Annotated in this window: 58 protein-coding genes, 4 tRNA genes and 2 rRNA genes (2 of these 64 running past the window's edge); 20 read left to right on the top strand and 44 right to left on the bottom strand. The window is 39.4% G+C overall.

The window, feature by feature from the left end; all coding sequences use genetic code 11:
• From MWU56_RS16085 to MWU56_RS16075, 3 genes are all read right to left on the bottom strand, one after another.
• A protein-coding gene (locus tag MWU56_RS16085; protein ID WP_247046201.1) for a cyclic nucleotide-binding domain-containing protein crosses the window boundary here: on the bottom strand, positions 1–267 show its start. 2,319 nt of this gene lie to the left of the window's left edge; the window shows 267 of its 2,586 coding nt (coding positions 1–267); its start codon is at positions 265–267; its stop codon lies beyond the left edge, outside the window.
• Between the two features lie 708 nt (positions 268–975).
• Positions 976–1,233 (bottom strand): hypothetical protein, encoded by a 258-nt coding sequence (locus tag MWU56_RS16080; RefSeq protein ID WP_247046199.1) that lies wholly within the window; start codon positions 1,231–1,233, stop codon positions 976–978.
• A 4-nt stretch (positions 1,234–1,237) separates the two neighbouring features.
• The gene (locus MWU56_RS16075; protein ID WP_247046197.1) at positions 1,238–1,693 is read right to left on the bottom strand and encodes an SRPBCC family protein; all 456 of its coding nucleotides are present in this window, start codon (positions 1,691–1,693) and stop codon (positions 1,238–1,240) included.
• Between the two features lie 117 nt (positions 1,694–1,810).
• Here MWU56_RS16075 and MWU56_RS16070 point away from each other — a divergent pair, with 117 nt between their 5' ends.
• The 6 genes from MWU56_RS16070 (at position 1,811) to MWU56_RS16045 (ending at position 8,609) form a co-directional block, all read left to right on the top strand.
• Positions 1,811–2,692 (top strand): peptidyl-prolyl cis-trans isomerase, encoded by an 882-nt coding sequence (locus MWU56_RS16070; protein WP_247046195.1) that lies wholly within the window; start codon positions 1,811–1,813, stop codon positions 2,690–2,692.
• The gene (locus tag MWU56_RS16065) at positions 2,676–4,076 is read left to right on the top strand and encodes a peptidylprolyl isomerase (protein WP_410548950.1); all 1,401 of its coding nucleotides are present in this window, start codon (positions 2,676–2,678) and stop codon (positions 4,074–4,076) included. Before MWU56_RS16070 ends, MWU56_RS16065 begins: the two co-directional genes overlap by 17 nt.
• Before the next feature lie 3 nt (positions 4,077–4,079).
• Positions 4,080–5,033, top strand: a complete 954-nt coding sequence (locus MWU56_RS16060) for an AAA family ATPase (protein ID WP_247046193.1) — start codon at positions 4,080–4,082, stop codon at positions 5,031–5,033.
• A gap of 104 nt (positions 5,034–5,137) precedes the next feature.
• Positions 5,138–7,405 carry an aconitate hydratase gene (locus MWU56_RS16055; protein WP_247046191.1) on the top strand — a complete coding sequence of 756 codons (2,268 nt, stop codon included), beginning with the start codon at positions 5,138–5,140 and terminating at the stop codon, positions 7,403–7,405.
• An 80-nt stretch (positions 7,406–7,485) separates the two neighbouring features.
• Positions 7,486–8,046 (top strand): TlpA family protein disulfide reductase, encoded by a 561-nt coding sequence (locus tag MWU56_RS16050; protein WP_247046189.1) that lies wholly within the window; start codon positions 7,486–7,488, stop codon positions 8,044–8,046.
• Positions 8,043–8,609 carry a TlpA family protein disulfide reductase gene (locus MWU56_RS16045; protein WP_247046187.1) on the top strand — a complete coding sequence of 189 codons (567 nt, stop codon included), beginning with the start codon at positions 8,043–8,045 and terminating at the stop codon, positions 8,607–8,609. Before MWU56_RS16050 ends, MWU56_RS16045 begins: the two co-directional genes overlap by 4 nt.
• Here MWU56_RS16045 and MWU56_RS16040 read toward each other — a convergent pair whose 3' ends face one another.
• The 5 genes from MWU56_RS16040 to MWU56_RS16020 all read right to left on the bottom strand — a co-directional run bounded on the left by MWU56_RS16040 (position 8,610) and on the right by MWU56_RS16020 (position 12,520).
• Positions 8,610–9,062, bottom strand: a complete 453-nt coding sequence (locus tag MWU56_RS16040; protein WP_247046185.1) for a sterol desaturase family protein — start codon at positions 9,060–9,062, stop codon at positions 8,610–8,612.
• Positions 9,059–9,901 (bottom strand): phytoene/squalene synthase family protein, encoded by an 843-nt coding sequence (locus MWU56_RS16035; RefSeq protein WP_247046176.1) that lies wholly within the window; start codon positions 9,899–9,901, stop codon positions 9,059–9,061. Before MWU56_RS16035 ends, MWU56_RS16040 begins: the two co-directional genes overlap by 4 nt.
• A complete protein-coding gene (locus tag MWU56_RS16030) occupies positions 9,898–11,358 on the bottom strand; it encodes a phytoene desaturase family protein (protein WP_247046174.1) in 1,461 nt (486 codons plus the stop codon). The genes MWU56_RS16035 and MWU56_RS16030 overlap by 4 nt, the downstream gene beginning before the upstream one ends.
• 7 nt (positions 11,359–11,365) lie before the next feature.
• Positions 11,366–12,265, bottom strand: coding sequence for a MerR family transcriptional regulator (locus MWU56_RS16025; protein ID WP_247046157.1), 900 nt, complete (start codon positions 12,263–12,265; stop codon positions 11,366–11,368).
• Positions 12,266–12,436: 171 nt separating this feature from the next.
• Positions 12,437–12,520 (bottom strand) — tRNA-Leu (locus MWU56_RS16020).
• A gap of 227 nt (positions 12,521–12,747) precedes the next feature.
• On the opposite strand from MWU56_RS16020, the gene MWU56_RS16015 reads away from it, so the two are divergent.
• Entirely contained in the window at positions 12,748–14,517 is a 1,770-nt protein-coding gene (locus tag MWU56_RS16015; RefSeq protein ID WP_247046155.1) for an alkaline phosphatase, read from the top strand.
• 261 nt (positions 14,518–14,778) lie between these two features.
• Positions 14,779–16,020: a mechanosensitive ion channel family protein gene (locus MWU56_RS16010; protein ID WP_247046147.1), complete on the top strand. Its 1,242-nt coding sequence runs from the start codon at positions 14,779–14,781 to the stop codon at positions 16,018–16,020.
• Between the two features lie 142 nt (positions 16,021–16,162).
• Here MWU56_RS16010 and ftsH read toward each other — a convergent pair whose 3' ends face one another.
• The 24 genes from ftsH to MWU56_RS15890 form a co-directional block, all read right to left on the bottom strand.
• Positions 16,163–18,148 (bottom strand): ATP-dependent zinc metalloprotease FtsH, encoded by a 1,986-nt coding sequence (gene ftsH / locus MWU56_RS16005; protein WP_247046145.1) that lies wholly within the window; start codon positions 18,146–18,148, stop codon positions 16,163–16,165.
• A gap of 321 nt (positions 18,149–18,469) precedes the next feature.
• A complete protein-coding gene (gene deoC, locus MWU56_RS16000) occupies positions 18,470–19,108 on the bottom strand; it encodes a deoxyribose-phosphate aldolase (RefSeq protein WP_247046128.1) in 639 nt (212 codons plus the stop codon).
• Between the two features lies 1 nt (position 19,109).
• Positions 19,110–19,514, bottom strand: a complete 405-nt coding sequence (locus MWU56_RS15995; RefSeq protein ID WP_247046126.1) for a hypothetical protein — start codon at positions 19,512–19,514, stop codon at positions 19,110–19,112.
• A 376-nt stretch (positions 19,515–19,890) separates the two neighbouring features.
• The gene (locus MWU56_RS15990) at positions 19,891–20,568 is read right to left on the bottom strand and encodes an ABC transporter ATP-binding protein (protein WP_247046124.1); all 678 of its coding nucleotides are present in this window, start codon (positions 20,566–20,568) and stop codon (positions 19,891–19,893) included.
• A gap of 7 nt (positions 20,569–20,575) precedes the next feature.
• Positions 20,576–21,838, bottom strand: coding sequence for an ABC transporter permease (locus tag MWU56_RS15985; protein ID WP_247046122.1), 1,263 nt, complete (start codon positions 21,836–21,838; stop codon positions 20,576–20,578).
• Entirely contained in the window at positions 21,835–22,920 is a 1,086-nt protein-coding gene (locus MWU56_RS15980) for an efflux RND transporter periplasmic adaptor subunit (RefSeq protein ID WP_247046113.1), read from the bottom strand. The genes MWU56_RS15985 and MWU56_RS15980 overlap by 4 nt, the downstream gene beginning before the upstream one ends.
• 329 nt (positions 22,921–23,249) lie before the next feature.
• Positions 23,250–23,870: a WG repeat-containing protein gene (locus MWU56_RS15975; RefSeq protein WP_247046108.1), complete on the bottom strand. Its 621-nt coding sequence runs from the start codon at positions 23,868–23,870 to the stop codon at positions 23,250–23,252.
• 227 nt (positions 23,871–24,097) lie between these two features.
• Entirely contained in the window at positions 24,098–24,409 is a 312-nt protein-coding gene (locus MWU56_RS15970; protein WP_247046106.1) for a hypothetical protein, read from the bottom strand.
• Position 24,410: 1 nt separating this feature from the next.
• Positions 24,411–24,791, bottom strand: a complete 381-nt coding sequence (locus MWU56_RS15965) for a group III truncated hemoglobin (RefSeq protein ID WP_247046104.1) — start codon at positions 24,789–24,791, stop codon at positions 24,411–24,413.
• 39 nt (positions 24,792–24,830) lie between these two features.
• Positions 24,831–25,178: a hypothetical protein gene (locus MWU56_RS15960; protein ID WP_247046102.1), complete on the bottom strand. Its 348-nt coding sequence runs from the start codon at positions 25,176–25,178 to the stop codon at positions 24,831–24,833.
• Complete coding sequence (locus MWU56_RS15955; RefSeq protein ID WP_247046100.1) at positions 25,135–25,596, bottom strand: hemerythrin domain-containing protein; 462 nt, start codon at positions 25,594–25,596, stop codon at positions 25,135–25,137. The genes MWU56_RS15960 and MWU56_RS15955 overlap by 44 nt, the downstream gene beginning before the upstream one ends.
• Positions 25,597–25,601: 5 nt before the next feature.
• Positions 25,602–26,327 (bottom strand): iron-sulfur cluster repair di-iron protein, encoded by a 726-nt coding sequence (gene ric, locus MWU56_RS15950; RefSeq protein ID WP_247046098.1) that lies wholly within the window; start codon positions 26,325–26,327, stop codon positions 25,602–25,604.
• A 61-nt stretch (positions 26,328–26,388) separates the two neighbouring features.
• Complete coding sequence (locus tag MWU56_RS15945) at positions 26,389–26,823, bottom strand: RrF2 family transcriptional regulator (protein ID WP_247046469.1); 435 nt, start codon at positions 26,821–26,823, stop codon at positions 26,389–26,391.
• 147 nt (positions 26,824–26,970) lie between these two features.
• Complete coding sequence (locus MWU56_RS15940) at positions 26,971–28,170, bottom strand: hypothetical protein (RefSeq protein ID WP_247046096.1); 1,200 nt, start codon at positions 28,168–28,170, stop codon at positions 26,971–26,973.
• Positions 28,171–28,206: 36 nt separating this feature from the next.
• Positions 28,207–28,989, bottom strand: coding sequence for an ABC transporter permease (locus MWU56_RS15935; protein WP_247046094.1), 783 nt, complete (start codon positions 28,987–28,989; stop codon positions 28,207–28,209).
• Entirely contained in the window at positions 28,982–29,692 is a 711-nt protein-coding gene (locus MWU56_RS15930; RefSeq protein WP_247046467.1) for an ABC transporter ATP-binding protein, read from the bottom strand. Before MWU56_RS15930 ends, MWU56_RS15935 begins: the two co-directional genes overlap by 8 nt.
• Complete coding sequence (locus tag MWU56_RS15925; protein WP_247046459.1) at positions 29,692–30,891, bottom strand: nitrous oxide reductase family maturation protein NosD; 1,200 nt, start codon at positions 30,889–30,891, stop codon at positions 29,692–29,694. Before MWU56_RS15925 ends, MWU56_RS15930 begins: the two co-directional genes overlap by 1 nt.
• A gap of 150 nt (positions 30,892–31,041) precedes the next feature.
• A complete protein-coding gene (locus MWU56_RS15920; protein WP_247046091.1) occupies positions 31,042–31,509 on the bottom strand; it encodes a pyridoxamine 5'-phosphate oxidase family protein in 468 nt (155 codons plus the stop codon).
• Between the two features lie 2 nt (positions 31,510–31,511).
• The gene (locus MWU56_RS15915) at positions 31,512–31,946 is read right to left on the bottom strand and encodes a nitrous oxide reductase accessory protein NosL (RefSeq protein ID WP_247046089.1); all 435 of its coding nucleotides are present in this window, start codon (positions 31,944–31,946) and stop codon (positions 31,512–31,514) included.
• Positions 31,947–31,948: 2 nt separating this feature from the next.
• Positions 31,949–32,569 (bottom strand): hypothetical protein, encoded by a 621-nt coding sequence (locus tag MWU56_RS15910; protein WP_247046087.1) that lies wholly within the window; start codon positions 32,567–32,569, stop codon positions 31,949–31,951.
• A gap of 124 nt (positions 32,570–32,693) precedes the next feature.
• Positions 32,694–34,655 (bottom strand): Sec-dependent nitrous-oxide reductase, encoded by a 1,962-nt coding sequence (nosZ, locus tag MWU56_RS15905; protein ID WP_247046086.1) that lies wholly within the window; start codon positions 34,653–34,655, stop codon positions 32,694–32,696.
• Between the two features lie 39 nt (positions 34,656–34,694).
• A complete protein-coding gene (locus tag MWU56_RS15900; RefSeq protein ID WP_247046083.1) occupies positions 34,695–35,273 on the bottom strand; it encodes a fasciclin domain-containing protein in 579 nt (192 codons plus the stop codon).
• A gap of 5 nt (positions 35,274–35,278) precedes the next feature.
• Positions 35,279–35,791: a c-type cytochrome gene (locus MWU56_RS15895; protein WP_247046082.1), complete on the bottom strand. Its 513-nt coding sequence runs from the start codon at positions 35,789–35,791 to the stop codon at positions 35,279–35,281.
• An 880-nt stretch (positions 35,792–36,671) separates the two neighbouring features.
• Positions 36,672–36,744, bottom strand: a tRNA-Lys gene (locus tag MWU56_RS15890).
• Between the two features lie 118 nt (positions 36,745–36,862).
• On the opposite strand from MWU56_RS15890, the gene MWU56_RS15885 reads away from it, so the two are divergent.
• On the top strand, positions 36,863–37,375 hold the full coding sequence (locus MWU56_RS15885; RefSeq protein WP_247046080.1) for a shikimate kinase: 513 nt from the start codon (positions 36,863–36,865) through the stop codon (positions 37,373–37,375).
• On the opposite strand, the gene MWU56_RS15880 is transcribed toward MWU56_RS15885, so the two are convergent.
• Together MWU56_RS15880 and MWU56_RS15875 are read right to left on the bottom strand one after the other, a co-directional pair.
• On the bottom strand, positions 37,367–37,864 hold the full coding sequence (locus MWU56_RS15880) for a phosphoribosyltransferase family protein (protein WP_247046078.1): 498 nt from the start codon (positions 37,862–37,864) through the stop codon (positions 37,367–37,369). The two genes, MWU56_RS15885 and MWU56_RS15880, sit on opposite strands and share 9 nt — an antisense overlap.
• Before the next feature lie 36 nt (positions 37,865–37,900).
• On the bottom strand, positions 37,901–38,272 hold the full coding sequence (locus tag MWU56_RS15875; protein ID WP_247046076.1) for an RNA-binding S4 domain-containing protein: 372 nt from the start codon (positions 38,270–38,272) through the stop codon (positions 37,901–37,903).
• 78 nt (positions 38,273–38,350) lie between these two features.
• Here MWU56_RS15875 and MWU56_RS15870 point away from each other — a divergent pair, with 78 nt between their 5' ends.
• Complete coding sequence (locus MWU56_RS15870) at positions 38,351–39,298, top strand: FKBP-type peptidyl-prolyl cis-trans isomerase (protein ID WP_247046074.1); 948 nt, start codon at positions 38,351–38,353, stop codon at positions 39,296–39,298.
• A 74-nt stretch (positions 39,299–39,372) separates the two neighbouring features.
• On the opposite strand, the gene MWU56_RS15865 is transcribed toward MWU56_RS15870, so the two are convergent.
• Genes MWU56_RS15865 through MWU56_RS15855 form a run of 3 tightly spaced genes read right to left on the bottom strand, consistent with a single transcriptional unit; the run spans position 39,373 to position 41,852 of the window.
• Entirely contained in the window at positions 39,373–39,984 is a 612-nt protein-coding gene (locus MWU56_RS15865; RefSeq protein WP_247046072.1) for an outer membrane beta-barrel protein, read from the bottom strand.
• A 51-nt stretch (positions 39,985–40,035) separates the two neighbouring features.
• Entirely contained in the window at positions 40,036–40,989 is a 954-nt protein-coding gene (locus MWU56_RS15860) for a transketolase family protein (protein WP_247046070.1), read from the bottom strand.
• 17 nt (positions 40,990–41,006) lie between these two features.
• A complete protein-coding gene (locus tag MWU56_RS15855) occupies positions 41,007–41,852 on the bottom strand; it encodes a transketolase (RefSeq protein WP_247046068.1) in 846 nt (281 codons plus the stop codon).
• A 156-nt stretch (positions 41,853–42,008) separates the two neighbouring features.
• Here MWU56_RS15855 and tgt point away from each other — a divergent pair, with 156 nt between their 5' ends.
• The 5 genes from tgt to MWU56_RS15830 all read left to right on the top strand — a co-directional run bounded on the left by tgt (position 42,009) and on the right by MWU56_RS15830 (position 48,295).
• Positions 42,009–43,139 carry a tRNA guanosine(34) transglycosylase Tgt gene (tgt, locus tag MWU56_RS15850; protein WP_247046066.1) on the top strand — a complete coding sequence of 377 codons (1,131 nt, stop codon included), beginning with the start codon at positions 42,009–42,011 and terminating at the stop codon, positions 43,137–43,139.
• Positions 43,139–44,221 (top strand): LptF/LptG family permease, encoded by a 1,083-nt coding sequence (locus MWU56_RS15845; protein ID WP_247046063.1) that lies wholly within the window; start codon positions 43,139–43,141, stop codon positions 44,219–44,221. Before tgt ends, MWU56_RS15845 begins: the two co-directional genes overlap by 1 nt.
• Positions 44,222–44,335: 114 nt before the next feature.
• A complete protein-coding gene (locus MWU56_RS15840) occupies positions 44,336–45,289 on the top strand; it encodes an acetyl-CoA carboxylase carboxyltransferase subunit alpha (RefSeq protein ID WP_247046062.1) in 954 nt (317 codons plus the stop codon).
• Positions 45,290–45,456: 167 nt separating this feature from the next.
• Positions 45,457–47,004 carry a replicative DNA helicase gene (gene dnaB / locus MWU56_RS15835; protein ID WP_247046060.1) on the top strand — a complete coding sequence of 516 codons (1,548 nt, stop codon included), beginning with the start codon at positions 45,457–45,459 and terminating at the stop codon, positions 47,002–47,004.
• Complete coding sequence (locus tag MWU56_RS15830; RefSeq protein ID WP_410548949.1) at positions 46,973–48,295, top strand: asparagine synthetase B; 1,323 nt, start codon at positions 46,973–46,975, stop codon at positions 48,293–48,295. The genes dnaB and MWU56_RS15830 overlap by 32 nt, the downstream gene beginning before the upstream one ends.
• Here the strand turns inward: MWU56_RS15830 and MWU56_RS15825 are convergent.
• From MWU56_RS15825 to MWU56_RS15815, 3 genes are all read right to left on the bottom strand, one after another.
• The gene (locus MWU56_RS15825) at positions 48,292–49,179 is read right to left on the bottom strand and encodes a dienelactone hydrolase family protein (protein WP_247046058.1); all 888 of its coding nucleotides are present in this window, start codon (positions 49,177–49,179) and stop codon (positions 48,292–48,294) included. The genes MWU56_RS15830 and MWU56_RS15825 overlap by 4 nt on opposite strands.
• A 104-nt stretch (positions 49,180–49,283) precedes the next feature.
• The gene (locus MWU56_RS15820) at positions 49,284–49,529 is read right to left on the bottom strand and encodes a hypothetical protein (protein ID WP_247046056.1); all 246 of its coding nucleotides are present in this window, start codon (positions 49,527–49,529) and stop codon (positions 49,284–49,286) included.
• A 377-nt stretch (positions 49,530–49,906) separates the two neighbouring features.
• A complete protein-coding gene (locus tag MWU56_RS15815) occupies positions 49,907–50,698 on the bottom strand; it encodes an HAD family hydrolase (RefSeq protein WP_247046054.1) in 792 nt (263 codons plus the stop codon).
• A gap of 100 nt (positions 50,699–50,798) precedes the next feature.
• Between MWU56_RS15815 and MWU56_RS15810 the strand changes: the two genes are divergently transcribed.
• On the top strand, positions 50,799–51,221 hold the full coding sequence (locus MWU56_RS15810; protein ID WP_247046052.1) for a secondary thiamine-phosphate synthase enzyme YjbQ: 423 nt from the start codon (positions 50,799–50,801) through the stop codon (positions 51,219–51,221).
• A 117-nt stretch (positions 51,222–51,338) separates the two neighbouring features.
• Here the strand turns inward: MWU56_RS15810 and rplT are convergent, their stop codons facing one another.
• The 4 genes from rplT to thrS form a co-directional block, all read right to left on the bottom strand.
• The gene (gene rplT / locus MWU56_RS15805) at positions 51,339–51,683 is read right to left on the bottom strand and encodes a 50S ribosomal protein L20 (protein WP_014033571.1); all 345 of its coding nucleotides are present in this window, start codon (positions 51,681–51,683) and stop codon (positions 51,339–51,341) included.
• 93 nt (positions 51,684–51,776) lie between these two features.
• The gene (gene rpmI, locus MWU56_RS15800) at positions 51,777–51,974 is read right to left on the bottom strand and encodes a 50S ribosomal protein L35 (RefSeq protein WP_014033572.1); all 198 of its coding nucleotides are present in this window, start codon (positions 51,972–51,974) and stop codon (positions 51,777–51,779) included.
• Between the two features lie 47 nt (positions 51,975–52,021).
• Positions 52,022–52,573, bottom strand: a complete 552-nt coding sequence (infC, locus tag MWU56_RS15795; RefSeq protein ID WP_317236558.1) for a translation initiation factor IF-3 — start codon at positions 52,571–52,573, stop codon at positions 52,022–52,024.
• A 37-nt stretch (positions 52,574–52,610) separates the two neighbouring features.
• Positions 52,611–54,551, bottom strand: coding sequence for a threonine--tRNA ligase (thrS, locus tag MWU56_RS15790; RefSeq protein WP_247046050.1), 1,941 nt, complete (start codon positions 54,549–54,551; stop codon positions 52,611–52,613).
• A gap of 441 nt (positions 54,552–54,992) precedes the next feature.
• Here thrS and MWU56_RS15785 point away from each other — a divergent pair.
• From MWU56_RS15785 to MWU56_RS15770, 4 genes are all read left to right on the top strand, one after another.
• A 16S ribosomal RNA gene (locus MWU56_RS15785) occupies positions 54,993–56,518 on the top strand.
• Between the two features lie 108 nt (positions 56,519–56,626).
• Positions 56,627–56,700 (top strand) — tRNA-Ile (locus MWU56_RS15780).
• Positions 56,701–56,814: 114 nt separating this feature from the next.
• A tRNA-Ala gene (locus MWU56_RS15775) sits at positions 56,815–56,891 on the top strand.
• Between the two features lie 175 nt (positions 56,892–57,066).
• A 23S ribosomal RNA gene (locus tag MWU56_RS15770) occupies positions 57,067–57,545 on the top strand (it continues 2,349 nt past the right edge of the window).
• Together the 16S and 23S rRNA genes with 2 tRNA genes alongside form the textbook arrangement of a ribosomal RNA operon.

The following is a 57,545-nucleotide window of genomic DNA, read 5'->3' as shown; positions in this document are numbered from 1 at the left end:
AACCGTAATTTTGTAGGTATACCTTTTACGCTCGTTCAATCCATTAAGTCCCAAGGTGCTCAAGGGTTTGGAAATTTGACACACAGGCACTTCTTCGTCGGGATCTACCGAGGTGGTGTAGTAATCAAAAGAGCCTTTGAGCAACCATCTAAATGTGTTCACCTTGCTATGAATGTTGCAAATAATATGTCCCTTTTCGTATAAGGAAACCGTTCCGTTGGGGAACTGTTTTTTAAGATAATCTAAATCCTCTTCAATCTGGTTCACAAGCCTTTTTAAGTATGGTTCGGTACGGTTAACTTCACTAAAAAAAAGCAGATGACGAAAGTATTTTGAAATAAAAACCAATATGGAAAAATGACTGTACCGAGATAGTGAAATTTCTAAAATTCCGTGTTCATCTTGATTGATTCCTAATTGTCCAAAACGTAAAAAATATTTTTAAGTCGACTATCAATGTAGATTTCTTCGGATTACATAAATCTAGAATTTGATATTCATCATGGTTTATGGTGCTGGTTATAAGTACTTTTAAAGTGGTGACTAATAGTGTTGTTGTCTAAATTTTGGTTGCAAGGATGAGTATAGCTACTTTTTAAATTAACCCTAATGATAACCGATTAAAATCAAAATAAACTGAAATGCAGTGTTACCTTGATTCGTGTTTTGATTGAGTGGTGCTTTTTATTTGAAAGAGTGGAGTGAAATAAGGTTTTGATGAAGCCATACCAGCAAGCTTGTTAGGTTTGTCTTGGAAATTAGTCAGAAAAATAGAATGCCGCTAGCCAAAGCTTAAAACCCATTGAGGGTATTGATTTTGATCAAGTGCTATTGGCGAACGAAAATTTGAAGATACAATCAGAAATGGTTGGTTGAGGTTTCATGATTTTTAAGGACTCTAGTCCGGAAAATGGGGTGTTGCCCGCAGGAAATTTTTCCTAAGGCAATATCCCATTTGTATACTGAGTAGATTGTTTAAACGTCTTCGGTATAAACCTCGCCCCTGTGTGGTTTAAGAATATTTTTGACCTCTTTGAGTTCAAATTCGGCAACGACTAAAAATGCGGTGCTATGGCTAGGGCTAAAATGCTCTACCCCCGAAAGGTCGTATTTTAATTCTTCCACTTCAACAAATTCCTTAAGGTGTTTTAAGTAGTGTTCGGCAATATGTGCAGCACTTGGTCCTCTAAAGTCCCAAATAATCTTAATTTTTCTATCCAAAAGTTTTTCCATGGTTTTATGAGTCGGTTACGGATTTTCCCGTTTCGGCAAAGGTCTTAAAATCTTGCATATATTTTAATGATTGTTTTTTAAAAGCTCCGGGCATAAAAAAACCCATAAGCTTCATCCCAAATCCGGAGAATTGAAATTCTGATTCGGATACCCAACGTGTCTTGTCTCCTTCTTCTTCTTTAAAATAATTCCTTTGAATGTTGTGTACGCCTTTAGCGTCGTAGGTCATAAATAATTCATGTGGCAAATTCCTTTTCATAATAGTTTCCACCAACTTCATTTCACCTTTGCCCATTTTGTAACTAAGGCTCATCTGGGCGCCATCTTGATTTGGATTTTTGGACAGTTGTTCGTAGCCAATAAGCCCATCCTGCCAATGCTTCATGTTTTCGGGATCATCCATTATTTTGATGAATTCTTCGCGAGGAACATCCACAACTATTTCGGTAGTGTATTTCATCTCTGGTTTGGTTTTGCACTAATGTAGCAATTTATTGCCATCTGGTTCTAACGAAAAAATCTGTTAATGAAATTAGAACCTTCTTGTCGGGCATTTTGTAATTGTTATTTTTGCGTGATGCTTAAGCTCCAAAAAAATACACTTTTTCTATTTTATACATTGGCGGCCATCCTATTTTCTTCTTGTGAAGGAATGTTTGAACAGGATGAAAAAAAGGAACCACTTGCACGGGTAGGTGATACGTATTTGTATAAAGAAGATGTCGCAACCTTTATAAGGGAGGACATGACCGAGGAAGACAGTACGGTTTTTGTGACCAATTATATTAATAATTGGGCATCCAAGCAGTTGTTGTTGTCCAAATCTAAAATAAACTTGCCCGAAGAAAAGTTGGCAGAGTTTGATCGTTTGGTTTCGGATTACCGTGCAGATTTATATACCCGGGCTTACATTGAGGCATTAGTAAATCAATCCAGGGATACCTCTGTTACTAAAAATCAGCTTGAAGAATTTTACGAACGTGAAAAAGAAAATTTCAAACTGAATGAAAAATTGGTACAACTTAGGTTTGTAGGGATGTCCAATCAATTTTTGGATAGGGACGGTGTAGAGGATAGAATAAGAAATTGGGACGAATCCGATAAACAATATTTGGATTCGATAGCAGTGCAGTTCCAAAAAATACATTTTAATGACTCCATTTGGGTAAGTACGGCACGAGTTATAGAGGAAATCCCTCCGTTGACCAGAGCAAATGAAGAAACCCACTTAAAAAAATCACAATTTTTTGAGTTACAAGATTCCTTAGAAGTATATTTGGGCTTGGTGACCAATGTGCTGGAAGTCAATGAAACAGCTCCTTTTGATTATGTAGAGCCAGATATAAAGCAATTGATATTGAACAGGAGACGTTTGAATTACGTAAAGAGGCTGGAAACTGAAATTATTGATGAAGCGATTAAGAAGAATGAATTTGAGGTTTATGAAAAACAGAATTAAAGGACTTGCCATAGCATTATTTGTTATGGTAGGAATGGTTCAAGCGCAGGAAACAGATCAGGCATTGGGCGGAATAGACTCAACAAGTAATGCCAAAAGAGTGAAATTGGATGGTATTGCCGCTGTAGTTGGGGATTATGTGATCTTGGAGTCTGACATAGACAAAACCTTGATCGACCTTAAAAACCAAGGTGCATCAACAGAAGATATAACGCGTTGTAGTCTTTTGGGAAAACTTATGGAGGATAGACTATATGCACACCAAGCGGTACAGGATAGTTTATTGGTGTCCGACGATATGGTAAATGCTCAAAGCGACAGGCAAATACAACAGCTTACCCAACAAATAGGCAGTGTTGAAAAAATGTTGAGTTACTACAAAAAGGCTGATATGGAAAGCTTCCGTGAAGAACTTTTTGAAATTAACAAACTGCGCATGCTCTCTGAAAAAATGCAAAGTAAGATTGTTGAAGAAATTGAAGTGACTCCAGAAGAAGTACGACAGTTTTTTTATAAAATTCCGGAAGATGAAAGACCAGTTTTTGGTGCAGAGTTGGAAATTGCCCAGATTGCAAAACAACCTGAAGCCCCAGAAGAGGAAAAACAAAAGGTCATCAATCAACTAAAGGAAATTCGTCAGGACGTATTGGAAAACGATGCCAGCTTTAATGTAAAAGCAATATTGTATTCTCAGGATCCTGGGTCAAAATCCAAAGGAGGATTCTACAGTATGACCAAAGAGACTCCCTTTGTTAAAGAGTTCAAGGATGTGGCTTTCAGTCTGCGGGAAGGAGAAATCTCCGAACCTTTCGAAACCAGCTTCGGTTACCATATTATATATATAGAAAAAATAAGAGGTCAGGAATTGGACCTTCGACACATTCTAATGATTCCCGATATTCCTCAAAGTGCGATTGACAAAGCTGTAAAGGAGTTGGATACTATCCGCCAACAAATTATGGATGGGAAATACACCTTTGCCGACGCGGCGCTTAACTTTTCCGATGAAAAAGAAACTAAGTTTGATGGTGGATTGTTGCGTAACCCAATCAATTTCGATTCCCGTTTTGAACTTACTAAGATGGATCCAACCCTTTATAACCAAGTAAGGGATTTAAAGGATGGTGAAATTTCAAAACCTATTAGAGAAGATGATCAAAGAGGTGGGCCACCCAAATTCAAGATCATGAAGATTTCCAATCGATATGATGAACATGTGGCCGATTTTGCAAAAGATTACATGAAAATCCAAGAATTGGCATTAAGAGAAAAGCAGTTTAATGCTATAAAAGAATGGATGGATGAGCATATTGATGATGCCTATATCCATGTGGATGTTGAAAGTAGAGGTTGTGATTTTGCTAACAATTGGGTAAAGGAATAATGTATGTCGGATGTAGTTGCAGTTGAAAAACTGGTAAAAAAACACCAAGACTTAAAAAATGAAATTGCCAAGGTCATCGTAGGCCAAGAAGAGGTAATTGAACAAATACTACTATCCATATACACTGGAGGGCATTCCTTATTGATCGGTGTCCCCGGTTTAGCAAAGACGTTGATGGTAAATACCATTGCACAAACCTTGGGCTTGGATTTTAAAAGAATACAATTTACCCCGGATTTAATGCCCAGCGATATTTTGGGAAGCGAAGTGTTGGACCAAAACCGTAACTTCAAATTTATAAAGGGACCTGTTTTTGGGAACATCATCTTAGCAGATGAAATCAATAGAACACCACCCAAAACACAAGCGGCTTTGCTCGAAGCCATGCAGGAAAGAGCAGTTACCATTGCAGGGAAGCAACATCAACTAAAGCGACCATATTTTGTTTTGGCCACACAAAACCCAATAGAACAAGAAGGAACATATCCATTGCCAGAGGCACAGTTAGATCGTTTTATGTTCGCCATAGAACTTAAGTACCCTTCAATCGAAGAAGAAATTCAAGTGGTAAAATCAACCACCACAGATAATGATGTTCAGATAGATACACTTTTCAATGCAGAGGAGATAATAGAAGTACAACATTTGATCAGACGAATACCTGTGCCGGACAATGTTGTTGATTATGCCGTAAGGTTGGTCAATAAAACCCGGCCGGATCAAGAAGGTGCTTCCGACTACGTTAAAAATTATATTGATTGGGGTGCGGGTCCAAGGGCGTCCCAAAACCTTGTTTTAGCGGCTAAGGCCCATGCAGTCATTCACAAAAAATATTCTCCGGACATCGAAGATGTTAAAGCAATCGCGTTGGGAATTCTTCGTCACAGAATACTAAAAAACTACAAAGCGGAAGCTGAAGGTATCACCGAAGAAAAAATTATCACGGAATTATTATAAAAAATAAGAAAAGCAACACTTATTTAGTACGATTCTAATTCCAAAATACTTCACGATTTAGTAAATTTACCAAATTACGAAAATCTAAAAAACTCAATTGTAGAATGGCATTTGATATAGACATGATTAAAGGCGTCTACGCTTCCATGGGAGAACGTGTAGAAAAAGCTCGGAAACTAGTAGGTAAGCCTCTAACACTTTCTGAAAAGATTTTATATTCCCACCTTTGGGACGGTAGTCCGGAAACAGCCTATACTAGAGGCAAGGATTACGTTGATTTCGCTCCTGACAGAATTGCTTGTCAAGATGCAACAGCACAAATGGCTTTGCTTCAATTTATGCAAGCTGGTAAGGATAAAGTAGCGGTGCCAACCACAGTGCACTGTGATCACCTGATTCAAGCCAAAGACGGTGCCGAGGTAGATTTAAAGCATGCCAATGAAACCAGTAGTGAGGTATTTAACTTCTTGGGTTCTGTATCAAATAAATACGGAATTGGGTTTTGGAAACCAGGAGCTGGTATTATTCACCAAGTAGTATTGGAGAATTACGCATTTCCTGGTGGAATGATGATAGGAACCGATTCCCATACGGTGAATGCCGGTGGTTTGGGAATGGTAGCCATTGGAGTTGGTGGTGCAGATGCAGTGGATGTAATGGCCGGAATGGCTTGGGAGCTTAAATTCCCTAAGCTCATAGGTGTAAAATTAACGGGTACATTATCCGGTTGGACCGCACCCAAAGATGTAATTTTAAAAGTGGCCGAAATTCTTACCGTAAAAGGGGGAACAGGAGCTATTGTTGAATATTTTGGCCCAGGCGCTACTTCCATGTCCTGTACGGGTAAAGGAACCATCTGTAATATGGGAGCCGAAATTGGGGCTACCACATCAACATTTGGTTACGATGAATCCATGGAGCGTTATCTAAGGGCCACGGACAGGGAAGACGTTGCCGATGAAGCAAATAAAGTAAAACAACACTTAACTGCAGACCCAGAGGTCTATGCCAGCCCAGAACAATATTTTGATCAGGTAATCGAAATTAATTTATCTGAATTGAAACCTCTTCTGAACGGTCCTTTCACGCCTGATTTGGCGACGGAAGTAGGGACAATGAAGGATAAAGCGGAGAAAAATGGATGGCCATTGGCTGTGGAATGGGGATTGATAGGATCTTGTACCAACTCTTCTTATGAAGACTTATCACGAGCCTCTTCGATAGCCCAACAAGCTTTGGATAAAAAGCTAAAAACAAAAGCAGAATTTGGTATCAATCCAGGTTCGGAGCAAGTTAGGTATACGACGGAACGAGACGGTATTCTGGAAATTTTTGAAAAATTGGATGCCAAGATATTTACCAACGCATGCGGGCCATGTATTGGTCAATGGGCACGTTACAAAGACCCAAAGAATGCTCCGAAAAACAGTATTGTACATTCCTTCAACCGTAACTTTGCAAAACGTGCAGATGGTAATCCAAACACGCACGCATTTGTTGCTTCACCAGAAATGACTGCTGCAATAGCAATTGCTGGTCGTTTGGATTTTAACCCACTTACCGATAAACTTATAAATGAAGATGGAGAGGAAGTAATGTTGGATGAGCCAACAGGATGGGAATTGCCTCCAAAAGGATTTGAAGTTAAAGATAATGGCTACGAAGACCCACTTGAAGATGGAAGTGGAGTAGAGGTTAAAGTTTCTCCAGAATCTGAGCGTTTGCAATTGTTAGAGCCGTTTGTGCCCATTACAGCAGAAGACCTGCAAGGGATGAAACTTTTGATCAAGGCATTTGGGAAATGTACTACGGATCATATTTCCATGGCAGGACCATGGTTACGATTTAGAGGGCATTTGGACAATATTGCCAATAACACATTGATTGGTGCGGTAAATGCATACAATCAAAAGACAAACTTTGTTAAAAACCAGTTGACAGGTGAGTATGGCGGAGTTCCGGATACACAACGTGAATACAAGAAAAATGGTATTATGACGGTTGTTGTGGGAGATCACAATTACGGAGAGGGGTCATCAAGAGAACATGCCGCAATGCAACCAAGGCACCTTGGTGTTGCAGCTGTTCTTGTAAAATCCTTTGCTAGGATTCACGAAACAAACCTGAAAAAGCAAGGAATGTTGGCGTTAACCTTTGCCAATGAGAATGATTACGACCTAATTCAAGAGGATGACACGTTCAACATCGTGGATGCCTCCGAGTTTGCACCGGATAAACCTTTGACAATCGAAGTGGTACATGCCGATGGTAACAAGGATACCATCATTGCAAACCACTCATACAACGATGCGCAAATCAAATGGTTTAATGAGGGTTCTGCCCTGAACTTGATCAAAAAGCAGAATGCTTAATCGTATCTAACTATAAAATGTAAAAACTCCTGACGTTGTAAAAGATATCAGGAGTTTTTTTTTCTGATAAATAAAGTTCAATGAAGATTAATAAAAAGACCATTCTCAATGTAGTATTGATTCTTTTTGTCATTTCATTTTTTGTTACTCCTATAGGTCAATATGGAAAAATATGGTTGAATCGGATTATTGCAGTTTCCCCAGATGTGATAAAAACATCGGAACAAGAAAAGATTACCGATTACGATTGGAAATTAAAGGATGAACAATGGGATTTTTTCAATTTTAAAAAATCTAAGGGAAACATAATCTTTATCAATCTATGGGCTTCGTGGCGATTGCCATCAGAAGCGGAGCTTGCAAGTATTCAGGAATTATACGACAAATACAAAGGTGAAGTGGATTTTTATATCATTACAAATGAAGAACGTGAACCTGTTGAGGTGTTTATGGAAGAACATGAATTTACATTTCCTATAACGTATTTGATTATAGGTGAAAAAATGCCCATTGACACCAGTAAAGTACCCGCCTCCTACTTGATTGATAGGTCGGGGAATATTGTGATATATGAAGAAGGAATATCCGATTGGAGTACAAGAAATGTATATGAACTAATGGATCAATTGATTGCGGAATGAGAATTACCAAGGAACAAATCAGCAATGGAATATGGATTTTGGCCATATTGATTATTCTATTCACCCCAGTAGGTTTCCATGTTCGTGTTTGGGTGAATAAAGTGGTGGCAACTGTTATAAGTCCGGGAACTGTGGACGAGGACGACCGAGCCAATTTAAAGAACTATGATTGGAGCCTTGTTGGGTTGAACGGTGAACGGACCAATCTAGAATCCAACAAAGGAGAGGTAATACTGATTAATGTTTGGGCAACTTGGTGCCCACCGTGCGTTGCGGAATTACCGGGCTTTGTGGAACTGTACGATGATTATAAGGATAAGGTTACATTTGCCTTCGTTGCTAATGATGAAAGACAAAAAGTTGAGGCGTTCCTAACTAAAAAAGGATATACACTGCCCGTCTATTTTCAGGTCTCTAATGCACCACCGGAATTGGACAGCAATAGCATTCCTGTTACATATATACTGGACAAGCAAGGTAACATTGTAGTGGACAAGACAGGGGCGGCCAACTGGAATTCAGATAACACAAGGGCCTTGTTGGACGATCTTATTTCTGAATAATTATTTTTTCTTAAAATACTTAAAGGGTACAACCAGCATTCCGAAACATTCCCCTTCTTCTTTACCTAAATGTTTATGATGTATTTTATGGGCACGGCGTACGCCACGTGCATACCAATTGTTGGCATTTCTAAATATTTTGAAACGTTGGTGGATAAATATATCATGGACCATAAAGTAGGCAATTCCGTAGGCGAGTATGCCAAAACCCAACGGCCATCCGTACCAAAATGAGGTGTAACTGCCTAGATAAAAAAGGGTCATGCTGATTACAGCGTAGAAAATAAAAAAGGCATCGTTCCGCTCGAACCAAGAGTTGTGGTCCTTTTTGTGGTGATCTTTATGGAGGCTCCAAAGGAAACCGTGCATCACATATTTATGGGTAAACCACGCCATAAATTCCATAAAACAAAAAGTGGCCAAAAATATGAATATCCAAAGCACTACCTTCATTGTACAAGTTGTAATTTATAATTAACGTATGATTGTGCCAGAAGCCCTAATTTTTGATAGTTGGGTACACGAATCCGTGTATTTTTAATTTCCAAAGGGGGCGTACTCTGTAATTTTTGAAGCAATTTTTTATAATATCGGTAAGCTGTGTAAACACCGAACTTTGCCTGTTCAGGTAATTGGATTATGCCGGAATATCCTAGTGCAAAATCTGCTTTTATTTCATCAACGATACATTTTTTGGATACTTCATCGAGCTGCATCAAATCTGTGTTTGGAAAATATGACCGGTTCAGACCTTCATAATCAGCTTTCAAATCTCGTAGAAAATTTACTTTCTGAAAAGCGGAACCCAAGGCCATGGCCGACTCTTTCAATGCATCATATTTCTCCTTGTCTCCTTTTACAAAAACACACAGACACATCAAACCAACAACATCTGCCGAACCATAAATGTACTCACGATACTCCTCAAAGGTCTCGTAACTTTTTTTGGTTAGGTCCATTCGCATACTCTTCATAAAGGACTCCACCAAATGATGAGGGATTTCATATTTGTGATAGGTGTATTGAAAAGCATTTAAAATAGGATTGAGACTAATTTTATCGGCTAGAGCCTGTTCCATATCCTTTTCAAAGGCATCGAACAGTTTTCTTTTGTCGTAATCGTGAAAGCTGTCCACGATTTCATCGGCAAAACGCACAAAACCATAGATGTTGTAAATATCTGGACGGATTGAAGGAGCCAACATTTTGGTTGCCAATGAAAATGATGTGCTGTAGGACTGGGTTACAATCTTACTGCAATCATAAGAAACCTCGTCAAAAATAGTTTTCATCTTTTTACTTCTTTAATGATTAAATCCGCCACCAGTTTGCCTGAGATCAAGGATGGTGGCACCCCTGGTCCGGGAACGGTCAACTGACCGGTAAAGAATAAGTTTTTTACCTTGCTACTTTTGAGGTTGGGTCTTAAAAAAGCAGTTTGACGCAAGGTGTTTGCCAAACCATAAGCATTGCCTTTATAGGAATTGTACTGGTCAACAAAGTCGTTTACACAGAAACTTTCCCTAAAAAGTACATATTTTTTTACAGATTGATGGGTTAAATGCTCAAATCTATCCATCACAATATCAAAATATTGGTCCCGGAGTTGGGGTGTATCTTCCAACCCAGGGGCGATGGGCACCAGGAAAAATCCTGTTTCTTTTCCGCTTGGTGCCATTGAAGCATCTGTTACAGATGGAAAATTGGCATAGAACAATGGGTTACTGGGCCATTGTGGATTATCATAAATTTCTTCCGCATGCTTTTCAAAATCCGTGTCAAAGAATAAATTATGATGTTCTACACATTGTAACTTTTTATCAAAACCAATATAAAAAAGCAGGGAAGAAGGAGCATAGGTTTTATTTTCCCAATACGATTCCGAATATTGCCTGTACTTTTTATCCAAAAGGGTTTCGGAATGATGGTAATCCGCGCCACTTACCACATAGTCGGCAATGTGGTTTTTATCCATGCTGCGTATACCCAAAATGTTCCCATCAGAGACTAAAATGTGGCTTGCGGGACTATTGGTATGAATGATTACACCCAATTCTTCGGCCAAGCTCTTCATCGCCTTGATTATTTCGTACATGCCACCCTTAGGGTGCCATGTGCCCAAACCAAAATCTGCAAAATTCATAAAATTGTAAAAGGATGGGGTCTTGCTTGGCTTGGCTCCCAAGAAAAGTACGGGAAACTCCAAAGTGGACACCAATTTTTGGTTTTTGAACCGTTTACGCACTTGTTGGCTTATGGTCTTGAAAAATTGGTCAACCTTTAAAACGGTTTCCTTAGTAACCAATTCCAATGGGGACAAGCCTGGACGAAGGACCACTTTATTAATGGCGATATCATAGTTTTCTTGCGCCTGGCCTATAAACTCCTTTAAATGTTTGCTGCTCCCGGCCTCAATACGTTCAAACTCTGCACAAATATTTTCCATACAATCCCCAATGGTGATAACATCGTCTTCGAAGAAAATTTTATATGCAGGGTTTAATTTGTCCAACTGGTAATAATCGGAAACCTGTTTATTAAAGTCCCTAAAAAACTTTTCAAATATATCCGGCATCCAATACCAGCTTGGACCTATGTCAAATGTAAAACCATCCTTTAAAAATTGCCTTGCCCTACCACCGACAGTGTCATTTTTTTCGAATATTTCCACCTCATATCCCGCTTTTGCCAAATAGCAAGAGGCGGAGAGGGAGGAGAAACCGGAACCAATGACAATTACTTTTTTCATGTTAACATTAAAGTGTTTCTATCAGTTGATCAATGGTCTTAAATATTTTAATCGGGCCACCGGGTTTATCTTCCGATATTTCTTGAATCTGATGTCCAAGAACCCAAAGTTTACAACTTGTGGACCTTTTTAATAAAACTTCGAATTTTTCAAAATAATCATCTAAATCAGCTTTGGTGGGCGAAACGGTAAAGTAGGAAACAAACCTAATATTACTGTAATATTTGAGCAGGTCCCCTAGACTTTCAATAGGCATGGTCTGACCTAAATAAATAGTTTTGTGTCCATGCAGCGCCAATTGATAGTTGATGTACAACAGTCCCAACTCGTGAATCTCGTTCTCAGGTAAAAAGAGCACGTAAATTTCATCTTTTTTAGTGGGAGCATTAAATTGAATTTGCTCCGTATGGATATATATTTTTTGCTTGATTAAATTAGATATAAAATGTTCGTGCGCAGGACTAATAGTATTAGTTTGCCATAACATTCCAAGTTCGTTCAGCAACGGGATGAAAATGTCGTTAAAAATTTGGGTGAACGACTTTTCAACCATCAATTCATTATAGGTATTTAGAAACAAGGATTGGTCAAAATTGAGCATTGCCAATTTAAATGAATTGATAGCACCGCTTTTTTCACTTTTTGATGTAACAATTTCGTTTACCAATGATGGTATTTTCTCATCTCCCAGCTTGGCAATTTTGGAAATTTTATATCCGTTTTTATACAGTAGGGTAACGTTCAATAGTTTTTGAAGGCTTTCGAGATTGTACGTGCGGATGTTGGTATCTGTTCTTTCTGGACTGAACAAATTGTATCTTTTTTCCCAAATTCGAATGGTATGGGCCTTAATTCCAGACAGATTTTCCATATCCCGAATACTGAAGGAAGTTTTTACATTGTTCATCTTTTTAATTTAAACGTTAAACAAATTTACAATTAAAAAGATGCTATCCTAGTTTTTTATCATAAATTTTAGAACGTTGTTCAAGGGTTTCAGTCCTTTAAGAAAGGTATTGAGTATTTTGTGGATAGCGTTTATAAACAAAAAAACCGCAATAATTGCGGTTTTTTTCTGTGCCCACGACTGGAGTCGAACCAGCACGTCCTTTCGAACACTACCCCCTCAAGGTAGCGTGTCTACCAATTCCACCACGTGGGCCTTTGGAATTTTAAGTGTGCAAATATAATTTTTTTGACCAAAATGAAAGGACTTTAATGGCTTTTTATCATTGTTGTTTCTACAGGGCTTCACGGAAAAGACTTTGCTCAAAATTTACATAAACATAATAGCTCTTCATTGGTGTGTTGAGAATTTTTGTTGCTATTTGCAATGTATCTGATTATCGGAAGTTCATAACACTATTTTAAATAGCTATCCAACAAACAATGAGAGTGGTTCTTAAATTTTTTATAGGGTTGTGTATGGGGTCAAGTACGTTCCTTTATTGTCAGAAAAGTTATGACGTCCATTCCCACAACGATTATGCACAAGAACTACCCTTTTGGTTTGCATACAGTAACGGGGCCTCATCCATAGAAGCGGATGTGTTCTTAAAAAATGATTCCTTGTACGTTACCCATGCAGAAGAGGAAATCGTTGAGGGGCACACCTTGAGCAAATTATACTTGGACAAGCTTAAAGGTCTAGAGATGTCAGGCAAACTAAAGGAACTTCAATTGCTTATAGACCTTAAGTCCGAAGCTTATGCCACATTGGAAAAACTGGAAGAAGAATTAAAAGAATATCCAAGCCTCATCAATGGAGGGAAAGTCAAATTTGTGGTTTCGGGCAATCGACCAAAACCTGATGAGTATAAAAACTATCCTGAATTCATTTGGTTCGACCATCAAAATTTAGAGGAATTGGAGCATATCAATTTGGAAAAGGTTGCTTTGGTGAGTGTGAGTTATAAAAATTTCTCGAAGTGGAATGGTTACGGAAGAATGATCGCTCCTGATCTTGAAAAAGTAAAATATGCGATAGAAAAGGCAAGATCAGTACATAAACCTTTTAGGTTCTGGGCCACTCCTGATACTAAAACTGCCTGGTCCCGTTTGGCCAAATTAGGTGTAGATTACATTAACACCGATAAGCCAGTGGAGGCAAAAATATATTTGTATGATTTGAAGAAGAACACATTTGTTCTAGATACACCTGTTGAAGTGTACCACCCAAAATACGACTATGATGAAAGCGCCAAACCGAAGAACATTGTTTTAATGATTGGTGACGGCAATGGGTTGGCACAAATTACTTCGGCCATGATTGCCAATAGGGGTAAGCTTACCGTAACCGGATTAAAAAATATCGGATTGGTAAAAACAGCCTCTTATGATGATTTGATCACAGATTCAGCAGCTGGGGCAACAGCAATGGCCACAGGGCATAAGGCAGATAACAGAGCCATAGGTGTAGGGCCAGATGGAAAACCTTTGAAGAATTTAATCGAAGTGGTTAGTGAAAAAGGATTTAATACGGCCATTGTTTCTACAGATGCAATTTATGGTGCCACTCCATCTTCGTTTTATGCCCATAGAGTAGAACGAGATGATACATCGGGATTGATCAATGACCTGAAAAAAAGCAAGCTTGATTTTTTCATCGCAGGAGGAGAAAATGATAAGAGTGCAATAGAAGGGGTGTTTAAAACCCAGACACTAGAATCTTTTGAAGATTTTACCTCCCCGACGGCAGTCTATTTAGGTGAAGGAAAAGCACCTGCCGTTGCCAACGGTAGGGGGAATGCACTTCCAGAAAGTGTGGCAAGGGCCCTAAATGTTTTAGATTCAAAAACCAATCCATTTTTTCTTATGGTGGAAGGTGCACAAATCGATAACGGGGGACACTCCAACAGTACGAGTACAATTGTACAAGAAATGTTGGATTTTGACCAAACCATAGCAGAAGTTTTGAAATTCGCTGATGCCCATAAAAACACCTTGGTCATAATTACTGCTGATCACGAAACCTCAGGTTTTGGAATTGTTGGTGGAAATTTGGAAGAAGGTACTGTGCAAGGCGACTTTTTATCCGTTGACCACACTGGGATCATGGTGCCACTATTTGCATATGGGCCGCAGGCAGAAAACTTCAATGGCGTTTATGAAAATACAGATATATTTAACACGATTTTGAAGCTCTTAAAAAACAATTAATTTGGACTTTCCAAAAATGGGCTACTTGGTGTTTATTTCCTTTAAGAAGGTATGTTTCAAAGTTAATTCAAACAGTCAATATGCTCCTATTTCATAGTCCAGTCAAATGTAGTAAGTCCAGTTAAAGAACACATATCAAATAGATCCTTCGGGACGAGTGATCGGTTTAATGGAATTTTCAATAAAAAGACAGATTCATTGACTTTTAAAAGCTGCATCAAATCCCGTAGTTTTGTAACGGATTTACCTGAATTTCAAACTATGGATAAAGATTACGGTCGTTTACTGTACAATTACCTTTTAAAAACTGGAATGGGTGAGGAATTGGCCTCCTATCTCAATTTGTTTCTTCTACTGATAGGTGTGCTTATCATTGTATTTATATTGGACCTTCTCCTTTGGAAAGTACTTCGGGCATTGTCCGTAAGATTGGCTCGAAAGTCCAAAAATAATTTTGATAATTTTTTGGTGGCCAATCAAGTGCCTCGTTATGTGGCCCATGTGGTTCCGTTGACCATCTTGCTCGAGTTTGTCCCAGTGGCCTTTGCAGATTTTGATTATGCGGAGGGTATTGCAATGAAGATCATCAAAATTTTGTTCGTTCTATTGATTCTGATGATTTTTCGTAAGTTATTTAGTAGTATCAATGGATACCTTAAGACACGTACTAGGTTCAAAGACAAGCCTATAGATAGTTATTTCCAAGTATTTATGATTTTTGCTTGGGCGGTGGGTATATTAACCATTTTCGCCGTCATTACAGATACTACCGTTTGGAAATTTTTTACGGCACTAGGTGCTGCTTCCGCCGTTATCCTTCTCATATTTAAGGATTCAATTCTTGGTTTTGTAGCCAGTATCCAAGTCACAATAAATGATATGGTCCGTATCGGGGATTGGATTACTTTCGAAAAATATGGTGCGGATGGCGATGTTATTGAGATAAGCTTGGCTACTGTGAAAGTTCAGAATTTTGATATGACCATTACAACCATACCCACCTATGCTTTAATTTCCGATTCGTTTATAAACTGGCGGGGTATGCAGGTATCGGGGGGCAGAAGGATTAAAAGGTCTTTGATCATAAGGCAAAAAAGTATTCGGTTTTTAACGGTCGAAGATCTGGAAACATTGAAAAAAATTCAACTGGTGGAATCATATATCACTAATAGGGACGAGCAAATAAACTCTTACAACGAATCAAACAATATCAATAAGGAGCTATTGGTGAATGGAAGAAACATGACCAATTTCGGATTGTTCCGAAAATATGTAAAAAACTATTTGGAAAGTCATTCAGCAATCAACAAAAATATGACCTTAATGGTGAGGCAATTACAACCGACACCACAAGGTATACCTTTGGAAATTTATGCGTTCAGTTCGGATAAGCGTTGGGAAAATTACGAATATGTTATGGCCGATATTTTTGATCATCTGCTTGCAGCTATGCCCTATTTTTCTTTAGAGGTATTTGAGTTGCCTGCTTCCCTAACTGACTAATGCAAAAAATAGTAATCTATTTTTATGACTTAATACTATCTTCACATACATATTGTCGATAGTATCACTTTATTTTATGATTGATCATGTTATTTGACTATCAACAGTGCTTACTCTTGGTTTTATTATAATTTAATTTGACTTAGCTGGTAAATGAACTAGGATTGATAAGTCTTTCTTTTCCGTCTTTTAATAAATTTTCACCTCTTTTACCTAAGATTTCTTCGAGGTCATCTTTGTCCGCCACCTCTTGTTTTAAGAGTAATTGTGCCAATTTTTCCAATTCACCTCTATGTTGCACCAATAATTTTTTGGTTCGTTCATAGGACGATATGATTAAGTCACGTACTTCATGGTCGATTTGTTTGGCCATTTCTTCGCTATATGGTTTACCTACTAATCTATCGTTGTTTCCTGAAGAATCGTAATAGCTGATAGGCCCAATTTCTTCATCCAAACCATAATAGGAGACCATGGTATAGGCTTGTTTGGTTACTTTTTCTAGATCATCCAAGGCGCCCGATGATATTTCATCGAATACAACCTCCTCAGCTGCTCGGCCACCAAGCGATGCGCAAATCTGGTCTATGAATTGTGATTTGGTAACTATTTGTCGCTCTTTAGGTAAATACCATGCTGCTCCCAAGGACTTGCCCCGTGGAATTATGGAAACCTTTACCAAAGAATCCACATGTTTTAAATACCAACTTACTACGGCATGTCCAGCTTCATGGTACGCCACAATTTCTTTTTCTTTTGGTGAAATGATCTTGCTTTTACGCTCCATGCCAACAATGATCCTGTCCCTGGCGGCCATAAAATCCTCTTGTTCCACCTCATCTTTTTTCTTCCTAGCGGCAATTAGTGCGGCTTCATTACAAATATTGGCGATATCTGCACCCGAAAAACCAGGGCTCAGCTTTGCTAAAATTTCAATATTTATATTTTTTGAAAGTTTTAATGGACGAAGATGAACCTGAAAAATTTCGATACGTTCTGATTGGTTTGGAAGTTCCAAGTAAATATGACGGTCGAACCTTCCTGGGCGTAATAATGCTTTGTCCAACACGTCTGGCCGGTTGGTGGCAGCAAGAACGATTACCCCGGTATTATCTCCAAACCCATCCAGTTCCGTGAGCAATTGGTTCAAAGTGCTTTCGCGTTCATCATTGGCCTGAAATGCATTGACCTTACCACGGGAACGCCCAACAGCATCAATCTCATCAATAAAAATGATGCTTGGTGCTTTAGCTTTTGCCTTTTTAAAAAGGTCCCGAACACGTGATGCACCAACACCAACGAACATTTCCACAAATTCGGAACCGGACATGGAATAAAAAGGTACTTGCGCTTCACCAGCAACAGCTTTTGCCATCAGGGTTTTCCCAGTACCCGGGGGTCCCACTAAAAGTACCCCTTTGGGTATTTTCGCACCCAATCTGGTATAATCTTTTGGATTTTTAAGAAAGTCCACAACCTCCACAACCTCCGATTTGGCTTCTTTTAAACCCGCAATGTCCTTAAAGGTTATTTTACTTTTGGTTCCCTTGTCGGTGAGCTTGGCCGTTGATTTTCCAAAATTGAACATTGGGTTTCCACCTTTGCCACCACCCATGCTCCTGAGTAGGAACATCCAAATAAAAACGAAGAAAAGTAAAGGTAGCAACCATGACAAAATAGTGGTCCAACTCGTTTTGTTTTCATACCTAACATCTATTTTTTCTGAAATTCCCGCTTGCTCTTGTGCTTGCTGTAGTTTGTTTTCAAAACTTTCTACAGAACCAATGGTTATATAATATCTAGGATTTTTATTTGATGATATAATTCCGTTAGGTTCATTATTTATATCTATATCGGTCAAAGCTTCCTCATTAATATAAATCTGGGCAACCTCTTTGTTGATTACAACAATCTTGTCAACGGCATTTTTTGCCAAAAGGGTATTCTCTAGTTTTGACCAACTAATTTCTTGTGGACCTCCTAGATTGTTGGTGAAAAATGGAAGCAGGAACAATAGGATTACAACCCAATACACCCACCCAATATTTTTTCCTCCAAACGGTGGTTTTGGAGTGGATGATTTTTTCTCATCGGTATTACTGCTATTATCTTTTTGACTGGTAGACATTGCATTTTCATTTTTGGAGATGAATAGTTTTCACAGGTAAATATGATAACAATTCACTATTTCAAAACTAGGGTGCAATACAGTTAATTGAAATGATTTAGGTCATAGTAAACACTGCTGTTTTTATGTCTACAGCGATGAAAAGGGGAGCGTGATTTTTTTCTCAAATACAGGTATAACTAAAACTTTATGTCCGGTTGTGGCTGGAAAGTGTTCAAAAAATATTTTGAGGTACATTTCGTTATTAAGAACCTTTCCACATCAGTACCGTTTAAGCAGTTTCTTCCATTTTTGACTCTATAGATGTTCTTATGGATTTAGTTAAATTGTTATATTAGGACCGGAAGATGTGCCTATCCTTGTTACGCCTAGCTCAAGGTATTTTAGGGCGGTCTCTTTGTCTTTGATTCCCCCGGAGGCTTTTATTTTTGAATTCTCCCCCACAATTCGTTTCATGAGCTTTACATCTTCAAAAGTAGCTCCTCCAGTTCCAAACCCAGTTGAGGTCTTTACAAAATCTGCTTGGCCTTCAATTGCCAAAATACATGCTTTTGCTTTTTCTTCTTCGGTGAGGTAACAGGTTTCAATGATTACCTTGAGTATTTTATCCCCAATGGCCTTTTTTATAGCTGTAATCTCCTCGCGAACGGTATCGTACAATTCTGATTTTAACCATCCTATATTGATTACCATATCAATTTCATCAGCACCATTTTCAATACAGTCCATCGCTTCAAATACTTTAGCTTTAGTGGACATAGCTCCCAGTGGAAAGCCAATTACGGCAGCCACTTTTACAGAGGTGTTTTTTAATGCCTCCTTAGCGATCGGCACTTGGCAACCGTTTACACAAACTGCATAAAAACCGTAGCTTTTAGCTTCTTCGCATAATTTTTTTATATCCGCAATAGTGGCGGTAGGTTTTAGGTTGGTATGGTCAATAAAATTTTCCAATGCCATATTAATGGTTAAAAAGTTGCTTAAGTTTAAAGATAGTTAACATCTCCGATCTATTTTTTCCCGCGAACGAATTGGCAATTGAATCGGCAGTCTCAATAATCAATTTTTTGAGTTGATTCGAAAATTTCTCAGGATGTTCTTTATAAAAATCCTTGAACTCATTGAAGTATTCGTCACCATTTTTTTCCTCTCCATCCAACCAATCAAATACAATTTCGATCTGATAGGCGGAATCCGTATGAAATTCATCTTCAAAGTCGTCAACATCCAACCAAAATTGCCGCACATATTTTCGCAATCGTTTCACTTCTTTTGGTCTAACATTATTATCTGCCATGGCCACAGCATAGAATAATTTTCCAAGGTTTTGGTAGAATTCATTTCCTGTTTTCTCAGAATTTAGCATAACATCATAGTTTTAGTCAATAATTAAAAATAAAGCTATTGTTACGTAGTTTTTATGATATTGATCAAGTTAATTCAAGTTGCCTCGAGATGCAATCATTGCTCTTACTTGCTTTTTTTTGTTCACGCTAATACGGAAATTGCGATAATGGTTGTGCTCAATGTGATAATCATGAAGTTGTTTACACACTAATATCTTGGGTACATGACCAACCTGCCGGAATGTTGTCAAATAGATAATACCTTTTTGCAATCCACCATCCTTTAAACAAATTTTGATTGATTGAATACGGATCATATTTTTAAAGCAATAGCTACAATCAGTTGGATGCTTAATTGTATAGAAGCAAAGGAAGGATTAAATGATGGTTGTTGGTTTATTGATGGATGATCATACCGTCTTCCATTTCTATGATTCTGTCTGTTCTTTTGGCAAAATCTTCATCATGGGTAACCACCAAAAGAGATAACCCCTGTTCTTTCTTTAAATTTTTAAAGATATTGAACACGTTCTCTGAGTTATGACTATCTAGATTTCCTGTGGGCTCATCGCCCATTAAAATAGCAGGGTCGTTGATCAACGCCCGCGCGATGGCCACCCGTTGTTTTTCACCACCCGAAATACGTGAGGCTTTCTGATGGGCTAAATGACCAATGTGTAACATTTCCAATTTTTGGTGGGCATTACGCTCTATTTCGACCAGCGATTTTTCGGCGAGTTTTTTGGCGGGAAGCATTACATTTTCCAATACACTGAATTCGGACAGGAGATAATGAAATTGAAATACAAACCCAATGTTTTTATTTCTTATCCGTGATAGTTCTTTTTGTGGTTTGCCCGATATCAATTGATCATTAAGGTATAGGTCTCCGGTATAATCCGTATCCATTGTGGAGAGAATATATAATAAGGTGGACTTGCCCGAACCTGATTTGCCCATAATGGAAACAAACTCCCCTGACCTTACCCCAAAGGAAATATCTTTTAGGACATGGAAATCCTTGGGTTTGTGGAAATGCTTGTTAATTTTTTTGGCTTCTAATACAAAGTTCATAATTATGCTAGGTTCCTCTAATGATTTTAACAGGATCAATTTTTTTTGCTTTGTTGGATGGCAGATATCCGGCAATGAATGTTGATAATAAAGCAAAGGAAATCCCAATTAAATAAGAGTTTATATTGTAGTTTACCGGATAAGTATTGATTGTGGGGAGCGCATCCGTTTCAAAAGGTGTGTTGTCTATAAGATGCGAAAGCCCAAAACCGATTACCAATCCCAAAATACCACCTGCCAATCCTATGATCATGGCTTGTGCCATAAAAATATATTGCACATCCTTTCCGGAAAACCCAGTGGCCTTTAAAATGGCGATGTCTTTCATTTTTTCATAAATGAGCATGTTCAATATGTTGTAAATCCCAAAACCGGCAACGATGAGCAGGGTAATGGAAACCGCATAGGTGATTAAATTTCTGACACTTGTTCCGGTCTCGAACTGGGCATTGGCTTCATTAATATCGACGGCCTTTATGTTAAATTGTTTCTCAAGGCTACGTGCCATGGGTTCGGATTTCAAAATATCCAGCAACTTAATATTGATGTCGGTAACGTAATTTGCTGATTCCCCAAGTATCCGCTGAACGGTGTTTAGATTGGCAAAGCTCTGTACATTGTCGATTTCTGCGATACCACTTTGATAGACCCCTACTATTTTTAAAGGGAAAATATCGCCCGACACGGTACTTACCTGGACCCTATCACCAATATCCAGGGACATTTTTTTTGCCAATCCGGACCCTAATAAAATCCCATTATTACTGCTTTTTAACGCTCTTGCCGATCCTTGGACAATATTATCTTCCATATTGGAGAGTCGTGCTTCCTCCAAGATATCTACCCCTACAAGGTTGCCTCCCAGTTCTATGGAGCCAGAAAGATAAAAAATCTGAGCCCTCAACTGAGGAGTGGCGCCCTTTACATTGGGATGTTTTTTTAGGTAATTTAGAATGGGAAGGGCGTTATGGATTTTTTCCTGATTTTGCTTTGGTTTGATGGAATGCACAAAATTCAGGGCATTTTCAAAATCCTGATAACGGGAAATGGGCTGGGTTTCCGATGGTCGGATTTCGTTGTACAAATGGATGTGGGGCGTTTGGTTCAACACCAAATCATCCAGCATTGTATTTAGCCCTGTCATAAAACTTACCATGGTAATGTAAGCACCAATCCCAAAAGTAACCCCGAGTGTTGCCGTAGCAGTGGACTTCATCTTGGTAACAAGATGTGTTTTGGCTATACCCAATATAACGTTCCAATTGGTCATTGTTCAGGTTTATATATTGCCGTACCTTCATCCAAACCATCTAAAATTTCAACCCTGTCCAAATTTTGAAGTCCAACGGAAACTTCTATTTCACCATCTTCGGTAATTACTTTTGACGCATCAAAAAGATAATCTTTTGGAATAGTAAGTGTTTCTTCTTTCTGTGAAATTACGATATTGCCTTCACCGGAAAGCCCGGGATATAGTGTGTTCGGAGGTTTTTTGAACAGTGCTTCAACCTTAAAGGTTTGTGATCTTTCATCTTTTCTTGGGTAAATCTTGTTCAAAGTGGCCTCAAATACATTGCTACCGTAGGAATCAAGCGTCAGGAACACTTGTTGTCCCTTTTTTAACTTTACAATATCCACTTCGTCCACCAACAACTCAATTACAAATGCACGGGTTTTACCCACTGCCGCTACAGGTTGTTGGGTAGTTACAATTTCTCCCGGATTTTTGTAAAGGGCGTAGACCGTTCCATTTATTTTACTTGTAATTGTAAAATCACCGGAAGTGGTCATTGAGGTTTTATAGTTGTTCTCTGCTTGCTTTAACTGTGTTTCCAACTCATTTTTTGTTTGCCTATATTTTCTTTTGAGCAGATTCAAGTTGTTTTGTGACAGCTCAAAGGCTAATTTTCTATTATCGTATTCTGCTTCTGAGCCTATATGTTGATCCCAAAGATTTTTTTGTCGGAAATAGTTAATGGAATCATTGGTCAATCGTAGTTCCGAGGCTTGTATTTCATCCTGAATGCTGGCGAGAACGGCAGCCCTGCCATTGTAATTTTCTTTAGCCAGTTGTAGTGCCAATTTTGCATTTTCCACGTTCAGTTCTGGCGAAGTGTTTGTAATTTGAAGGATCGGGTCACCTTTTTTTACCGTATCGCCTTCTTCTAGCCATGTTTTGTCCAATATGCCCATTACTATGGAATATGCTTGGTACAGACTGTCCGGTTGTACCGTGGCCGAAGCATATACAGACTCCGTTAAGGGCATTTTGGTAGGGTAGGTTTTCTCTTTATTATCGCTGCATGAAAAAAGAGTGAAAAGAAAGACATTAAGAAATAACAATTTGTTCATGGGTGCCAAGATCTTACAGTCATCAAATTACCGATTAAAAACTGATTTGAAATATGAGTTAGATCAGTATGTAATGGACCTCAATAAAATGTATCAATTTTAAATGATCCATTGGGAGTGTATAGGTATGAAAAATTGCGCCCCCTTTCCTTAGTTCCTTTTTGGTGGTCAAATAGCGTGAGGTCCAGTTTTTGTCGGCAGGTAGGATCGGTAAATAGAGGACGGTATTTGAAAGAAGATCTGGTTTGATTGAACGGGATTACCCAATTCTTAAAATTTTGGGTAATCCCTTTCTTTATTTAATGCTGTTTGTCAATTTTCCACCTTACTCAAAGATCCGTTTTGATAATTTCCCAATGGTTGTCTTTTTTCACCGCAATAAGATGGTTGTTCAAAATTTTGGACCTTATCTCTGGAATTTCATACCTCCTTTTTGTCATTTGAATGTTATACCTACGGTTTAAGAATTCAATAATGTTACCATCTGTATCCATCAAAACCTCATGGAATTTGAACTCATAAATATCGAGGTTGAATTCATTTTTGCCCCGGAGTACTTTTTCATAAATAATACCAGTGGTCAAACCATTTTGGAACGGGGCAACATTTAAAAATTGATGTTTGATCACCAATTTTCCAGTGGTATCAATAAAACCGAATACAGGTATGTCATCCACCATGGTTTGAACGACGCATCTACCATCGGAAAATTGAGGGTACGCCGTGTTCCTAATGTCATTGAAGGACGCTTTGGCATTTTTGTTCCAATAAAAATCATCCCTAAAATCAATGGCGATGTTTCCGGTTTCATCTACAAAAGCCCATTTGTTTTCTTTCTGTATTGCTGCAAATCCTTCATGGAACGGGCTTACATAATCCAAATTGTCAGGAAGTTGGGCACTTATGCCCATGCATATGAAAGCAGCGATCAATGTTGTAATTTTTTTCATGACTATTTCTTTATAGTGGAGTACTAAGGTCGTGGGTGTTCGGTACAAATCAAATGATCTAAGTCATATAAAAAGGAGAATGAAGAAAGGACATAGGACTAAAAAGTAAGCAGTTACGATGCTTTTGTAAGGGCCTGATAGCATAGGTTATCATTTAGATAAGGCTTATCTCAACGGATAGAACCATTTTAATTGATATGCTATATAAAATGGAAGTTTGAAGCGTTTTAAGGATTCAACGATTTTGGGAATTCAATGGTGTCGGATTCCAAGTCATATTCAATAGGTTTTAAGGTCTTTTTTAGATAGTTGATGATATCAAGCTTGGATAGTACAACCTTATAATCAGGGTTTATATTGGTTTCAAAGGCATAACATAGATTACTTTCCGACACTTCGTCCTCTCTATGTCCCAATCCTAAATGATGTGCCAAACGTTTTACAAATTCTGTCTTAATATCTAAGTTCAATAGAGCTTCCTTGCTAAATTTTTGTTGATTACCATTGTGGATGAAAATCTCTGAAAGCGTAACTTTCATATTAGCTTTTGTTTTGAAAATATTCAATCTTCAATTGAAACATTTCTGCCATTTTGGTTGCCCGTAACTTAGCTTCTTTTGCTTTATCACCTGAAAAATGCTCATCAACGGTCTCAAAAAACAATTTTTTCCATCGATCAAAGTGTTTTTTTTGGATGGGTAGTTTTACATGAGGGGCGAAAGGACTACCGCTGTATGTATGTTCCTCTAATAGAATGGTTTGCCAAAACCGATACATTTTTTCCAAATGGATTGGCCAATTATCTTTGATGACCCCGTTGAAAATATCCGCCAGTAAATCATCGTTACGAACTTTGCCGTAAAACATGTCTACCATTTGCTGAATATCTTCGAGATTTTCTATTTCCTTTTTTTTCTTCATTTCTGTTTTGTCCTTGGATCAGCGTACTCTTCTATAAAATTATACTAGGTGAATCACAATGACCAAGGTACTGAAGACAATACTTAAAATCAAAAGATTGAATATGGTTATTGATTTAAGTTGGGCCAATACAGATGCATTAAAAGCCATACAGAGGATGGTGACAAAAAAGAGGAGTATCATTTTAATAGCTATATCTATTTCTCCCATTAATATAACCATGGCGGCTGCCGAACCTAGGCAACTTTGTCCAATAATTGCAATGGTCGAATACCCAATTTGTCTTTTTTTGAACTCGTTGAACGTCTGTTTGTACACTTTTTTAAGTCTACTGGTTTTGTATTTAGATCCAGAATGGGTCATCGGTATTGTCGTTGAATTTTTCATTATTGTGCTGTTTTTCTATTATGTCCATCTGTACCTCATTGGCCACTTGTTGAACGTGATTGAATAGCTTTCGTTCCTCGAACCGTATGTGTTGTTCTAGTTCTTCTTCGATTTGGCCCAATACTTTCATGTCACCCTTCGGATCGGTGAACAACCGGGTTAATCTTCGGTGATCGGTAAGTGCTTTTTTTATCCAGGGATGATTCGGGCCTAGTATTGGGAAAATGTATGTTTCTTCCAGTTTAAAATGCGGAATAAAATATGTCTTGTAAAACCAGTCAACATATGTTTTTATACGTTCCGGTTGAATGTTTTTTGATAGCCCTGTCCTTATTTTCCAACAGAGGAGTAGGCCCTGATGATGTTCACGGCTTACTCCTTGAAGGGCATTATGACGTTTAATAGGAGTATGTCCCATAAAAATTAGTTGTTAAACAATCTATTCTCCAGTATTTCCGCTTTCGGGAACAATATGTTGTTCTCTAAATGGATATGTCTGTGCAGGTCTTCCTCAAATTCTTGTAATAGTGAGAATGTTACCTTATAGGTATTGCATGCATCTGCTGGCGGAGTGTAGTCACTGCTCAGCTCAGCAATTTTTCTAAACCGCTCCCCTTCATTGTCATGTTCCTGCATCATCATCTGGATTGGGTTTTTTACAGCTCCAAAATGGGGCGGTTCCAAATTTTTATTTTCTGGGGTGCTTACCATTTTACGGATCCATGGAAATAGGACCAGTTCCTCCTTTTTCATATGCATGGCCAATTCACCGGCAGAGGTGTTGAAATGTTCGAAAATTTTAAGCAGTTCGGGATGGCGTTCCCCATGTACCTTACAAAGTTTGACCAAGTATTGGTTTAAAATAGGGATTTGTTGCTCAACATAGCGATGATGTTTTTTTTCGATATAGTCTATCAGTAGATCTAGGGGCCAGGTTTTAAAATCAGGGAGGTCTCCTTGATTACTTTCTTTCACCGCATCAAGTTCTTGCAACAAGGGTTGAAGATCCAAACCTTTTTTTGCTACAACCTCGGAGATGGTTCTGTTACCTTTACAACAAAAATCTATTTTGTGCTCCTTAAAGACTTGGGCGGTACGGTAATCTTCGGCTACCATTTGCCCTATTGTTTTTTCTAGGGTGTTGTTCATAATAATTAATTTTTATTTTTTATAAATCGGATAAAATTGTCCTTTATTAATTTAAATTTTTTTACCGTTTCAAATAGGTTAAGCCCACTTCCAAGCCCATGGCAAGTTCATATAAACTGGTATTCTGCAACATTTTTTTAAGGTTGGTTCTGATATCAACAAATTTGTCGTGCAGGGGACAAGGTTGCAACGCATTACATTCTTTGAGCCCTAGACCACACCCCTTGTAAATTTGGTCTCCGTCTATGGCTTTAACTATCATATTCAATTTTACGGAATCCATATCTTCTCTTTCAATCTCGAATCCGCCAGTAGGACCTTTTACTGAATGTACAATCTTATTTCGGTTAAGCTGCTGCAGTATTTTTGCAGTGAAAGCTACGGGAGAATCTATTTCCTCTGCAATTTCAGTAACACTTACGCGTCTACCTTCTAAAGATTGCAGCGCAATATAAACCGCTGCCCTAATACCGTATTCACAAGCTTTTGAAAACATCATTGGGAACTTAAATTATGACAAAGATAAGGTAAAATTTAAATCGGACAAAATTGTCTTTTATTATTTTTATTTCAAAGAAAAAAATAGGAGAGACCAAAAATAACCATTTATGAACTTAGACTATATCCAATGTTGTAAAAAGGCTCAAGATTTAGATAGGTTTTGTTTAATCATACCTAATAAACCAAATAGAATCAAAAGGGAACAAATGGTTAAAATCGATGAGTAATGGTTAAAAATATCCCATTGCAGAAAAGCCGCTAAACCTTTATAAAAAATGAGGACCTCTGTAAATAGAAATCCAAAAAGATACCATGCTAGCGTTGTTTTTGATATACGAAATAACTGAGAATAATCCATTAATAGGAACAACCCTAAACTAATGACTCCCAAAAAAGTCAGATGTAGATAACCAATGGTCAGGTCAAGATAGGTGGTCGCCATGCGAGCAAAATAGGGGAGGGCGGTAAGTAGTTGTAACATAATTTTAATCGCTCCCAGAATGATGACCAATCTAAAGACAAACTGCTGGATTTTAGTAGTAAACAATGCTGTGTCCTTGTTTTTGACCATCATCCATAGGAGTATAAAAGCATAAAGCTGTAATATGGCTCCAAAACCTCCCAGTATATATAGCCACCGTGTTGGTTCTGTCCATAACGTGGATAGGAAAAAGGTAAGCACAATTCCAGTATTCAGTGACCAAAAAAAAGGAGCAAAGCTTCTTTGGGAAAGTTCCCATCCACGTTGTTCCATGCCGTAAATAAACAATCCAACCAAGGCAAGTATCATCCAACCGTTGTATTGAAAGTGCAGGTAAAAATAAATCGACAATCGATACCAAATGGATTGGGCACCCAAGGTACTCATGATGGCTCCCAAGGCCCAAGGCCCTATACTGGAAATTACCATATAGATCAGCGCTGTTTTGGCGCAAAGCACACTTTTAAGGTGTTTGTACTTTGGGTCAATGTTTTTCCAGAAATGATGGGCATAGATATAGGAAACGATTAGGAAAAGAGTGGAAAAAATTATGGAAAACAGCGCATATCCCTGAAATGGAAAGGTAAGCAACATACCTATCAAGGTAATCTGGGTTGCCCAAAATATCTTTTTATAGCTTTTACTGGCTGGTTTTTTTATAAAGCAATAATGGAGTAGCGTGGTCAGGGCCACGTACACCCAGCCCAATAATGCAATGTGTGAATGGGCGTGCACTATATATTTATAGTTGAATTCGAAAGAGAAAATAGAGTAGGAGCGCAGCAGTACTCCCAACAAAGCGGCTATACCAAAATAGATTACGGCAATCCGTACATGTTTATGATAAAGGTTATCTTTCATGTGGTATTGTTTGCTGTCATCATCCCGTGGCTCACATTAAAAATCCTTTCTTTTTGCTTTGTACCCCAAACTTAGTATGGGCAACAACGTCCAAAGCAATAATATGGCCATGGATACCAAGAAGCCCAGATCAGTGCCAAAAAACTTTCTAAAAATAGCACCAGTATATCCCAAAAGCGCGGAAATATCCAATTTGAGGAGTATCAATATACGTGAAAGATCAATTGGATTGAGCATAGTGGCCACCAGAGAAAATGTGTCCAGTGGGTATTCCTCAAAAATAATAAGGGACATCAGAAAAAGGCCATCGTAAACAACAGCCAAGAAAAGCCATAACAATACAGCATAGCCAAAACCCTTGATTTTATTTTCATTGGATATGGCAATAACAAAGGATAGGCCTACAAATATAAAGGTGAGGAATGCTCCCGTGACCAGTAAAAGGGAGAAATTAAAAATTGCATTGCTCCGCAAGAGGCCGTACAACAAAAACGGAATGCCGAGGCCAAGCACCAAACTAAGGGTAAGGGAGCCTGCAACACCGAAGTACTGTCCTAGAAAAATGGAACTCCTTTTGATGGGCTGCGCCAATAAAAGCTCTGTAAACTCACGGGAATTGTAAAAGTACATTACCCCAAAAATGGTTCCGATCAAAGGAATAAGGATGATGATCACGTTCATTAAGGTGATCACAGCCTTGGAGACATCATTGTTCAAAAACAACAAAACAAACCCAAGGGCAAGATAAAACAGAAAATAAACGTAGCTCCAACGGCTTCGAATAAGGTCGTAAAAACTGTATTTCAATATTTTAAGCATGGCTGTCCGAAGTCGTTATGGCCGCAATGGCATGTTCAAAATTGGTTTGTCTGGTCTGTTCCAGTAATTTCTTGATGCTCCCTTTAAAATAAATTTCCCCTTCCAGTAGGTAGAGTATTTCATCGGCCATCTCTTCCACAAATTGCATGATGTGGGTGGTAATCAAAATGGTTTTGCCAAGGGCTTTTTCTTTTTGTATTAATTCTTTTAAACGAATCAAAGCTCTGGGGTCCAAGCCTGTTGTTGGTTCATCGAGGATAATTAAAGGACTATCAAACATAAAGGTCAGGACAATGTTCACTTTTTGTTTGGTACCCCCTGACAAGGTAGACAGTTTTTTACTTAAAAAGGGTTCCAAACCAAATAGCTGGATTAGTTCTTTCTCGGCACTTGCGCTGTTCCTCAGGTCTTTGATCATATGGATCAATTCCTTGACCTTTATGTTCGGGGGAAAGTTGGCAATCTGGGGTAGATAGTCAATTTTTTTTCGATATTTCCACTCTTTTTTAATGGGTTTGTCCAGCACCGATATATTCCCTTTATCGGGAATCACCATACCTAGGATACTCTTGATCAAGGTGGTCTTCCCCGAACCGTTGGGGCCAAGTATTGCATAAATGCGACCTTCATCAATGGTTAGGTCCACACCTTTCAGTACTTCATTCTTTCCGAATTTTTTATGGAGATTGTCTATTTCAATGATCATGATCTTATTTTCATTAAAGGTTGGGCATCTTTTAAATTATCGGGTGTAAACACAGGTGAGACCCGTTCGGAGAAATCAATGATATCCATGAACAGGCTCCGTAACAGGATGATGGTTTCCGGGGTGCGGTTCACAACATAGGAAAACAACTTTACAGGACGATAGGGAACATCGCCGATACCATCCTTGTCCAAATCATAACCCGTATAGCTGCTCCAAAAATTCCCTTCAAACACATTATCATTCAATTTACTGTTATATGAAATGTCGAAGGAATTGTACAAGAAATTATTGCCCTTGAAACTATTGGTATAGCATGCGCCAATAACGCGGATGGCCCAACCGTTGCCTATAAAATCATTATTCGCATATTCGATTCGGTTAGACCCTTCGATGTTGATGCCAATGGTATTTTCTTCAAAAGTGTTCCCTATGATTTCGGCATCATTGATTTCTTTTAGCAACATCCCATAAGCAGCGGTACCCCAGTTTTTTCGAAACGTATTGTTTTTCATCGTAATGAACTTGGAGAACATGACCGCCACTCCTGCACCATTGTTCTCAAAGAGATTGTTGGTGTAGATATCATTATCGGAGAACATGAAATGTAGTCCGTACCTAAGATTGTCCCTGCTCACATTATCGGTAATGGTAATTTTATCGGAAAACTCCAAATAAATACCGTCTCTAGTTCCCTGTACATGATTTTTTGTTACTTCGATATCCGAAGAATACCATAATTGGATACCATTGCCTGAATTATATTCATCCACGGCGTCTCCGATGATCCTATTGTGGTAGACTTTGCCATGGGATGATTTTTCCAAATAAATACCGAAGAACAATTGCTCCAATACCATATTCTGAATGAGGAAATTTTTGCTTTGCACCACCCGAATGGCTGCATTGTCCTTGGTGTAACTAACCCCTACATTGATGACGAACAGCCCATCCAGTGTAACATCATCCGATGTAATCCTAAAGATTTCTCCCTTTTTTTCGCCATCAACAATGGGATAACCAATCCCTTTGATGACCAAGGGTTTGTCCACCAAAATCTCAAACTCTTTGTACGTACCTTTTTCAATCAATAGGGTGTCGTGGGGAGCAGCACGTAAAATTGTTTCCTTGATGGAACTGTTTTCGCAGTTACTACAAACGGTCCAGGTATTTGCCAAACCCATTTGAAAGCCCATCAAAAAAGCAAATCCTAAAATACGTTTTATATGTTGTATATCTAGTTTCATACTATAACCTTCGTGCACTAAATTCCACCAACATAAACAAGAACAAAACAATGGTGGCCCCGCTGATATGCCATACCAAGAGCCTAGTTTCTATTTTGTTTATGTATAATCCTCTACTGACTTTCCTGTTATTTTGGATACTGCAATACGGTATACCACGGGCATTTCCACTTCTTGCAATTTTCCGGAAAAGTGACTTAAAAAATGGGGGCGTTCATCATTTTTATGGTCTATGGTTCGCTGTACGCCTTCCGCAAAACGTTTTAAACATAATTTGGCGCAATCTCCAGTAAGCTCTTGAAAAGTACCATGTACTTGTACCGATTGCCAATTACGAAACGATTTGATACTATCCACTTGAAAAGAAACTGTATTGCATTTTCTGAGAGCGTTTATCCTATGTCCGTTGGATGCAAAACATAAAATACTCTTTTCATCCTTGTCAAAAAAATAGGTCGATGGTACTACATGTGGTTCATTGTTGGCAATGTAGGCCAAGTGTCCCACATAATTGTCTGTTAAAAGTCCGGTGCATTTTATTAATTCCAAATCTGCGATTGTACTCATGTTCAAAGTTTAAATCGGTTTTTAATTTCCGCCCATGTAAAAAGTTCGCCACCTTGATTGGCCATAGTTTCCTTAGCAGCTTCTTCATTTTTAAAGGCACTTAGATATTCACCCATGGGACTGGGAATGTTCTCACTGATCAAATAGGTGGCAGCTGTGGCATCTACCAAGGTCCCGGGTTGTCCAAAATCATTGACCAAGAAAAGAGCCATGGCGGATTCATCTTCCTCCTTTAATTGGTTCATCATACATTCAATGGCATCAAAATTAAAGACCTTGCCTTTTTTGGTCACCAATTGCGCGGCATGTTGTTTGTCCACAATGGTCATACTGCAATAATGACAGCCAACGCTTCCATAATCAATAGGTTTTGGACTTACGGTACAACCAGCGATAAAGCCAAAGACTGCAAGCAATAATATAATGGATGATTTCATTTTCAATTTTTTACTGGTTTTTTACTGTTTTTCCACCCCAAAAATCCCGCGGTCAATGTAAACATCATACCTGCGAACATAAGCCATCCTCCGGTGGCCGGCATAGAGGTAACATCAAAGTTGAGCATCTTTACATGCCCCAATAATGGGGGTTTATAGGTCATGGGTGTACCATCGGGATTGGTCAACTTCATGATTGCGTTGGGGTCAAGATTGGTGCCGTAATCAACCAACCATTGATTGAAATCGTACATGCCCAATATGCCAAGGATAGACATCAATAGGAACCAACCAATAAACCACTTGTAACTTACTTTTTTCAAGTACCCTAGAATACCGACTAATACACCCAAGGCCACCATAATGCCGATAACTATAGGAAAAGTACTGAATTCCCACATATCCTCGGGCTTTGGGAGCGTGTGCATGCCAATATAATGGTTTAGGCCATCGATGTTTTGGATGTCAAATTCATTGACTCCTTGCAAGCCGCTGATATGGATGTTCATCCCCAATGGATCGGGGTATTGGGGGGCACCTAACATAATGTTCCAAAGTGGGAAAATGTACAATCCCAATAAGAAGAGCGGGCCAACAATCATTAATATACTAGCCTTTTTCATTTTTCAAGATTTAAAAGTTACAAACTGAGTACGGTTTTTTGGAAGATTGATTTTTGTCAATTTGTAAGAAAAGCGGGCAGGTCAAGGACGCGGCCCGCTTTGTTTAATGGTATATCACTTCGGATTATTCACCTAGTGACCATTTTAATTCTATATCGGAATCGGCAGGGGAAACCCTGACATATCCTTGCATTTCTTGGTGCAGTGCAGAACAGAAATCGGTACAATAGAACGGCCATACCCCAACCTGTTTAGGTTCCCAAACCGATGACTTTGTTTGACCGGGCATCACTAAAAGTTCGGATGTATTCTGACCTAGGATTGCGAAGCCGTGGGGTACATCAAAATCTTGTTCTTGGTTGGTAACATGGAAATATACTTTGTCGCCCACTTTGACTCCCTCAATATTATCCGGCGTAAAATGACTTCGGATTGTGGACATGTATATATGTACCTCATTACCATCACGGACTACTTTGGAACCGGTAGGGGATGTTACGGCATACGGGTGTTTGTTTTCATCCAATCGGTAAATCTTTTTAGATTTAGGTGCTAATAGCTCTGCAGGTATTCCTGCAGCGTAATGTGGCTCTCCATGTGTAGGGAAGTCATAGATCAACTCCATTTTGTCCCCAGAGATGTCATACAACTGCGCTGAATGCTCCATTTCTGGGCCAGTGGGCAGATAACGATCTTTGGTAATCTTGTTCATGGCTACTACGTATTTTCCAAAGGGTTTTCTGGAATTACCTCCGGGAATCATCAAGTGTCCTACGGAATAATAGGTAGGTTTTCTGTCGATTACCTCCCAAGTACCTAATTTCCATTTTACCACTTCAGAGGAGATAAAAAAGGTGGTGTATGCATTGCCTGCGCCATCAAACTCGGTATGTAGGGGGCCTAAACCACCACTTTTCACCTGTCCGGCCAGTACATCTTCAAATTTTAGAATAGGAATACCATAAGCCTCACCATCAAATTTTTCACCTTCAATGGCAGCGATCATCTTATCAAAGGAATGTACCGTTAAATCAGCAGACAATTTACCGTTACCGATAATATACTGACCTGTTGGGTCAACATCACAACCGTGAGGAGATTTTGGTGTAGGCAAGAAATAAACTGCACCAGGTACTTTTAACGGATCCACTGTCAATACTTCCTTCTTCATGGTTGAAGTAGCCATATGGGTTGATTCGTCATATACGTTATGTGCATAGTTGGCGGGCATCTTCGTTCCACCGCCGTTGTTTACATACTCTTCTATTTTTTTCCAGTTAACAGCTGCAATAAAATCCTTGTCGTTTTGGGAGGCATTCACTTCTAGAAGGGAATTGGCCTCTTCTGTATTATAGGTAGTAAAGAAGAACCATCCATGGGATTTGCCCCTTCCTGGGTGAGATAGGTCATAATTGAACCCTGGCATCATCAACTGGAACTTTAGGTCTAAATGACCATGTTCAGGGTCTACGCTAATAAACGAAAGCGCCCCCTTGAAGTTACTTTTATACTCGTTGATTGGCATATCTCGTTGTGGTACGGGCACTGAAAAACGCGTGCCGGCCACTACATATTCGGTGTTCTCGGTAATGAACGAAGAACTGTGATTACCCGCACTATTGGGCACTTCTATAATTTCTTCGGTCTCAAAAGTACTCAGACTGATACGGGCAATCCTCGGTGTGTTGTTCCCGTTGATGAAAATCCATCTACCGTCCAACTCTCCATTGGTTTGGGAAATATCAGGGTGGTGAGAATCGTCCCAAGGAACGAAACCAAAGGAAGTTTCCAACATTGGTTTTGTCTCTTCTGAATATCCATACCCAGAAGTTGGAAATTGAGAGAATACAGGAATCTCTTTGAACATTCTTCCTGAGGGAAGTCCGTAAACGGTCAAGTTACCGCTGTAACCACCGGACATAAAGGCGTAAAATTCATCTTGTTCTCCTGGAGCTACATAGACCTTCTCTGCATTGTTGGAGGCAAGTGCACTATTGGTACCCCCATTACCATTTTGATTACCGCAACTGGTCATCAGTAACACTGAGGCCATAAGTGCGGTTATAAGAAAATTGTACTTTTTCATTTGTCTTTCTATTTAATTTTTTACTCTGATTTTGATTATTTATTCTGATGGCGGAAGAATTACTTTGTCCACTACATGGACAATCCCATTTCCTCCGGGTATGCTGGCAATTATTTTGGCACCCCCGATAAATACATCATCACCTTTGACTTCTACAGGAACATTCTGATTATTGGCCTGTCCCAGTTTTTTGAACTTTTTCAAAAAATCTTTGGTATAATTCCCAGGAGTTACATGATACTTGAGAATGTTTGCCAAGGCATCTTTGTTCTCAGGTTTTAATAGGTCTTCCACGGTACCATCGGGCAATGCATCAAATGCTTCATTGGTTGGTGCAAATACCATTAATGGTCCTGCATTTACCAGTGCATTCTCCAATTCAGCGGCTTGTATGGCTTTAACCAAGGTGCTATGTTCTGCTGAACCTAGGGCTATTTGCAATACATTGGGAGTAGATGCATCATCCTCTATAAAGGCTTGACCCTTATTGCTTTCCGAGATAACCTCTGACGCATTTGAATCGGATGCCGTAGTTTCGTTTTCAACCCTATCCTTACAGCCACTAAGTGCGGACAGCAGGAATAACCCCATCATACATGATTTAATGATTGAGCTCATAGTATTTATTCTAGCGTTCTAAAGTATTCGAGAATTGCACGAGCCTGATCTTCGGTCAACCCTTGGTTGGCCATGGGAGATCCGTTGAACTCTTGTAGTAGTTCTTTGGCCAAGGGATCTTGTTGAACCATTTCCTGAGGGTTCAAAATCATGTTCATGACCCATTCAGGAGTTCTTCGTTCCAATATGCCATTGGGTGGTGGGCCAATGAATTTTTTCCCAATTCTGTGACAGGCTAGGCACATTTGATCATATACCTCCTTACCGTTTGCAGCCATGGCCTGATCAATTTCAGGAGCCAGTTCAACAGCCTTAATGGGGCCAACTCCCTTTGTGCTCATATCAACACGTTCAGAAGGTTTCACTTCATTAGTCTCTGGAGTCTCTACAGTTTGTTCTGTAGGGGCTTTTTTGCGTTGTACGCTAAACCCATCCTCCTTTTTTTCTTCTTTTTTACCTCCACAGCTTATCATGGTTAGCGCAAAGAGTAGGGCTATTCCTTTTAGTATTGTTTTCATGTGGTGAATGTTTAAAATTTCTTATCAAATGTATATAGCATTGGATATTAAAAATATGATTTTAATCATAAAAAAGATAAAAGGGTCTTTTAATTCTTTTTAATACGATTTACCTCTGTTGTTCAATTCTTCCAAATATGCGATTAAGGGAGTACTTTTTCTGGATTTGATCTCTAACGAGAATCATAAGATTTTGGTTAGCAATATGTTTAAAACAATCTAGGTGTCTGCGACATATCTAGCCAGGCTGTTACAAAATCTATTCCGGCACGGTGTCCTATCTTCCACTAGAAACCAAAAAGGTGGTTTCTATTTAAATACAAGGGGGCAATCAACATATACTGATGGATATTGTTAAGGTAATCGATGGTGAAAAATGGGTGGAGTCATGTGTATTAGGCCTAAAAGATTATGGTATGGACAATCCTTGCATGAATAATTAATAGTTGCCATCAAAACCGAGTTTATCAAAGGGCTGGAGAACACGACCATATTGGATTTGATTGAGGGAAAACAGAATATTCAGGTATTTTTTCCTATTTAACCTACTGTACGTGATATTCAATTACTATATCTTTTATCTCGCTAATTCAGTATTACTATGCTGAAGAAAATCACTGTACCGACTTAGTTGGAAAAGGATTATACTTGGATATTATTCAAATACTTTTTTGATTGTTATTCGAATCTGTAAACTAATCTTAGTCCCAATTACATTTTTTGGTTGTTGTTTTATTGAGAAGGTAATTGCTTTAGCACTAACTAGAAGATGTATTAAGTTGGCTAACTATTTATATTTTTTTAAGCTGTATTGTATTAAAAAAAATCCCGTAAACCAATTGGATTACGGGATTTAGAAATAAACTTATTTTTTAAAAAGTGACCTGACTGGGGCTCGAACCCAGGACCCTCTCCTTAAAAGGGAGATGCTCTACCAACTGAGCTATCAGGTCTTCAAGTTGTGCTTAGCAGTTTGGCTAAGCGGGTGCAAATATAACATCAATAATCTATTTTCCAAGTTGAATTAATGATAAATTTGTGTTTTTTTGAAATCACATAAAATTCTTCAATATGAAAATTGTTTTAGTGGGGTATATGGCAAGCGGTAAGTCGACTGTTGGGAGGTTGTTGGCCAGGCAATTAGATGCGACGTTTATTGATTTGGATGAATATATTGAGGAGCATCAACAAAAATCCATAAAAAGTATTTTTTCTGAAAAAGGAGAAATATATTTTAGACAGTTAGAACATGAAATGCTATTACAAGTTTTGGAAAATGAAGAACACCTTGTGCTTTCAACTGGTGGTGGCACCCCTTGCTACGGAAACAATATGACTACTATTTTACAGGAATCTGATCATTCTATCTATTTAAACTTAAGTATTCCAAATTTGGTTGATAGAATTTCCAAAGAAAAGGAAAATCGGCCCTTAGTAAAAAATATTCCAGATACAGAGCTTCCAGAATTTGTTGGAAAGCACCTTTTTGAACGTAGCCCTTTTTACCTTAAGGCTAAACATGTTCTGGATTGTAATAGTTTGGGAGTAGAAACGGTAGTGGGAGAAGTAAAGAAGTTACTCTAAATATACAGCATTGTTTTTTGGCTCAAAGTCAACCTTAATATGTTCGTTTAAGGAAGTAGAGAGCGAAATTCCCTTAAAATCTGCCTTAATGGGGTATTTTTTATGGTTTCTATTTACCAATACGGCAGTTTTTAATCGCTTTATGGGAGTTTTAAGAAAGTGGTATGTACCATAAATCAATGTGGTACCAGAATTTAGCACGTCGTCTACCAATACGATGGACTTATTGGTGTATTCTTCAGATGGAAGAGAAGTTTTCACCCCACTTTCCAAAGGGTTCTTTTTGTTCATGTCCACTACGCACAAAATAATCCTTGCATCTGTGATATTTCTGAGGACTGTAATGATTTTTTTGGCAAAACTTTCACCACTTCCTTTGATTCCAGCAACTACGATTTCCTTTTCATCCACATTTGTTTCGTAGATTTGATAGGCAATCCGCTTTGCAATATGTTGAATCTGGTCGTGGGTAAGGATACGGTTTATCATAGTGCTTAATGCTTGGTTCAAAGATATAAAAACAGTTTATTCCGATTCGTCAATAAAATCATCCAAATCCCTACGGTCTTTTTTTGTAGGTCTGCCCAAACCCTTTTTACGATAATGTTTTTTGGCGTATTGCAACAGTTCGTTGTGTTCAAATGCTTCTTTAGGAGTGGTATCCTTGCGATAGATATCCACCAATTTGGCACCAACCCTACTTTCTGGAATGTCCAAGACAGTGAGTTGATAATCAATCTGGTTTTTTCGGACTATTATTTTATCCATCGGATATACATCGCGGGATGGTTTTACAGCACTTCCGTTCACTTTAACGTGTCCTTTTTTCACAGCATTGGATGCAATGCTCCTAGTTTTAAAGTATCTAACACACCAAAGGTACTTGTCTATCCGCATGGTCTTTGCAAATCTTTGTTAATGGACAGAACAAAAATAACGGAAAATTGTATCTTGCGCCCCTAAATATCACACTTGATGAGATTCGGAATTTTAGTTTTTATATGTTTTGCGGTAACATTCACCTCCTGTAAGAAAGATGACGATGATGACGTTGTTGTTATACCACCAAGTTTGTTAAGTGATGTGGAACCCGAAGATGATGAAACAATCAGGGAATTTTTAAACACCCATTTTTATAATTACGAAGATTTTGATGCACCGCCTGAAGGTTTTGATTATAAAATCACCATTGATACCATCGCTGGTGCGAATGCAGATAAAAAATCGTTGATGGAAGATGCCGAGGCGTTTACACTCAACGTATCTTCTGATCATTTAGGTTTGAGCGAAGATGAAGAAGATATACCACATACCTATTATTTTATTCAGGTACGAGAAGGGGGAGGGGAAAGCCCTACTTACGCAGACTCTACTTTGGTAAGGTATCAAGGATCTACATTGGACGGTACATTGTTTGATGAAAGTCAAGATTTTGTTTGGCAAGAGCTACCCTCGACATATAGGGGCTATGGAGATGGTGTTTCTAATTTGAAGGCGGGAACTTCAGACCAAGTAGTTGATAATTCCGATGGAACCTATCAAATTACTAATAGTGGTTTGGGCATCATTGTAATGCCGTCAGGTTTGGCTGCCTTTAATGGGTCTGTGGGTACGGCAGGTACCTATGCTCCTTTGCTTTTTAAAGTTGAATTGGGATTGTTTGTTGAAGATACGGATAGCGATAATGATGGGATTCCTTCTATCCAAGAGGATTTAAACGGGAATAGATATCTTCGAGATGATAATACAAATGCAGATGAAGAAACCTTTAATCTATTACCAAATTATTTAGATCCAGACGACGATGGCGATGGAGTTTCCACTAGGAATGAGATAACTGATGACGATGGTAATATCATATTTCCATATCCAGATTCTGATGGAGATGGTATTCCGGATTATTTAGACCCAGACACAAACTAGTTGCTAGAATGCTATAAAATAAAAATCCCCGTTGCACGCAACGGGGATTTTTTTATACCTAATTATGATATGAGTTACAATTTAAGAGAGAGGGCAAAGATGATTTGAGATGGTCTCGAATCAACTCTACCGGATATATCCGTAACGCTTTCTCCTATAATTTCTGCTTCATTTTCAGAGAAGCCCCGCTCATATCTTACATCCAAGCCCAATTTGCCAAGATTGACCCCTACACCGGCGTTTAAGCCAACGGTAAAGTCATTTTCAACATCTTCTACTTCAATGTCACCTAAATCATTGTTTAAGGTATATTGAAAAGCAGGTCCCGCAAAAATGTGTAATGGGCCGATTAACTTATAACCTAAAAGCACGGGCAAATCCAATTTGGAAACATCGTAGTCTTGTGAATCACCATCCACATCATACGAACTTTTTGTTTTGGAATAGACCAACTCCGGTCTTAAGTAAATCTTAGGAAAGTCCAATTTGCCCCAAAATCCAAAATGATAACCGGTTTTACCTTCGGCCCCTTCTACGATATCCGAACCTCCATCCCCAACAGAACTGATTAAATCACCATTCTTGTTGTACGACAGACCGGCTTTGACACCAAATCCTGAACCACTTTGGGCCATTGCAGCCGTCCCTATTAAGGTGAGTACTGCGACTAAAAACGTTTTTTTCATAAGTGTTGTTTTAAAAGGTTGAAAAATATCCATAGGGATATTCTATTGAAACTATTTTCGCTTCAACACTTTTAAAACGGCCGCTTCGATGGCTTTATTGTTCAAACCATACTTCTCCATAAGTTGTTCTGGTGTTCCACTTTCGCCAAAAGTATCTTGTGTGGCCACAAACTCTTGGGGTGTAGGATTATGGGTTGCCAAAACACGTGCTACACTTTCGCCTAGTCCGCCCAAATAATTGTGTTCTTCAGCAGTTACAACACAACCTGTTTTCTTTACAGAATCCAAAATTGCCTTGTCATCCAAAGGTTTTATGGTGTGGATATTAATTACTTCTGCAGATATGCCTTGGTTTTCCAAACTTTCAGCGGCAAGTAGCGATTGCCATACCAAATGCCCTGTGGCCAAAATGGTCACATCGGTACCTTCGTTGAGCATAAGTGCCTTTCCAATTTCAAATTTTTGGTCAACAGGTGTGAAATTGGCTACTTTGGGCCTTCCAAAACGTAAGTAGACTGGGCCATGGTGTTCTGCGATTGCAATGGTAGCAGCTTTGGTCTGGTTAAAATCACATGGATTTATTACCGTCATTCCAGGTAACATTTTCATCAATCCTATGTCCTCCAAAATTTGATGCGTAGCACCATCCTCGCCTAAAGTCAATCCAGCGTGCGAAGCACATATTTTAACATTTTTATCGGAATATGCAATGGATTGACGGATTTGATCGTAAACCCTACCTGTTGCAAAATTGGCAAAGGTAGAAGCAAAAGGAATCTTTCCTCCAATGGTTAGACCGGCAGCTATTCCCATCATATTGGCTTCTGCGATTCCCACTTGAAAGAAACGTTCAGGATTTTCCTTGATAAACGTATCAATTTTAAGTGAACCGATGAGGTCAGCACAAAGGGCCACTACATTCGGATTGGTTCTTCCCAGTTCTGTCATTCCCGCGCCATATCCGCTTCGGGTATCTTGTTTTCCTTGATCTGTATATTTAGTCATTGTGTCTTTATTCTATGTTAGTAGTCGCCTAAAGTTTCTGGGTTTTGTTCCAATGCGATGGCTAATTGTTCATCACTTGGAGCTTTGCCATGCCAAGCATGGGTGTGCATCATAAAATCTACACCGTTGCCCATTTCGGTTGTCATAACAATACAAACAGGCTTTCCTTTACCAGTTCTTCCTTTAGCTTCTTGCAAACCAGCGATTACTTGTTCCAGGTCATTTCCATTCTCAATTTCCAGAACATCCCATCCAAATACTTTGAATTTTTCTCCGATATCTCCTAATGGAAGTACATCTTCGGTACTACCATCTATTTGCTGTCCATTTCGGTCAACCGTAGCGATAAGATTGTCTACTTTATTACCTGCCGCATACATAATGGCCTCCCAGTTCTGGCCTTCTTGCAATTCCCCGTCTCCATGAAGACTGAAAACCAAATGGTCGTCACCGTTCAATTTTTTTGCCAAAGCCGCACCAATTGCAACGGACATTCCCTGGCCCAAAGAGCCAGATGCCACGCGAATACCTGGCAATCCCTCATGTGTGGTAGGGTGTCCTTGTAGTCTGGAATCAATTAGCCTAAAAGTATTTAGCTCATCGATAGGAAAGTAGCCTCTACGGGCCAAAACACTATAAAATAGTGGAGAAATATGGCCATTCGATAAGAAGAAGAGGTCTTCTCCGACTCCATCCATATCAAAGCCGTCTTTTAAATCCATTATCTCGTTATAGAGTGCTACCAAAAATTCAGTACAGCCCAAAGAGCCTCCCGGGTGTCCCGAATTTACTTTATGGACCATTCGTAAAATGTCCCTTCTTACCTGAACTACCAGGTCTTGTATTTCTTGCGTGTTCGGCATTGTGTGTTTAATTTAGACCTCAAATGTAATGGCATTATTCGTGGAAAACAAGTGTAAAACCTGCACTTATCTAAGGGCTTATGCTTGATAACTTTATTTTTTTGTTAAGGATCAACGAAATTGAGTTGGTTATATTTGCGGTTCTAAAACAATCAATTGGATTATACCTTATTACAGAAGGATAGTAAAACTAAGGCTAGGGCAGGGGAGCTTACTACCGATCACGGTACTATCCAGACCCCAATATTTATGCCAGTGGGAACGGTGGCCACGGTAAAGGGAGTGCACCAACGAGAATTAAAAGATGAGATTAATCCCGATATAATTTTGGGAAATACCTACCATCTTTATTTGAGGCCGAAAACGGAAATTTTGGAAGAAGCTGGAGGTCTACATAAGTTTATGGGGTGGGACCGACCTATTTTGACGGACAGCGGCGGCTACCAAGTCTATTCATTATCGAATAATAGAAAGATTAAGGAAGAAGGAGTGAATTTCAAATCCCATATTGATGGGTCCAAACATTTTTTTACACCTGAAAATGTAATGGAAATACAACGTACCATAGGTGCGGACATCATTATGGCTTTTGATGAGTGCACTCCATACCCATGTGATTATCAATATGCCAAACGCTCCATGCATATGACGCACAGGTGGTTGGATAGATGTATTAATCACTTGGAGAAACTTCCGTTCAAATATGGTTATTCACAAACTTTTTTTCCTATTGTCCAAGGTTCTACTTACAAAGATTTAAGGAAACAATCCGCAGAATACATTGCCTCTGTCGAAGCTGAAGGAAACGCCATTGGTGGACTTTCAGTGGGTGAGCCGGCTGAAGAAATGTATGAAATGGCTGAGTTGGTCTGTGATATTCTTCCAGAAGATAAACCAAGATACCTGATGGGAGTTGGAACACCAATCAATATTTTGGAGAATATAGCATTGGGCGTGGATATGTTTGATTGTGTGATGCCTACCCGGAATGCCAGAAATGGTATGCTGTTTACTGCACACGGAACCATCAACATCAAAAATAAAAAATGGGAAAACGATTTTTCCCCGATTGATGAAATGGATATAACCTATGTGGATACTGAATATTCCAAGGCCTATCTTCGACATTTATTCGCCGCCAATGAATATTTGGGTAAGCAAATTGCCACAATTCATAACTTAGGCTTTTATTTGTGGTTGGTACGTACCGCAAGAGAACGTATTTTAGCTGGAGATTTTTTGGAATGGAAAACCAAAATGGTCAATCAAATGGATAAAAGACTATAATGTTCACCATACTTGATAGATATATTCTAAAACGCTACCTGATTACTTTTTTGGGTATGTTGTTGCTATTTGTCCCTATTGGTATCATGGCCAATTTGGCGGAGAAAATAGGTAAAATCATAGATAATGAAGCCCCCTTGGCCGAGGTCATTGTGTTTTATGGCAATTTCACCTTGGTAATTGGTAACCTATTGCTGCCAATTTTTCTTTTTCTATCTATAATATTCTTTACTTCTAAACTAGCCAGTAACACCGAGATTGTAGCTATTTTGAGTTCAGGAGTGTCGTTTTGGCGTTTTTTAAGACCTTATTTTGTAGGTGCAACCTTGGTGGCCATACTTATTTTTATGATGGGAATGTTCATTGTGCCCCATGCCAGTATTGGCTTTAATGAGTTTGAGTACAAGTATTTTAAAAAAGGTAAAAGAGATAGGGTAACGGAAAATATCTTCAATCAATTGAACGAAAATGATTATATATATGTGAGCAGTTTTGATCCAAACCGCCAAATCGGTTATAATTTTACCTATGAGCATTTCGATACCATTGGTAAGTTGGACTATAAAATTTCCGCTAGCAATATCAGATGGATTGAAGACGATAGTATTTACAGATTGACGAATTACGAAAAACGGGAAATACGCAACGAAACAGAGTTTATCAACTCAAAGCGTCGCTTGGATACCGTTTTTTCATTTAAAATAGATGATCTTACACCGGTTTCTTATGTGGCGGAGACCAAGAACCTTTTCGAGCTTAACGATTTTATTGATGATCAACGTAGGAAAGGTGCTTCCAATATAAATGCCTATGTTTTGGTAAAGTACAAACGTTGGGCACTTCCCATTGCTGCTTTTATCCTTACAGTAATAGCGGTAGCCGTCTCCTCCGTTAAGCGAAGGGGAGGTATGGGATTAAACCTGGCCTTTGGTATTGGGGTGGCTTTTGTATACATATTCTTTGATAAAGTTTTTGGTACACTGGCAGAACAATCTGGCTTTTCACCCTTGCTTGCCGTGGTAATTCCAAACCTCATTTTTGGTGTTTTTGCCGTTTATATGCTCATGAAAGCTAAGCGATAAACCACTAATAATAGATTATGTTACTGGCGTTAAAAGACTTGTGTAATTCATGAGGGTATCCCATAAAGTTATATATTTGTCCCCATTGTTTTTCGTGAAAATAAAAGACTTCCCATGGAATATCTAGAATTTGAACTCCCTATCAAAGAACTTGAAGACCAACTTCAAAAATGTATGGTGATTGGGGAAGAAAGTGAAGTGGACGTTACAGAAACGTGCTCCCAAATCGAAAAAAAACTAGCGCAGACCCGAAAGGATATCTATAAAAACCTTACGGCTTGGCAAAAAGTACAATTGTCGAGACACCCCAACCGACCATATACCATGGATTACATTAATGCTATTTGTGGAGACACCTTTTTGGAGCTTCATGGCGATAGAAATGTAAGTGATGATAAGGCCATGGTCGGCGGACTAGGAAAAATTGGTGACCAGAGTTACATGTTTGTCGGTCAACAAAAGGGATACAATACTAAAACACGTCAGTACCGAAATTTTGGTATGGCCAATCCAGAAGGATATCGAAAAGCGCTTCGGTTGATGAAATCTGCGGAAAAATTTAAAATACCGGTAGTTTGTTTTGTGGACACTCCGGGTGCTTATCCTGGTATTGAGGCGGAAGAAAGAGGACAAGGCGAGGCAATTGCCAGAAATATTTTGGAAATGACACGTCTCAAAGTTCCAATCATCGTTATCATTATCGGAGAAGGAGCTTCAGGAGGTGCATTGGGCATTGGAGTAGGGGATAAAGTGTTAATGTTGGAAAACACTTGGTACTCCGTTATTTCACCCGAATCATGTTCATCCATTCTTTGGAGAAGTTGGGAATATAAAGAACAAGCTGCAGAAGCATTAAAATTGACCGCAACTGATATGAAGAAGCAAAAGCTGGTGGATGAAATTGTAAAAGAACCACTGGGCGGTGCACATTCCAATAGGACGAAAACATTTGAAACCGTTGCAAACAAAATTTCTTCCCATTTTGAAGAACTTAAAAAGTTATCACCAAAAGAATTAGTGAAAACCCGTATGGAAAAATATGCGGATATGGGAGTCTACAGTGAATAAAACTTGTTTTTCAGGGGTTCACCCTTTTCATTAGGTTATATCCAAGTTTTTTTTTATGTTGTTAACAGGTATTTTAAGTTATCAACAATCCAATTGTTGAGTACCTGTGGAAATCGTATCAGTCTAAACTAAAGTCAACCATAAGTTAATTAGCTACTTTCGTATTCATGGAAAAACCCAGCCCCATTGTAGGACGTCGTGTGGAAAAATCTACACTGATCAATCTTGAGAAAGGAAAAATACCACCTCAAGCAGTTGATTTAGAGGAGGTTGTGCTGGGGGCTATGATGATTGATAAAAAGGGAGTCGACGAAGTAATCGATATTCTGCACCCTGATGTTTTCTATAAAGACGCTCATAAATACATTTACGAGGCCATTTTTAAATTGTTTGAATCTTCCGAACCAGTAGATTTATTAACGGTTTCTTCCCAATTAAAAAAGGATGGTAAGCTGGAAGCGGTGGGCGGTGATTTTTATTTGATAAAACTTACTCAAAAAGTAGCTTCTTCAGCACATATTGAGTTTCACGCAAGAATAATACTTCAAAAATATATCCAAAGAAGTCTAATCAAAATATCCAACGATATAATTGAGGATGCTTACAGCGATGCAACCGACGTTTTTGATCTATTGGACAATGCCGAAGCAAAATTGTATGAGGTTACTCAAGGTAATTTAAAGCGTTCTGCTGAAACAGCACAGAATTTGGTGATTCAGGCCAAAAAAAGAATAGAGGAAATATCCAATAAGGAAGGACTCAGTGGTATCCCCTCCGGATTTGATAAGTTGGACAAACTTACCTCAGGTTGGCAGCCCAGTGATTTGATAATCGTGGCAGCAAGACCAGGTATGGGTAAAACTGCATTGACGCTTTCCATGGCCCGAAATATTGCAGTAAACTCGAATATTCCCGTAGCGTTCTTCTCTTTGGAAATGTCTTCTGTACAGTTGATTACTCGTTTGATTTCTTCAGAAACAGGATTGTCTTCTGAAAAGTTGAGAACAGGAAAACTTGAAAAGCATGAGTGGGAGCAACTAAATGTAAAGGTGAAGACACTGGAAAAAGCACCTTTATTTATAGATGATACCCCATCGCTATCTATTTTTGATTTAAGGGCCAAAGCAAGACGATTGGCCTCGCAACATGATATTAGGCTTATTGTAATAGATTATTTACAATTGATGACCGCTGGTGGTAGCCAAAAAGGCGGTAACCGTGAGCAAGAAATTTCGACTATTTCGCGTAACCTAAAAGCGTTGGCCAAGGAATTGAGTGTTCCGGTAATTGCGCTATCCCAATTATCTAGGGCCGTTGAAACCCGTGGAGGCAGCAAACGACCTATTCTTTCTGATTTGAGGGAATCAGGTGCTATTGAACAGGATGCGGATATTGTTTCGTTTATCTATAGACCGGAATATTATAAAATTGATGAGTGGGACGATGAAGAACGTACCCCCACACAAGGACAGGCAGAGTTTATTGTAGCGAAACACCGTAATGGAGGTTTAGAAAATATTAGGTTAAAATTTGTTGGTGCTCTAGGTAAATTTGATAACTTGGATGACTTTGATTCCCCATTCGAATTCCAATCGAAGATGAATGCGGACGAAGAAAATCCCTTTGCAACACCAAACCTTCCTAGTGCGAATGATGCATTTGGTAGTGCAATGAACAGTGACGATGGCCCAGATGATAATGACGTACCTTTCTAAAATATCGCAATTGATTTCAGCTCGAGCGAATGCTAGAAATCTTATTTTTGCCTTCTTCTTATTAGTTACTTTTCAATCTTTTGCCTCTGTAATCCTTATTCCAATGGATTCCGAAGGGCAAAAAAATCATTTAAAAGCATACGGAATCACCTATTGGGTGCTTGCCAAGCAGCAAAAAGTGCAATGGTTGCTCAATTATCGCGGAGGCTCCTTTATATTGCCCGATGGCGATGCCATTCGAAAGGAGTGCCAAATCAGAGGGGTTTCTTTTGAGGTGCTTTCCGATGGACAAGCGGCAGAGATTTTGGATGATATCAGTAGTCCGTCGCAAAACCAAGATGCTGTAATTCTTGAAAAGGCACCAAAAATAGCGGTGTATTCACCAAAGGAAAACCAACCATGGGACGATGCTGTTACTATGGTATTAACCTATGCAGAAATACCATATACCACCATTTATGATGAAGAAGTACTTGGCGATAAATTAGCACTCTACGATTGGTTGCATTTGCACCACGAGGACTTTACAGGTCAATATGGACGCTTTTATGGACATTACAGAGCTGCTCCCTGGTATATTAAATCCAAAGCAGAAGCAGAATCCCTTGCGCAGAGCTTGGGGTATTCTAAAGTGTCCGATGAAAAATTAGGAGTGGCATTAAAAATTCGGAACTATGTAATCGGTGGAGGTTTTATGTTTGCCATGTGTTCCGCCACGGATAGTTTTGATATTGCATTGGCTGCTGAAGAAGTGGATATTTGTGAGCCCATGTTCGATGGTGACCCCTCCGATGCAAATTACCAGGCCAAATTGGATTACAGTAAAACTTTTGCTTTTACCAATTTCACTTTGGAGCGTAACCCCATCCGATACGAGTTCTCTTCAATAGATATGACGAACAAGCGAGCCAATGTTCCTAAGGAATCGGATTATTTCTCTTTAATGGAATTTTCAGCCAAATGGGATCCTGTACCCACCATGCTTACCCAGAACCATACCAGTTTGGTGAAAGGTTTTATGGGACAGACCACGGCTTTTACCCGAAGTCAAGTAAAACCAACAGTGATGGTCCTGGGTGAAAACAAAATCAATGGAGAAGCTAGATACATCCATGGCATAAAAGGAAAAGGCTTTTTTACCTTTTATGGTGGCCACGATCCGGAAGATTACCAGCACCGGGTAGGTGATCCAAAAACAGAATTGGAGTTGCATCCAACCTCGCCAGGATATCGATTGATCTTGAACAATGTATTATTTCCTGCTGCCAAAAAAAAGAAACAGAAAACCTAGCCTAAGTGTTTTTTAAAGAACTCGATGGTCCTATCCCAAGCCAAATCGGCCGAAGCTTCATCAAAACGAGGGGTGGTATTGTTATGGAACCCATGGTTTACATCTGGATAAAAATGGGTCTCATACGCTTTGTCCAACTCTTTTAGCTTGGCTTCGTAATCAGGCCAGCCAGCATTCACTCTTTCATCCAATCCCGCATAGTGAATCATTAGAGGTGCCTTGATTTGAGCGACTTCTTCATCGGCAGGTTGGCTTCCATAAAAAGGTACGGCAGCTGCCAAATCTGGAACTTTTACCGCCATCATATTGGAAATCCATCCACCAAAACAAAACCCGACAACACCTACTTTTCCATTACAATCTTCATTATTTTTGAGGTACTCGTATGCAGCGATAAAATCTTCAAGCATTTCATTGCGGTCTCTTTTACGTTGAAGTGTTCTGCCCTCATCGTCATTGCCTGGGTAACCGCCAAGTGGTGTAAGGGCATCCGGCGCCAAGGAGATAAAACCTGCCTTAGCTGCTCTTCTCCCAACATCTTCAATATATGGATTTAAGCCTCGATTTTCATGAACCACAACTACGCCGCCCATTTTGCCTTGGCTTTCCTTAGGTTTGGACAGTAAACCTTTGATCTCCCCACCTCCCTCTGGGGAATTGTAGGTGATGAATTTGGAATCCAGTGTTGGGTCGTTCGGAGATACGGTGAGCGTATCCTTGTAATTCGGCATAATAAAACTCAACAATGAGGCAATTGTTATACCACCAACGGCATAAACGGAAAGTTTTTCCATAAACTCTCTCCTGTCTAACTGGTTATGTGCGTACTTGTCGTAAAGGTCATAAACCTCTTGTTTAATGTTATCTTTTTTTAAAGGTGCCATAGTGTTGCTATTGTTGTTTGCCTATTAAGATACAAATTATCTCAATGTGAACTTTCTTGAAAATTGGAAAAGTATAGAAATGATTTGAAAAGCTTATACATGGTTCAGTTTTCGGTTACCGAAGTAATGATAGGTCTTCTTTTTGGCCAAGCCTGACTTATCATATGGTTGATAATTAGCCATTCACCATCTTTATTTTTATACACTCGTAAATGATTTACATATCTATCATCCATTTTACTTCCATCTGGCCATTCTTGGTTTTTTCTTATATTCTGAGATTTCACCATAGCAATGGAGTCGTTCAAGTAAGTAATTTCATTGTCACTGAAATCATTTTCCCCGACCATGACAAAATCCAGGTCGAATATAAAATCTCAAAGTTCTTTCAATTCTTTTTTGTTTTTAGCTCGGTCTTCAAAGGCATTGGTCCAATCGGTTTCGTTGGAATAGTATTTAATGGCTTGTTCCACATTTTCGGTTTCCCAGGCGTTGCCCCATGATTCAATACTTTTATTGATTATGGTTTTTGATCTATCATAATTGATTTTTGATGCTTTTTTCTCTGTTTCACACCCAATAAGGAGACATAGTATTGCGAATGGATATCCTAAACGTTTCAGAAGGTTGATTTTTAGATATACGAATAGGGGGAAGTGTGGTGCTTTTGTAAGTACCTGTTAGTTATAAAGATAGCAAATAAAAATCGTTAGTGATAAAGTGTTGACTAGATGAGCTTTTCCAGGATTCGTTCCACACCAAAGTCATTATTGCTGTGGGTGGTGTATTTGGCGGTCTTCAATATATTGGGGTGGGCATTGGCCATGGCAAAACTGTAATCGGAGAGTTCCAACATTTCCAAGTCATTGTTGTAATCACCAAAGACCATAATCTCATGAGGGGCAATTTTATAGTGATCCATTACCTTTTGTAGTGCATAGCCTTTATGTGCATTCAAATTGGAGATATCGACCCAATTGGCACCGGATACCTTTACCTTTAAGTCTTCTTCCAGATGTTTTACATTTGGGTATATGTGTTTTTCTGAATTTTCAAAATGGTAAACGGCGACCTTTAAAACTTCAGCATCAACTTTTCTTTGGTCGTCTACAATTTCAAATTCGGAATAGTATTCTCGGAGCATAGCGATAAACTCATCGGAATTGCCACCTACAAATGCGTTGTCCTGGCAACAAAGGACAGGGTGTACATTTTTCAGAGGGTATAGAGCGTCTAGAATGCGGTTGATCTCAGCGTTGTGGATTGGTGTAGTAAGTAAGGTTTTCTCTTGTTTCTTGATCAAAGCTCCATTCTCGGCAATCACGATAATTTCATTTTTGATGGATTCCAACTTATCAACCATGCTGTGGTATTGTCTTCCGCTGGCGGCAACAAATATGATATTCTTCTTTTTGAGTTCTTGGAAAATTTCAAAAAACCGAGTGCTAACTTCATGGCTGGAATTCAGTAATGTTCCGTCCATATCGGAAACAACCATTTTTATCTGTGATAGATCCATATAAAATAATTATAAGACAAAGTTATTTGTTATTCAGGAACCGACCCCTTCGTTTTGGTAAACTTTATATTAATTTCGTTTTGAGATATTTTTATTGTTCATGAATTTTTATCAGAAAGAAATACAATTGCCTTCATATTCAAGAGGCTTTCACTTGATTACGGATACCGTGTTGGATGCTGTTCCGGAATTACAAAAGATCGGTGCTGGATTCCTGCAAGTTTTTATTAAGCATACTTCAGCCAGTTTGACCATCAATGAGAATGCAGACCCAACGGTGAGAACGGATTTTGAAAGCCATATGAATAAAATGGTTCCCGAGAATGCACCGTATTATGTGCACAATTATGAAGGGCCAGATGATATGCCTGCCCATATCAAAGCTTCGTTGATGGGGGCTTCGGTGCTAGTTCCCATAACAGACGGTAGATTGAATATGGGTATTTGGCAGGGTATTTATTTATGTGAACACAGGAATCGTGCTTCGGGTAGAAAAATAGTAATTACTGCTTACGGACAATAGAGAAACAGTCAAAATGATTATAGTCCAGTCCATTTGGTCAATTCAATAAGGACCTAAAATAAAAAATCCCGCACAAGGCGGGATTTGAATAAGCGGGGTAAGTTTATATTAACTTTTTTATTTTACTTTCTCAACAATTGCTTTAAAAGCATCTGGGTGGTTCATGGCCAAATCGGCAAGAACTTTTCTATTAAGTTCAATTCCGTTGGCTTTTACTTTGCCCATAAATTGAGAGTAAGACATTCCGTGCATTCTGGCACCAGCGTTGATACGGGTAATCCATAAGGAACGGAACGTTCGTTTTTTGTTTCTTCTGTCACGGTAAGCATAAAGCATTGCTTTTTCTACCGCATTTTTGGCTACTGTCCAAACGTTTTTACGTCTTCCAAAGTAACCTTTGGCTTGCTTCATCACTTTTTTTCTTCTAGCTCTTGAAGCAACTGAATTTACTGATCTTGGCATAATGTGTCATTTTTTTGTAGCAGGCGTCTCAAATATTGAGAACTTTTTTGGGCCCGACTCCATGGTTAATAATTAATGTACCTGTTGGAACAATTATTTTAAACGCAATTGTTCTTTGATGTTGTCCTCATCCGCTTTGTGAACCAAAGTGGAATGGGTCAACTTTAGCTTACGCTTTTTAGATTTTTTTGTCAAAATGTGACTCTTAAAGGCGTGCTTTCTTTTAATTTTACCAGTTCCTGTAAGCTTAAATCGCTTCTTGGCACTGGATTTTGTTTTCATCTTAGGCATTTTCCTAGTATTTAACTCCGCTTATTACACCGAACTACGTCCGATTTTTATTTTTTGTTTGTCTTTGGCGCAATGAACATGGTCATACGCTTACCCTCTAATTTGGGCATTTGCTCAACTTTTCCAAGCTCTTCGAGTTCTTGGGCAAGTCGGAGCAGTAATATTTCGCCTTGGTCTTTATAAACGATGGATCGTCCTTTAAAGAACACATAAGCTTTTAGTTTTGCACCATCTTTCAAGAACTTCTCTGCATGTCTTTTCTTGAATTCGTAATCATGGTCATCCGTCTGTGGACCAAACCTGATTTCTTTTACGACAACTTTGCTCGCTTTGGCCTTCATGGCCTTGTCGCGTTTCTTTTGTTCGTATAGAAACTTTTTATAATCTATAATCTTACAGACCGGCGGATCTGCCTTTGGTGAAATTTCCACCAAATCCAACTCTTGTTCGTTGGCTAATTCCATAGCCTTGGAAATAGGATAAACACCTACTTCGACATTGTCGCCAACAAGCCTAACTTCTTGGGCTTTAATTTTTTCATTGATGTTGTGAGGGTTTTTGTTTTCCCTCCTTGGTTGGGGTCTAAATCTTCTTCTTATTGCTATGACGTAAACTTTTTAATTAAACTTAAATTTTTTAGAACGACTTTAAGGTACTATTTATTTCAGTAGTTACCAAGTCCGAAAATGTATCTACGCTCAAACTACCCAAATCTTCACCTCCATGTCTCCTTACGGAAATGCTCTCAGACTCTTCTTCTTGTTCCCCAACAATAATCATGAAAGGGATTTTTTTGAGTTCTGCTTCACGGATTTTTTTCCCTACCGTCTCGTTCCGGTTATCAATGAGCGCGCGAATTTCGTGATTTTCTAATGAATTCAAAACTTTTTCTGCATATTTTTCGTGTTTCTCGCTGACCGGCAGTACGATAGCTTGGGTTGGAATCAACCATAAGGGGAAATTTCCGCCTGTATGTTCGAGCAGCAGCGCAACAAAGCGCTCCATACTTCCAAAAGGAGCTCGGTGAATCATTACAGGTCTGTGGAGTTCGTTGTCACTTCCTTTGTAAGTTAGATCAAAACGTTTTGGAAGATTATAATCAACTTGAATTGTGCCCAATTGCCAGTTTCTTCCAAGGGCATCTTTAATCATAAAATCCAACTTTGGTCCATAGAAAGCTGCTTCACCACTTTCTACCACATAGTTTAAACCTTTTTCTTCTGCAGCATTTATAATGGCTTGTTCCGCTTTTTCCCAGTCTTTAGTATCACCAATATATTTTTCTGGGTTTTCTAGGTCTCTTACGGATACCTGTGCGGTGAAATCTTCAAACCCTAAAGAATTTAATACAAATAAGGTAAGGTCGATAACATTTTTAAACTCATCATTTAATTGTTCTGTGGTGCAGAAAATATGGGCATCATCTTGAGTAAAGCCCCTTACTCTTGTCAATCCATGCAGTTCCCCACTTTGTTCGTACCTATATACAGTGCCAAACTCAGCATATCGCTTTGGTAAATCTTTATAGCTGAATGGCTTGCTATTATAAATTTCACAATGGTGGGGACAGTTCATAGGTTTTAACAAAAACTCCTCGTCCTCCTTGGGGGTGTGTATAGGTTGGAAGCTGTCCTCGCCGTATTTAGCGTAATGACCAGAGGTAACGTATAGTTCCTTTTGACCAATATGTGGTGTAACTACCATTTCGTAGCCAGCTTTCTTTTGAGCTTTCTTTAAAAACTGTTCCAAGCGCTCACGAAGAGCGGCGCCATTGGGTAACCATAATGGAAGTCCCTGACCCACCTTTTGTGAAAAAGTGAAGAGTTCCAGTTCCTTGCCTAATTTTCGGTGGTCTCTTTTCTTAGCCTCTTCCAAAAGATGTAGGTACTCTGTAAGTTCCTTTTGTTTTGGAAAGGATATACCATATACCCTAGTCAACTGTGTGTTGTTTTCATCACCTCTCCAATATGCACCAGCAACACTTAACAATTTGATTGCTTTTATAATTCCTGTATTTGGAATATGCCCACCGCGACATAAATCTGTAAAGGTGCTGTGGTCGCAAAAAGTGATGATACCATCATCAAGGTTTTCGATTAGCTCTACTTTATACTCATTACCTTGTTCCTTATAATATGATAGTGCTTCAGCCTTGGATACACTCCTCATTTTATAATCATGTTTACCCCGGGCAATTTCCAAAGCCTTTTTTTCAATCTTTGGAAAATCCTTTTCAGAAATTGTTTGGTCACCAAAATCAACATCATAATAGAATCCATTTTCTATGGCAGGACCAATGGTGAGTTTAATACCGGGATAGAGTTCTTCCAATGCCTGGGCTACAACGTGGGATGTGGAGTGCCAAAAAGTTTTCTTGCCCTCATCATCTTTCCATGTATATAAAGTAAGGGTGCCACTCTCCTTTAGAGGAGTTACGGTTTCAACCGTGGTACCATTGAATTTAGCCGAAATAACGTTTCGGGCCAAACCTTCACTGATACTTTTGGCAACTTCCATGGGTGTAGTTCCTTCTGGAACTTTCTTTACTGCGCCATCTGGCAATGTAATATCAATCATCTACGCTCCTTTAATATTTGGATGGTGCGCAAAGATACTACCTTGATTTGATGCTGACAATAGGAAGGTGATTCAAATGTAAGTTGTAATCAATCAGAGACTTATCCTTATGTTAGCATTTAATTGAATGTATTTTTTGCTAGTGTTTAGTTTTTTATGTATATTAAGAGGTTGAAAATCAATTATTTGCATTTTTTTAAAAAAAATATTGAAAAACATTTTGTGGGAAGAAAATAAGGTGCGTATATTTGCACCCGCTTAGCTGATAAGGCAGGGCGTAAACGAGGGAGGATCGGGATTGATATCTTGGTTTTTCGGAGTTAAAAAAAANAAAAAAAAGAAGTTCATATACATATTGTAACGACAGCGTAGAATTAAGAGAATAACCATTTTGATGCAGGGACTCGGGTTTCCGGGTGTCGGACAGACATTCAAGGAAATACAATGAAGAGTTTGATCCTGGCTCAGGATGAACGCTAGCGGCAGGCTTAACACATGCAAGTCGAGGGGTAACGGGAAGAAGCTTGCTTTTTCGCCGACGACCGGCGCACGGGTGCGGAACGCGTATGGAACCTGCCCCTGTCAGGGGAATAGCCCAGGGAAACTTGGATTAATGCCCCATGGTATCGATATATCGCATGATATATTGATTAAAGATTTATCGGACAGGGATGGCCATGCGTACCATTAGTTAGTTGGTGAGGTAACGGCTCACCAAGGCAGCGATGGTTAGGGGCCCTGAGAGGGGGATCCCCCACACTGGTACTGAGACACGGACCAGACTCCTACGGGAGGCAGCAGTGAGGAATATTGGACAATGGGCGAGAGCCTGATCCAGCCATGCCGCGTGCAGGATGACGGCCCTATGGGTTGTAAACTGCTTTTATACGGGAAGAAACGCACCTACGTGTAGGTGTCTGACGGTACCGTAAGAATAAGGACCGGCTAACTCCGTGCCAGCAGCCGCGGTAATACGGAGGGTCCGAGCGTTATCCGGAATCATTGGGTTTAAAGGGTCCGTAGGCGGGCCTGTAAGTCAGGGGTGAAAGTTTGTGGCTCAACCATAAAATTGCCTTTGATACTGCAGGTCTTGAGTCATGGTGGGGTTGCCGGAACATGTGGTGTAGCGGTGAAATGCATAGATATCACATAGAACACCGATCGCGAAGGCAGGTGACCAACCATGTACTGACGCTGATGGACGAAAGCGTGGGTAGCGAACGGGATTAGATACCCCGGTAGTCCACGCCGTAAACGATGGATACTAGCTGTGGGGACTTCGGTCTCCGTGGCCAAGCGAAAGTGATAAGTATCCCACCTGGGGAGTACGTTCGCAAGAATGAAACTCAAAGGAATTGACGGGGGCCCGCACAAGCGGTGGAGCATGTGGTTTAATTCGATGATACGCGAGGAACCTTACCAGGGCTTAAATGCAGGCTGCATGGGGTGGAGACACCCCTTTCTTCGGACTGCCTGCAAGGTGCTGCATGGTTGTCGTCAGCTCGTGCCGTGAGGTGTCAGGTTAAGTCCTATAACGAGCGCAACCCCTACCGTTAGTTGCCAGCATGTAAAGATGGGGACTCTAACGGGACTGCCGGTGCAAACCGTGAGGAAGGTGGGGACGACGTCAAATCATCACGGCCCTTACGTCCTGGGCTACACACGTGCTACAATGGCCGGTACAGAGGGAAGCCACCCCGCAAGGGGGCGCGGATCTACAAAACCGGTCACAGTTCGGATCGGGGTCTGCAACTCGACCCCGTGAAGCTGGAATCGCTAGTAATCGGATATCAGCCATGATCCGGTGAATACGTTCCCGGGCCTTGTACACACCGCCCGTCAAGCCATGGAAGCTGGGAGTGCCTGAAGTCCGTCACCGTAAGGAGCGGCCTAGGGCAAAATCGGTAACTAGGGCTAAGTCGTAACAAGGTAGCCGTACCGGAAGGTGCGGCTGGAACACCTCCTTTCTAGAGAAAGAGATGTCCGGAATATCCTTGTCCCGCACGAGGTGGTTTTATCTTTACGCTGTCGTTTATAATATGTTTTTTGATATACAGGCAAAAAAAGGCCAAGACAGTCTCATAGCTCAGCTGGTTAGAGCGCTACACTGATAATGTAGAGGTCGGCAGTTCGAGTCTGCCTGAGACTACGAAAGAAGTTCATTGAGTATTGAATAGGAAATTTTAGAAGTTGGGATACCCAGGTTGACATATAGGTCATCAATTAACTGATAACTGTTAACTGATACCTGACAACTGAAAATGGGGGATTAGCTCAGCTGGCTAGAGCGCCTGCCTTGCACGCAGGAGGTCATCGGTTCGACTCCGATATTCTCCACCACGGCAAAGATTCGTTCAGGGTAATTTTATTACCATGGGCGGTATCTGCCAGAAAGTTCATTGACATATTGGGACGGAGCGATACGGTTTTACCGTAATTGCGAAGTCAAAGAAGAAACACGAAGTAGAATAGAATATTAAGGATTACGAGAGGGCATTTGTACTTAGGTACAGGTGCGACAAGCAAAAGAAGGGCGTATGGGGGATGCCTAGGCTCTCAGAGGCGATGAAGGACGTGATAAGCTGCGAAAAACCACGGGGAGCTGCACATGAGCATTGATCCGTGGGTGTCCGAATGGGGCAACCCGGCAGGTTGAAGGCCTGTCATGCCGCAAGGCAAGCGAACCCGCTGAACTGAAACATCTAAGTAGGCGGAGGAAGAGAAAACAAGAGTGATTCCGAGAGTAGCGGCGAGCGAAATCGGACTGGCCCAAACCGTTGTTGTTTCGGCAATGACGGGGTTGTAGGACCACAATATTCTTTGCGCGACGAACTGGAACCCTTTGGAAAGAGGGGCCGTAGACGGTGATAGCCCGGTACAGGCAAGGAGCGTTAAAGATAGTGGTATCCTGAGTAGCGCGGGGCACGTGAAACCCTGTGTGAATCCGGCGGGACCATCCGCCAAGGCTAAATACTCCTGGGAGACCGATAGTGA

The organism is Allomuricauda sp. F6463D (genome assembly GCF_023015965.1).
Taxonomy (GTDB): domain Bacteria; phylum Bacteroidota; class Bacteroidia; order Flavobacteriales; family Flavobacteriaceae; genus Flagellimonas.
This window is presented reverse-complemented; position numbering and strand designations above follow the sequence as displayed.

Excerpts from the sequence above, each read along its gene's own strand:
- MWU56_RS16065 (WP_410548950.1), top strand. The coding sequence starts at position 2,676 with ATGAAAAACAGAATTAAAGGACTTGCCATAGCATTATTTGTTATGGTA.
- MWU56_RS15935 (WP_247046094.1), bottom strand. The coding sequence starts at position 28,989 with ATGCTTAAAATATTGAAATACAGTTTTTACGACCTTATTCGAAGCCGT.
- MWU56_RS16080 (WP_247046199.1), bottom strand. The coding sequence starts at position 1,233 with ATGGAAAAACTTTTGGATAGAAAAATTAAGATTATTTGGGACTTTAGA.
- MWU56_RS15925 (WP_247046459.1), bottom strand. The coding sequence starts at position 30,891 with ATGGGCTTTCAAATGGGTTTGGCAAATACCTGGACCGTTTGTAGTAAC.
- rpmI (WP_014033572.1), bottom strand. The coding sequence starts at position 51,974 with ATGCCTAAGATGAAAACAAAATCCAGTGCCAAGAAGCGATTTAAGCTT.
- MWU56_RS15885 (WP_247046080.1), top strand. The coding sequence starts at position 36,863 with ATGAAAATTGTTTTAGTGGGGTATATGGCAAGCGGTAAGTCGACTGTT.
- MWU56_RS16035 (WP_247046176.1), bottom strand. The coding sequence starts at position 9,901 with ATGAAAACTATTTTTGACGAGGTTTCTTATGATTGCAGTAAGATTGTA.
- MWU56_RS15990 (WP_247046124.1), bottom strand. The coding sequence starts at position 20,568 with ATGAACTTTGTATTAGAAGCCAAAAAAATTAACAAGCATTTCCACAAA.
- MWU56_RS16075 (WP_247046197.1), bottom strand. The coding sequence starts at position 1,693 with ATGAAATACACTACCGAAATAGTTGTGGATGTTCCTCGCGAAGAATTC.
- MWU56_RS15895 (WP_247046082.1), bottom strand. The coding sequence starts at position 35,791 with ATGAAAACAATACTAAAAGGAATAGCCCTACTCTTTGCGCTAACCATG.
- MWU56_RS15915 (WP_247046089.1), bottom strand. The coding sequence starts at position 31,946 with ATGAAATCATCCATTATATTATTGCTTGCAGTCTTTGGCTTTATCGCT.
- MWU56_RS15880 (WP_247046078.1), bottom strand. The coding sequence starts at position 37,864 with ATGATAAACCGTATCCTTACCCACGACCAGATTCAACATATTGCAAAG.
- thrS (WP_247046050.1), bottom strand. The coding sequence starts at position 54,551 with ATGATTGATATTACATTGCCAGATGGCGCAGTAAAGAAAGTTCCAGAA.
- deoC (WP_247046128.1), bottom strand. The coding sequence starts at position 19,108 with ATGGCATTGGAAAATTTTATTGACCATACCAACCTAAAACCTACCGCC.
- MWU56_RS16050 (WP_247046189.1), top strand. The coding sequence starts at position 7,486 with ATGAAGATTAATAAAAAGACCATTCTCAATGTAGTATTGATTCTTTTT.
- MWU56_RS15970 (WP_247046106.1), bottom strand. The coding sequence starts at position 24,409 with ATGAAAGTTACGCTTTCAGAGATTTTCATCCACAATGGTAATCAACAA.
- MWU56_RS15870 (WP_247046074.1), top strand. The coding sequence starts at position 38,351 with ATGAGATTCGGAATTTTAGTTTTTATATGTTTTGCGGTAACATTCACC.
- MWU56_RS15900 (WP_247046083.1), bottom strand. The coding sequence starts at position 35,273 with ATGAGCTCAATCATTAAATCATGTATGATGGGGTTATTCCTGCTGTCC.
- MWU56_RS15920 (WP_247046091.1), bottom strand. The coding sequence starts at position 31,509 with ATGAGTACAATCGCAGATTTGGAATTAATAAAATGCACCGGACTTTTA.
- MWU56_RS16070 (WP_247046195.1), top strand. The coding sequence starts at position 1,811 with ATGCTTAAGCTCCAAAAAAATACACTTTTTCTATTTTATACATTGGCG.
- MWU56_RS16060 (WP_247046193.1), top strand. The coding sequence starts at position 4,080 with ATGTCGGATGTAGTTGCAGTTGAAAAACTGGTAAAAAAACACCAAGAC.
- MWU56_RS16010 (WP_247046147.1), top strand. The coding sequence starts at position 14,779 with ATGGATAAAGATTACGGTCGTTTACTGTACAATTACCTTTTAAAAACT.
- MWU56_RS15995 (WP_247046126.1), bottom strand. The coding sequence starts at position 19,514 with ATGCTAAATTCTGAGAAAACAGGAAATGAATTCTACCAAAACCTTGGA.
- MWU56_RS15855 (WP_247046068.1), bottom strand. The coding sequence starts at position 41,852 with ATGCCGAACACGCAAGAAATACAAGACCTGGTAGTTCAGGTAAGAAGG.
- MWU56_RS15965 (WP_247046104.1), bottom strand. The coding sequence starts at position 24,791 with ATGAAGAAAAAAAAGGAAATAGAAAATCTCGAAGATATTCAGCAAATG.
- MWU56_RS15945 (WP_247046469.1), bottom strand. The coding sequence starts at position 26,823 with ATGTTTTCAAAAGCTTGTGAATACGGTATTAGGGCAGCGGTTTATATT.
- dnaB (WP_247046060.1), top strand. The coding sequence starts at position 45,457 with ATGGAAAAACCCAGCCCCATTGTAGGACGTCGTGTGGAAAAATCTACA.
- rplT (WP_014033571.1), bottom strand. The coding sequence starts at position 51,683 with ATGCCAAGATCAGTAAATTCAGTTGCTTCAAGAGCTAGAAGAAAAAAA.
- MWU56_RS16030 (WP_247046174.1), bottom strand. The coding sequence starts at position 11,358 with ATGAAAAAAGTAATTGTCATTGGTTCCGGTTTCTCCTCCCTCTCCGCC.
- MWU56_RS15815 (WP_247046054.1), bottom strand. The coding sequence starts at position 50,698 with ATGGATCTATCACAGATAAAAATGGTTGTTTCCGATATGGACGGAACA.
- MWU56_RS15980 (WP_247046113.1), bottom strand. The coding sequence starts at position 22,920 with ATGAACAAATTGTTATTTCTTAATGTCTTTCTTTTCACTCTTTTTTCA.
- MWU56_RS15940 (WP_247046096.1), bottom strand. The coding sequence starts at position 28,170 with ATGAAAGATAACCTTTATCATAAACATGTACGGATTGCCGTAATCTAT.
- MWU56_RS15810 (WP_247046052.1), top strand. The coding sequence starts at position 50,799 with ATGAATTTTTATCAGAAAGAAATACAATTGCCTTCATATTCAAGAGGC.
- MWU56_RS15955 (WP_247046100.1), bottom strand. The coding sequence starts at position 25,596 with ATGGGACATACTCCTATTAAACGTCATAATGCCCTTCAAGGAGTAAGC.
- MWU56_RS15960 (WP_247046102.1), bottom strand. The coding sequence starts at position 25,178 with ATGAAAAATTCAACGACAATACCGATGACCCATTCTGGATCTAAATAC.
- MWU56_RS15875 (WP_247046076.1), bottom strand. The coding sequence starts at position 38,272 with ATGCGGATAGACAAGTACCTTTGGTGTGTTAGATACTTTAAAACTAGG.
- MWU56_RS15820 (WP_247046056.1), bottom strand. The coding sequence starts at position 49,529 with ATGGTCGGGGAAAATGATTTCAGTGACAATGAAATTACTTACTTGAAC.
- MWU56_RS15845 (WP_247046063.1), top strand. The coding sequence starts at position 43,139 with ATGTTCACCATACTTGATAGATATATTCTAAAACGCTACCTGATTACT.
- MWU56_RS15840 (WP_247046062.1), top strand. The coding sequence starts at position 44,336 with ATGGAATATCTAGAATTTGAACTCCCTATCAAAGAACTTGAAGACCAA.
- MWU56_RS16045 (WP_247046187.1), top strand. The coding sequence starts at position 8,043 with ATGAGAATTACCAAGGAACAAATCAGCAATGGAATATGGATTTTGGCC.
- MWU56_RS16055 (WP_247046191.1), top strand. The coding sequence starts at position 5,138 with ATGGCATTTGATATAGACATGATTAAAGGCGTCTACGCTTCCATGGGA.
- ric (WP_247046098.1), bottom strand. The coding sequence starts at position 26,327 with ATGAACAACACCCTAGAAAAAACAATAGGGCAAATGGTAGCCGAAGAT.
- MWU56_RS15825 (WP_247046058.1), bottom strand. The coding sequence starts at position 49,179 with ATGGCACCTTTAAAAAAAGATAACATTAAACAAGAGGTTTATGACCTT.
- MWU56_RS16015 (WP_247046155.1), top strand. The coding sequence starts at position 12,748 with ATGAGAGTGGTTCTTAAATTTTTTATAGGGTTGTGTATGGGGTCAAGT.
- MWU56_RS15985 (WP_247046122.1), bottom strand. The coding sequence starts at position 21,838 with ATGACCAATTGGAACGTTATATTGGGTATAGCCAAAACACATCTTGTT.
- MWU56_RS15860 (WP_247046070.1), bottom strand. The coding sequence starts at position 40,989 with ATGACTAAATATACAGATCAAGGAAAACAAGATACCCGAAGCGGATAT.
- MWU56_RS15830 (WP_410548949.1), top strand. The coding sequence starts at position 46,973 with ATGGCCCAGATGATAATGACGTACCTTTCTAAAATATCGCAATTGATT.
- MWU56_RS16040 (WP_247046185.1), bottom strand. The coding sequence starts at position 9,062 with ATGAAGGTAGTGCTTTGGATATTCATATTTTTGGCCACTTTTTGTTTT.
- MWU56_RS15975 (WP_247046108.1), bottom strand. The coding sequence starts at position 23,870 with ATGAAAAAAATTACAACATTGATCGCTGCTTTCATATGCATGGGCATA.
- ftsH (WP_247046145.1), bottom strand. The coding sequence starts at position 18,148 with ATGTCTACCAGTCAAAAAGATAATAGCAGTAATACCGATGAGAAAAAA.
- MWU56_RS15910 (WP_247046087.1), bottom strand. The coding sequence starts at position 32,569 with ATGAAAAAGGCTAGTATATTAATGATTGTTGGCCCGCTCTTCTTATTG.
- MWU56_RS15865 (WP_247046072.1), bottom strand. The coding sequence starts at position 39,984 with ATGAAAAAAACGTTTTTAGTCGCAGTACTCACCTTAATAGGGACGGCT.
- MWU56_RS16025 (WP_247046157.1), bottom strand. The coding sequence starts at position 12,265 with ATGAACAATGTAAAAACTTCCTTCAGTATTCGGGATATGGAAAATCTG.
- nosZ (WP_247046086.1), bottom strand. The coding sequence starts at position 34,655 with ATGAAAAAGTACAATTTTCTTATAACCGCACTTATGGCCTCAGTGTTA.